A 55,509-nucleotide genomic window follows, 5' to 3' on the forward strand; every position below is an offset into this window, starting at 1 on the left:
ACCTGTGCGACTTCATCTTCGCGTCGGAGCGCTCGGTCTTCGGCGAGCCGGAGATCCGCTACTGGAACCCGGCGTCCGTCACCATCCTGCCGTGGGTGGTCGGCATCCGCCGCGCCAAGCAGCTGCTGTTCTACGGCAAGAACCTCGATGCCCGCACCGCGCTGGCGTGGGGCATGGTGACGGAGGTGCTGCCCGACGAAGGGTTCGCCGAGGCCGTGCTCGACGCGGTGCGCCCGCTCGCCCATCTGCATCCGGACGGCGCCGCCGCGCTCAAGCGCTCGATCAACGGCGGCATGGAGATCGCCGGCTTCCTCGACGCGCTGCGCGCGGGCTGCGAGGAAATCATCCCGCTCTACGAGCCGGACTCGCGCGCCCGCGCGGCCTACCAGGCCGGGGTCGCGCAGCGCGGCTTCAAGGAATACATCCGCTATCGCGACGAATTATTAAGGAACTGAATCCGATGTCACATTTGCAGCTAGTAGGCGTATCGAAGCGCTACGGCGCGGTGCAGGCCGTGATCGATGCCGCGCTGGAAGTGCAGGACGGCGAGTTCGTCAGCCTGCTCGGCCCCAGCGGCTCCGGCAAGACTTCCACGCTGATGATGATCGCCGGTTTCGAGGAACCGAGCGAAGGCAGCATCCTGCTCGGCGGCCAGCATGTCGAGAACGTGCCCTCCAACCGGCGCGACATCGGCATGGTGTTCCAGAGCTATGCGCTGTTCCCGCACCTGAGCATCGCCGAGAACGTGGCCTTCCCGCTCAAGGTGCGGCGGCGCCCGGCCGCCGCCATCGACGCGGCCGTCAAGCGCGTGCTGGCCCTGGTCGGGCTGGCCGACAAGGCGGACCGCAAGCCCAAGCAGCTCTCCGGCGGGCAGCAGCAGCGCGTGGCGCTGGCGCGCGCGCTGGTCTACGAGCCCAAGCTGCTGCTGCTCGACGAGCCGCTCAGCGCGCTCGACAAGAACATGCGCGAGCAGATGCAGATCGAGCTGCGGCGCATCCACCAGCAGGTCGGCATCACCACGCTCTACGTGACCCACGACCAGAGCGAGGCCATGACGCTGTCCGACCGCATCGTGGTGTTCAACCACGGGCGCATCGAGCAGGTCGGCACGCCGCTGGACGTGTACGCGCATCCGGCCAGCCGCTTCGCGGCCACCTTCATCGGCGACAGCAACATCTTCGACGGCCGGCCCGGCGCGTCGCCCGGCGAGCTGCTGGCCGAGGGCGGCTTCACGGTCCGCGCGTCGCGGCCGCTGGCGGCGGACCGGTCGGGCCAGGCCTGCCTGCTGGTGCGGCCGGAGGACATCCACATCGGCCAGCCGCCAGAGGGCGCGGTGGCGAACACGCTGGTGGCGCGGGTCAGCAGCGTGCTGAACATGGGCTCGGGCCTGCTGGTGATCGCCCAGCACGGCGGGCGCGAGCTGCGCGTGCGCGCGCCGGTGTCCGCGCTGGCCTCGGCCGGCGAGGGCGCCTCGATTCCGCTGTGGTGGACCCCGGAGAGCACCTGGCCGATTCCGCCGGCGGCGACCCACTGAGACAACCGCCCGCTCGCGGGTACAACCACGAAACCACCAAGAGGATCTCCATGCGTTCGAACCAACGCCCAGACCAGATGAAGCTGGGCGCCTTCTTCCATCCCACGGGCCATCATGTGGCCGCGTGGATGCACCCCGGCTCGCAGATCGACGCCGGCACCAACTTCCAGCATTACGTCAAGCTGGCGCAGACCGCCGAGCGCGGCAAGTTCGACCTGATGTTCCTGGCCGACAGCCTGGCCGTGCGCGACGCCTCGCGGGAAGCGCTCAGCCGCTGGCCGCAGTACGCCGTCTACTTCGAGCCGCTCACGCTGCTGTCGGCGATCGCCGCCGTGACCGAGCACCTGGGGCTGGTGGCCACCGCGTCGACCAGCTACAGCGCGCCCTACAACGTGGCCCGCGCCTATGCCTCGCTCGACCACATCAGCGGCGGCCGGGCCGGCTGGAACGTGGTCACGTCGGGCGGCGCGGCGGCGGCGGCGAACTTCGGCCGCGTGGACTACGCGCACGACGAGCGCTACGGCCGCGCCGTGGAGTTCGCCGAAGTAGTGCTCGGCCTGTGGGATAGCTGGGACGACGACGCCTTCGTGCGCGACCGCGCCAGCGGCCGCTACTTCGACCCGGACAAGGTCCACACGCTCGGCCACGAGGGCGAGTTCTTCTCGGTCAGGGGACCGCTCAACGCCGCGCGCCCGCCGCAGGGCCATCCGGTGCTGTTCCAGGCCGGCGGCTCGCCGCCGGGGCGCGAACTGGCCGCGCGGCTGTGCGAGGCGGTGTTCACGCCGCTGCACACGCTCGATGCCGCGCAGTCGTTCTACCAGGACGTCAAGAGCCGCATGGCCAGGTTCGGGCGCACGCCGGACCAGCTCAAGATCATGCCGGGGCTCAATCCGGTGGTCGGCCGCACGACCCGGGAAGCGCAGGAAAAGCACGAGTACCTGCAATCGCTGATCCATCCCGACGTGGGCTTCGAGGTCCTGTCGAACGCGCTGGGCGGCTATGACCTGTCGGGCTGCGATCCGGACGGCCCGCTGCCGGCCGAGCTCGACACCATGCACACCGAAGGCGGGCAGACCCAGTTCAAGAACGTGCTGGGCTGGGCGCGCAACGAGAACCTGACCATCCGCCAGCTCTACGAGCGCTTCGCCGGCGCGCGCGGCCAGCGCACGGTGATCGGCACCGGCGCGCAGATCGCCGACGAGATGCAGGCCTGGTTCGAAGCCTACGGCGTCGACGGCTTCCTGATCCAGCCGCCGTACCTGCCCGACGGCCTCGACGAATTCGTCGCCGAAGTCATTCCCGTCCTGCAGGAGCGCGGCCTGTTTCGCACCGAATACGAGGGCAAGACCCTGCGCGACAACCTCGGCCTGGCGCGGCCGGCCAGCCGCTACGCGGCGCAGGCCGAAGCCTGAGCGGCGGCGCGCGGGGGCGGGGCGGCCGATGCGCGCGGCCCCGCGGCCCTGTCGTCCCGTTGTCCCGTCGTCCTGTGGTGGGCATTGACGTGCGTCAAGGACTGGCCCGCCCGCGACGCAGATTGCGAATGGTCTGATTCCTCAAGCCGCCGCGCCGCGGTACTTTCACCGGATGCGCCGCTTGCGCCGGGTTTGCCGGCGGCCGCGGCATCCCGGGAGAGTGGACAGCTTGAAGACCAGACACACCAAACCGCAACTGGCCCGCACCGGCGGGGCCTATACCCGCACCGCGCAGGCGCTCCACTGGCTGATGGCGCTGATATGGCTGGCAAGCTGGGGCGTCGGCATGGTGGCCGCCCACGTGCCCGCGCTGAATCCGCAGCATGGCCTGACCGCGCTGCACAAGGCCGTCGCCACCAGCCTGCTGTTCCTGATCGTGATCCGCGTGGCATGGCGGCTCACGCATCCGGCGCCCGCCATGCCGGCCAGCATGAGCATGCCGATGCAGCGCGCGGCCCACCTCGGGCATTTCGTTCTCTATGCCGTGGCCCTGATCGCGCTGCCGCTGTCGGGCTGGTACTGGAGCTCGGTGTCGGGCCGCGCCGTGCAGTTCCTCGGCCTGCTGCCGCTGCCGCCGCTGGCGGCGCCGGACGCGGCCCGGCAGGACCTGGCCGGGACGGTCCACGTCCTGACCGCGTGGTGCTGCGGCGCGCTGGTCGCCGGGCATGTCCTGGCCGCGCTCAAACACCGCTTCATCGACAAGGATTCGGTCATGGCGGCCATGATGCCGGGGAGCAAGGGCTAGCGGCGCGGCGCGCCGCACACGCGACCGCGCGCGCGATCCGGCCCCGCGCGGCGCGGCGCACCGGCGCGGCCCGCCGCGCCTGCTCCGGGCGCCCGCCCGGAATTCGGCATGCGCCCGGGTTGGCTGGCTTTGTGTTTGCTACACTGCCTGCCAAACATCCCGGTTGAAGCCAATGAACGCCCAAGACGTCGTCACTTTCCTGCAGACCAATCCCCAGTTCTTCGAAGACCACGCCGAGCTGCTGGCCTCCGTGCAGCTCACCAGCCCGCACAGCCACCGCGCGGTGTCGCTGCAGGAGCGCCAGATGGAAATCCTGCGCGAGAAGAACAAGGGCCTGGAGCTGAAGCTGGCGGACCTGGTGCGCCACGGCCACGACAACGACCGCACGCAGCAGCGCATGCATGCGTGGCAGTTGCGCCTGCTGGCCGAGGTGGATTCGCACGCGCTGCCGTATGCGGTACAGGACGGCCTGCAGCAGGTGTTCGAGGTGCCCGTGGTGGCGCTCAAGCTGTGGCACGTGGCCGAAGGCTACGCGCACATGGAGGTCACGCAGGGCGTGAGCGAGGACGTGCGCCTGTTCGCCGAGGGCCTGCGCGCGCCGTACTGCGGGCCCAACAGCGGCTTCGAGGCGGCGGCCTGGCTGGAGCGCGACGACATCGCCTCGCTGGCGATGGTGACGCTGCGCGTGCCGTCGCGCGAGCCGGGCACGCTCGGCGCGGCGTTCGGCCTGCTGGTGCTGGGCTCGCCCGAGGCGCGGCGCTTCCATGAAGGCATGGGCACCGCCTACCTCGCGCAGATCGGCGAGGTGGCGGGCGCCGCGCTCAACCGCCTGCGCGACTGACGCCGCCATGTCCCGCGAGCGCACCGGAGCCGCGCCGTGACGCGCAAGGCCGCGCCCGGGGCGGCCATCGCGCCGCCGGCCGCGAAGCCGGCGCCGGACCCGCTGGTGCTGCGCTATCTCGAATGGCTGGCCAGCGGGCGCAAGCTGGCGGCCCACACGCTTTCCAGCTACGGCCGCGATCTCTCCGTGCTGCAGGAATACGCGCAGCGCTTCGCGCCGGGCTGCGCGCTGCTGTCGCTGCAGAACCATCATATCCGTGGCTTTGCCGCGCGCCTGCACGGCGGCGGGCTGGCCGGCACCAGCATCGCGCGCACGCTGTCGGCGTGGCGCGGCTTCTACCTGTGGGCGGCGCGCCACGGCCTCGGCGTGCAGGCCAACCCGGTCGACGGCGTGCGCGCGCCGAGGTCGGGCCACCGGCTGCCCAAGGCGCTGTCGGTGGAGCACGCGGTGGCGCTGGTCTCGTACCAGGGCGGCGAGGGCGCGGAGGACGTGCGCGACCGCGCCGTCCATGAGCTGTTCTATTCCAGCGGCCTGCGCCTGTCCGAGCTGGTGCAGCTCGACCAGCGCTACGCCGAGGACGGCGAATACCGCTCGGCCGGCTGGATCGACATGGACGGCGCCGAGGTCACGGTGATCGGCAAGGGCTCGCGCCGGCGCACGGTGCCGGTCGGCAGCAAGGCGATGGAGGCGCTGCGCGCGTGGCTGGCGGTGCGCGCGCAGATGCTGCGCCCGGGCGCGCCGCCGGAGGACGCGCATGCGCTGTTCCTGAACCCGCGCGGGCGGCGCCTGCCGGCGCGCACGGTGCAGCTGCGCATCAAGCAGCAGGCCATCCGCGCCGGCGTGCCGGCCGACGTGCATCCGCACATGCTGCGGCATTCGTTCGCCACCCACGTGCTGCAGTCCTCGGGCGACCTGCGCGCGGTGCAGGAAATGCTGGGCCACGCCAGCGTGGCCACCACGCAGATCTACACCGCGCTCGACTTCCAGCACCTGGCCAAGGTCTACGATAAGGCGCATCCGCGCGCGGGCAGGGCGCAGGCTGCGCCCGCGCCGGCCGCTTCCGCCGATCCCGACGCGGACGCGGAACCGGGCGGCGGCTGAGCGCGGCTAGGGCGCGTCGGTCTTGTCCCTGGTGCCGGCCTTGTCCGCCGTCTTGTCCGCTGCCTTGTCCGCTGCCTTGTCCGCCGCTTTGTCCGCCTTGTCTCCCCACTGCGCCAGGATGGCGCGGAACGCTTCCATCTCCGGCAGCAGCCACGCGCGGAAGGCCTTCACCTTGGGCGCCTCGAGCATGCCGGGCGAACACACGAAGTAGAGCAGCCACGGGCACGTGATGCTGACGTCGAACAGCCGCACCACGCGCCCCGACAGCAGGTCGTTGTAGGCCAGCGAGGAGCGGATCAGCGCGATGCCCTGGCCGGCGGCGGCGGCCTGCAGCAACAGCGAGGAATCCTCCAGCAGCAGGCCCTTGCGCGGCTCGGGCCAGTCCAGGCCGGCCGCGTCGAACCACGGTTTCCACGGGTCGCCTTCGCCGCGCAGCAGCGGCATGCCGGCCATGTCGCGCGGGCGCGCCGGCAGCCTGCCGCCGTTGAAGGCCGGGCTGCAGACCGGGAAGAACACGTCGTCGAGCAGCTTTTCCACGTACAGGCCGGGATAGTCGCCGCTGCCCATGCGCAGCGCGATGTCCACCTCCTCGCGCGTGAAATCGACCAGGCTGTTGGACGACAGCAGCTCCACGTCCAGCTCGGGATGCTGCTCGATGAAGCTGCCGATGCGCGGCGTGAGCCAGCGCGCCGCGAACGAGGGCATGGTGCTGATGGTGAGGCGCTTGTCGCGGTTGCCGGCCTGCAGCGCGCGGGTTGCGTCGGCGATCTCCAGCAGCGCCTCGCGCACGCGCATGGCGTAGGCGCGCCCGCCCGGCGTGAGGCTCACGCGCTTGCCGTTGCGCTCGAACAGCGGCTGCCCGAGCTCTTCCTCGAGCGCGCGGATCTGGTGGCTGACCGCGCCGTGGGTGACGAACAGCTCGGTGGCCGCGCGCGAAAAGCTCTCGTGGCGGGCCGCGGCCTCGAACGCGCGCAGCGCGGTCAGCGCCGGCAGGCGCGGCAGTTCGCGGTGCCAGCCGCGCGGCAGATCATTCTCCCAAGCTCGCTTCAACGCCATGACCGGCCTCGCCTTATGTGAGTTTCTCTAACAAGAACCGGGAAAATATATCGTTTTGGAAGGGCTTCGGCAATCACTAGAATGCAATGCATCGGTACTCCACCCCGCACCAGTTCCGCTGAAGCAGACGCTGCGCCCGACGGGCAAGCGCACGACGCGGCCGCCCATTCCGGGCCGGCGGGGACGCAGAGGCGCCGATGTCAGTGAAGGATGCCCAACATGAAAACATTGCTCACAACGACCCTGTTCACCCTGAGCCCGGGCGAAGTCACCTCGCTTTCCATCCGCGCCGCCCAGCGCCTGCGCGTGGAAGAGGCCGCCGGCATCGACCTGTGGGTCACCCGCGAAGGCGACTCCGAGGACCACTGGCTGCGCTGTGGCGGCAGCATGCTGCTCGAGCGCGGCGACGAGATCGTCCTGAGCATCGATCCGCGCGCCGCCGGGCCGGTGCGCCTGGCCCTGATCGCCGAGGCCCGCCGGCCGACCGCCAACGTGGCGCACCTGGTGGCGCGCATGGCGCGGCGCCTGGTTCGAGGGACCGAATGGACGCCCAACCAGGACCAGATCACGGCTTCCTGACCCGCGGCACCCGGGCGGGGCGGAGGACGCCCCGGCCGGCCGCGCGCGCGGCCACCTGCGGCTGGTGCACTCGCGCGACACCCGGGACGGCGGGCCGGCCTGACCTGGCCCGCGGCAAGACCCGGTGGCAAGACCCGCCGCAAGACCCGGCAGCGGGAAGGGGCGGCGCCCGTGGCGGCCGCCCCTTTTTCGTATTTTCGTTAAACTGCCGGGATGCAAGCGATCCAAGTCATCGAGCAGGGCCGCCAGGACTACCAGCCCTGTTTCGACGCGATGCGCGCCTACACCGCCGCTCGCACCGCCGAAACCCCCGACCAGATCTGGCTGGTGGAGCATCCCCCGGTCTACACGCTCGGCCAGGCCGGCGACCCGGCGCACCTGCTGGCGCCCGACGAGGCGATTCCCGTGGTGCGCATCGACCGTGGCGGGCAAATCACTTATCACGGCCCGGGCCAGATCGTGGCCTACCTGCTGCTGGACCTGCGCCGGCGTCACCTGATGGTGCGCGAGCTGGTCCATGCGATCGAGCAGGCCGTGCTGGACACGCTCGCGGCGTATAATCTCGCAGCCGAACGCAAGGCCGGCGCGCCGGGCATCTACCTTTCCGAAGGTCCGCACCGGGGCGCCAAGATCGCCGCGCTCGGGCTCAAGATCCGCAACGGCTGCAGCTATCACGGCGTCAGCCTCAACGTGCAGATGGACCTCGCGCCTTTCCTGCGCATCAACCCGTGCGGCTATGCCGGCCTGGAAACGGTCGACATGGCCACCGCGGGCGCCACCTACGCGGCGACCGATGCGGCGGGCGCGCCTCGCCTGCCCGTGAGCGCGGCCCAGCAGGCCGAGATCGCGCGGCGCCTCGCGGCGGCGCTGCGCGACGTACTGGCAGCGGCGCGCGAGCGCGCCGTGGCTGCCGGCCCCAACCCCGCCGCGGCCCTGGCCAACTAGTCACCCAGCCGAACATGCACGCACCGCGCGTGCGGAGAACACTATGAGCGACGCCCTGATCGCCTCTTCCAGCGAAGCCCCGCAACCCCAGGCGGAGCAGTACGACCCGACCCGCAAGCAGAAGTCCGCCGACAAGACCGCGCGCATCCCCATCAAGATCGTGCCGGCCGAGAAGCTCAAGAAACCCGAGTGGATCCGCGTCAAGGCGGCCACCGGCAATTCGCGCTTCTACGAGATCAAGGACGTGCTGCGCGCCAACAACCTGGTCACGGTGTGCGAAGAGGCGAGCTGCCCGAACATCGGCGAATGCTTCGGCAAGGGCACGGCCACCTTCATGATCATGGGCGACAAGTGCACGCGCCGCTGCCCGTTCTGCGACGTGGGCCACGGCCGCCCCGACCCGCTCGACGCCAACGAGCCGGGCAACCTGGCGCGCACCATCGCGCAGCTGCGCCTGAACTACGTGGTGATCACCAGCGTCGACCGCGACGACCTGCGCGACGGCGGCGCCCAGCATTTCGTCGACTGCATCACGCAGACGCGCGCGCTCTCGCCGGCCACCCGCATCGAAGTGCTGGTGCCCGACTTCCGCGGCCGCCTGGACAAGGCGCTGGACATCCTCCAGTCCGGCCCGCCCGACGTGATGAACCACAACATGGAAACCGTGCCGCGCCTGTACAAGCAGGCCCGCCCGGGCGCCGACTACGCGCACTCGCTCAAGCTGCTGCAGGAGTTCAAGCGGCGCAATCCGACCGTGGCCACCAAGAGCGGCCTGATGGTCGGCCTGGGCGAGACCGACGAGGAAATCCTCGAAGTCATGCGCGACATGCGCGCCCACGACATCGACATGCTGACCATCGGCCAGTACCTGGCGCCGTCGGGTCACCACCTGCCGGTGATGCGCTACGTGCATCCGGACACCTTCAAGATGTTCGAGGACGAAGCCTACAAGATGGGCTTCACGCACGCCGCCGTGGGCGCGATGGTGCGCAGCTCGTACCACGCCGACCAGCAGGCGCATCAGGCCGGCTTCGCTGACATTCCCAACGCTTAACGCGACTTAACAACGATCGGCGCGACTATACAACGATAAAAGCGACTGGGAGAGAGTGTGAGTCGGGCAATTCCGGCGATCAAGGAATTTCCGAAAGACGGTCGCATCTGGCGCCTGGACTGGTTTGGGGCCGTCGAGCGGAACTACGACATCCCCACCGAACCATACGTCCAGGTCGTCATTAGCCCTCTACGTCAGGGGGCAACCGACTACGCATCCAACAACTCCGTCGTCCACGACGACCGCAAGACGATCTTGATCGGGGTCGGGCAGTTCCCACTGCTGTCCATCGGTTCGCTATGGCAGGAAGGGCACTGCCTACCTGATCGGGCCGGGAAGGCTACGACGTTCGCAGATATAGAAATCTCGGATGATACGACCCGAGTCGTTTCGGCTAACCTGGTCGAAGATGGTCAGCAGCTTATCCCTTTCAACGCGCACCGCATTGGCGGCGCAGGTATGGGCAGCAAGTGCATAGCTATTTCCTGGAAGGGAGACCCATACGGCATGCTCATACCGATGGCCGAGATCGTGCGCTTCTATTACGCTACATCTACCGATCTCGCGCACGCGCTGTTCTCCGGTGCGTTTCGGCACGACCTCCATTCGCTGATCAACACCGCGGAAAGCGGTTTCGTTAAGGCCGAAGACAACTGCGTAATAAAGCTACGGCAACATCTTGCGGACGAGGACGGGTGGATAATCGGGCGCATATTGAATTCGGAGGAAGCGTGGCATGGCGCAACGCTCCTGCACGACACGCTCGTGAAGGAGTCTGTGAATCATCGAAGGGTTCACATGGAGACCAGCTTCCCGTTCAGCGGTGCGACTAACCTAACCGCGCACTTCAAGCCCATCATGTCCATGGGTAGGTGGAGGCATCTAGTGTTCGCAATCGATCGCTGCACCGCGCCATTCCCGTACAAGAACCTCACGATCCTCCGTGACAACGATAATCGTCAGGCCGATTCTTCAACAGATCTGCCGGAAGACGAGAAGCGACCGGCCTTCATGCAGGTTGCAAGTTCTCATCCCGGAAGCGAGAAGGCGCAACTGCAAAGTCAGCGGGAGGGAAGCAAAACCTTCCTGCCAGTCAAATTGACGCTCCCAACGGATCGTTTTGCCGACATCGCTGGGAAAGTGCCAGACAAGCCAATCAAAGAGCGCTGTCAGTACAAGAGCAGTGACATCAATACCTTTCGGCCTGCCACAGTTGGGGAGCTTAGCACTGGTGCTGGCGGTGGTGCCGAGCAGAATGTCGCCCGAGCCAAGGTGGTGGGAGCGTTAGCAAGGCGTGGTGGGCTGCCGCAGAGCTTCGAAGCATTTGTCTCCGTCATTGCCGAGCTGGATAAACTCCCCCGCGTATCGGCGGCAATTCGTTTGCCGGCCACCGGCACGGAGTTCATTCCTCTGTCGAAATCGTCGCGTATCAAGCAATGGTCGTATCTGGACTCTAGGACGAAAGCACGGCGACGGGTCATCGTCGCAGATGCCTGCGCCGAGACAGCGAATTTCTGCCTGATCGAATTCGAGTGGCGCAAGGGAGAGAGCTACAAGCTTGGCCTGGTGTCGAAGACCGACGCCACTCGACTCAGCAATGCAGAACTGCACGAGGTTTTGTTTTCACTGGCAAGGGCTGAAGGATGCTGGGAGAAGGCCAGAATTCCGAATGGGATGGATGTTCAAGCGCTAAAGCACACTTGGCCAACCATCGCCGACTGTGCCAGTAGTTTGCGCATGCGGATGACGGGCCGTACCTCGCGGATATCAGTGTCATCGCTATAGTGTTCAGAGCACGTCCGTCAGCCTGTCCTGAACGATATACAGCGATAATTCTGACGTCCGATGATGAGACGGAAGGGAAGGATGGGACCGTCGCACATTGCTAGGAGCACCCAGAATATGAATGGAGAGCGGCTGCATTTATACTGAGAGCTTAATGATGGCCAACATTCTCAGGAATCATGGTGTCCGCCAAGAAAACGCTCACTGCGTCGGCTAAGTCGAAAACGACCTCGAAGCAATCCACAAAGAACTCTGCCGCATCTCAATCTGCAAAGGTACACCAGGCGCCGAAGCTCAAGGACATCTTTGAGGGTGCGGGTTTCACTCACGTTCCGGCCGATGGGTTGCACTTTACGGTGGGGGGACGTACGGGCGAACTCGACCACATCTTTGTGTGGGAAAACGTCGTGCTGTTGTGCGAAGAAACCTCGGGCAAGGATGCGACAAAACATTGCACCAACAAGATATACCTACATAGAAAAATCGCTGACCACTGGTCATCAAGCTTCTTTTCTGAGTACACCAAGCAAAATCCAGCACTCCTAGCGGCACTCGGAGCAAAATATCAGGTTCAGGATCTGGAAGTACGGCACATCTACTACTCGGAAGAGATTGATGTGATCGACTCGGTGGGTGATCCTTCGCCCATGCGTATCCTGAGTCGAGCGCAGGCGCGATACTTTGCATCCTTAGTCGAAACGATTTGCCGCTCGGCAAAGTTCGAGTTGTTGAAATTTCTCGGCATTGCGCTACACCAGGTAGGAGATGCTAGGGTGTCGGGGCGTGCTGTTGCATCCGATAGTTTCCCTGCATTCGCTCTTCCAGCGGCCCATACCAGCTATCCAGCAGGATTCACTGTAGCGTCTTTTTATGCCGACCCAATGGCGCTGATTCAGCGTGCCTACGTAATGCGACGAGACGGTTGGGAAGACCCTGACCTATCGTATCAACGCTTCGTTAAGGCGGAGAAGCTGGTGGCGATGCGCGAGTACCTGGGAAGCAATGGCAAGGTGTTCGTCAACAACCTCATCGTAACGCTGCCAGCGAATGCGCTGCTGATCGACGGAGGGGGCAAGCCGATAGATCCCAACGCCATGCTAAATAAGACGGATGTAAAACTGAGTCTACCGCTCGAGCTGGGCACCATCGGGATCGTGGATGGACAGCATCGCATCCTGTCGTACTATGAAGGATCTGATGAGTTGGATCAGAAGATCAGGAGTTTGCGTCAGCGCCAGAACCTTCTTGTGACCGGAATTATCTTTCCACCGAGCTACACGGCAGAAATGCGCGTGAAGTTCGAAGCTGAAATCTTTTTGGGCATCAACAACAACCAGAGCTCTGTGCACACACAGTTGCGGCAGGACCTTGAGACAATCATCAATCCGGAGACGCCATTGGCAATCGCGCGCGCAATTGTGACGCGCCTGTCGAAGGAAGGGGCGCTAGCAGGCCTTCTGCAGATGTCTCAGTTCGATCCCTCAGACAAAATTGCATCTGGGTCGCTGGGGCCATATGTGGTCAAGCAGTTGATACGGAAGAACAGTGCGTTCTACAAAACTTGGGACGGTGTTGGGGCGCGAGACCTTAACAAACCTGATGACCGTAACGCATACACCGACTATTGCGTCCAGGAGCTCAAACGCCTGTTGGCAGCGGCGAAAGACATTCTGAAGGACAAATGGAGGTCGGTTCCGAACGGTGGGGTGTTGTCTACCACGACTGTGGGCGGCTTGCTGTTGTTGCTGGACCGGCTGGCAAAAGGCGGTGCGACGCTGTCGAAAATCGACTACAAGACAAAGTTGAAAAACATCGGAGGCTTCGATTTCAGTGCGTATACCGGTAGTAGCTGGGGAAAGCTGTCCACTAAGCTCCACGATGCACTGTGAGCCGTACTTACCTTCAAGCAGGTGTACGTGGTTGGTCAGCGAATCGTCGACTTGATGTGTATTCGGAGCGCCACCAGTCTCTCGACCTCGGCTGCACGGAAAAACAGCCTCGACGCCTAGGATGGAGTAACTAGTGGAGCGAGTAGTTGCAGGCAGATTCAGAAACTATGGCTGCAACTACTTCCGCATCGCAGCTCACAGCCATTGGCTGAATCTGCGTTGATTCAAGCTGACGCCGGGGTATCTTCGAAGCTGATGTTTGTGGCAAAGCCCGGCGGACGGCGTCCAACAATCGAATTTGGGCTCGGCGGCGGAATGGCACGGTCCGCAGGGCGGAACCGAATCTCGCCCTTGATGGTTGAGCGCAGACGATCAGCCCCGATCTTGACATACTCTTGATCGAGTTCAGCACCCAAAAAGTGCCTCTTCTCTATGAGCGCCGCGACTCCTGCGGACGCTACCCCGCAGAATGGATCGAGAATCAAGCTGTCCTCCTTAGTAAGCGCGCGGACCAAACGCTGGACCAAGCCAACCGGGAACTGGCAAGGGTGCTCAGTCTTTTCGACGTGGTTTGCCTTGACGTTGGGAATTTCCCAGACGTCACTAGGATTCTTGCCTGCCGGATTGCCGCTGGGCTGACCTTTGTTCGGGCCGGAGGAATGCCTCTTGCCTGGATATATTTGCTCGATGCGCACGGCATCAAGGTCGAACTCGTAGTCGTCACCCTTGGTGTACCAAAGGATGGTCTCGTAGCGTCCGCTGAAGCGTGTTTGGGCATGCAAGCCGTGTTTAAACGTCCAAGCGATCCTGTTGCGCAACTTCATATCCTTGATGTCCCGCATGATGTCGTAGACCAAGAAATCCAGCGGCGTGGAGACCCCGTCGAGTACATGGAATCCAACCTGCCAGCACAGGCTTCCGCCTGGCTTCAAAACTCGACAGACCTCCGGCAATACCTTCTTGTGGTTGGCAACGAAGTTCTCGATGTTGTCTCGCCGATTCTCATATTCCTTGCCCATGCAGTAAGGGGGTGATGAGACAACCAGGTCTACGCACTCATCTGGCAGACCCTCAAGCAGATCTTCGCAGGGGCCCTCGAAAATTGCCCCAGATGCTGCCGTGCGCGGTTGCGTAAGCCAGCTCTTGATACCCCTTACTGACTTGTAGGTGCTAATGGCGGATTCGTTCGCTTTCTTCACAGATCTCTCCAATTAGGGGGAATCATAGATCTGCTTTAGTTGGCACGCAACCCGCGGAAGACGAGAGTCGCGCTGTCCCAACGGCCGTTGCCCTGATCTTCCGGCATGTGGGGCTGCAAATCCGCCCACGACATTTCGTGCAGCTCGTCAGCGACAAGGTCCCAAAGGTGAACAACGAAGGAATCACGATTGCGACAGGCGGTCTGCCATTCGTTCCGCGTAACGATCATCTGCAGAGGTGAGTTGCGGCACGACTTCACCTCGATCAGCTTTGGACTAGGGCGTCCGTCGAAGCAGCGACTTGACCGAATGTCAAAACCCGCTGAATTGTCATCTAGCGCAACCCACTCTACTGGTGGAGCGCCCGAAATCGCCGCGCACCGTACCACCTCCAGATCGAAGGACTTTCGCTCGGCGGCACGCCCTGATTCGACGAGGTCAAGGTTTGCTTGGGCACGGGCTGCGTTGGCCAAGCGGTCCAGGAAGTCGACTGCATCCTGTGTGGGCGCATCCGCAAAGGCGCCTGCGCGCCTGAAGCACTCGCGCACATCAGCAGTGAGCACGTCACGAAGTGCGAGACGGCCCCGGGGCAGAACTGCCATCCAGGTCGGTATGCTCCTCTTGGCTTCCATCTCGATTAAGAGCTGGTAACTTCTCGGTGCTGATTCAACTGCAGGGCCCAGAACCTCCAAGATCGCTATGCCACCAATGAAATCTAAACCCCCGGTCGCATAGCTCGCCTTAAGACGCCCCACCGCTGTTGCCACCGGTTCATGCGGCGCATTTGCCAACTGGCGGCTCACAGCACGCCACCCCTCGATTGCAGATGGCCGCAACCAGGCCGAGCCGCCGCCAACAGATCGATTAGACGAGGTCATCAGTGTCGGCTGGAGCTCGTCGCTCGATTTCAGCGAGAAGATCCAAGATATCGCGTGGATCGATCGAATCTTCCAGATCAGAGCCTACAGTCTCTTCGTCCAACGCCAGCTCATGCAGATCCTTGTCGCCAAGCATCTGTTCCATCGCTCTGATTTTCTGACCCAACCTTCGGGCTACTGACAAATCGATCGAGCCCACATCCGGTGGCAGGCGATTCTGCAGGATGTGAACCTGAGTTACAGTCCCTTCAGGAAGCCCCAGGCGATGAATGCGGTCGATGGACTGAAGGAAATGGGTAGCGTTGTAGCTGCGATCCAAATACACAGCGTCGTGGCAAACCATGTGCAAGCTCATGCCTTCAGATGCAGCCGCGGGATTGGCCACCATAACGCGGCAGTTTGGATCGGTTTTGAAGCGGCGTATCTGTCCCTGCCGGGTCGAATCGTCGTCCTCGTCACCGATGCCGGTGCTACCATCGATCACTGCCGGCTCAAGTTCTGGCATGAGTGTGCGCAGTTGATGAACCGTGGATCGAAAGCTCGTCCAAATTAGCGTCTTGCGTCCTTCGGCAGCGAACGAATTGGCCAACTCCACAGCCTTGAGCAGTCGTGCCGATTCACCTTCGGCAAGCACGGCTTGTAGCAGCTGGCTGCGCTGAGCATCGGCTGCCATCTCGATATCGCCGGCAAGCAATTGCGGGTTGACGGCAGCCTGTAGAAGCCGCAGTACCGACCGACGCGCTCTCACTAGGTGGAAGCCGCCCCTGCCATGCCGTAGCAAGCTTGCCTGCGCGTGTACATCACTTCGCAGCACTGCGTAGAAAGCAAGATGTGCGTCAGAGAGCGTCACAGGAACCTCGATGCGCCGACGCGGCTCAAGCCCAAGCTGCTGCTTTGTCGTGCGCACGTACAGATTTCCCAGCACAGAGCGAGGCGTTTCACCTGCCGCCACACGGGCGCCAAGGCCAGCGCCTGGCCAGAGGAAGTCTAGTTGCGACTGCATGTCAGCAGGCCGCTGCGGCATCGGCGTACCGGTGAGAATATCGCGACGCACTGCTAGATGGCCAAGCTTGAGCAGTGCCGTCCCACGTCGAGACATGGGACCATTTTTTATCCGGTGCGCCTCGTCGAGTACGAGGTGGACCCTGCTACGTGAGAGCAGTTCCTCGATTTGCGACTCCACTCTGACGAGCTGATCGTAGGAGATCAGCATTCGGCGCGGATTTCCACGTAGTGTGTCAGCGATTCGCGACTCACCATCTACGAGCTGGACGAATGGTTCGCGGGCGAGTTCGGCCGCATCCGGCAGGAGACACTCATCAATGACCTCTTCCCAAGCCATAAAGGCGTTGCGAGGCGCGACGACGAGCAGTCTGTGTGTTGTGGCTGGCGCAAGCAGATGCAGCGCGAACGTGACCGTAGTCTTGCCGGCGCCTGGCACCGAGAAGTTGGCACCGTTTGGTAGCGCGAGCAGTTCGCGCAGATTCTGAACCTGATAGGGCTTTAGCGCATGCCTCTCGGAGTTCCAACCAAGTTCAGAAAGTCGAGAGACGATCTGCTCCTCAGTGACATCAAGTCGCAACAAATTCGCAGCGGAACGCACAGCTTTGAATTCGCGCATGAACTGTTGTACACGCTGGTCGGACGAGTCATCAGTGTCAAAATTGAAGCCGAGTTGACCCTGCAAGCTCGCTGCGGCCCGCAGCACGTGAAGGGCGTGGCGCCAGCCAAGCTCGATCCTCTGTTCATTGGCTCTGGCGGCACGGTCTGCGTCCATTGCGTAGGTACGAATTCGAACCCACGTGCCATAGCTAACACCGGCCCCTCGTTCGAAGACGCCTTGTAGCCCACGCTCTTCATAGCGCAAGAGAATTGTCGGCACGGGAGCTACTCCCTGCCCAGGCGCGTGTCAATGTCGCGTGTCAGCGCTAAGCACTGCGTCACGCAGCCGGTCAGGACCGCACGCAGTTCGGCGAAGGTACTCGCGTTGGCATAACGCAGGTTGATGGCGGTGAGCTTCTGCTGCGCCGCCTTGGCGAACTTCAGGGCCGCGAGATCTTTGCGCTTGCCCTGTTCACCTGCAAGTACTGATACCTCTTCCACTGCACGCGCAGCCGCCGACCGTACCTCTTTGTCATCCCCCAGGTTTTCCAGATAGCGCCCGAGCACAGAATAGTCCTTGCCTGTCGGCTCCGCCACATCGTCGTCAAAGCTGATCTTGAACTGAGAAGGCGCATTCGATGGCGCCGGCGACAGGTCAATGTCCCATGTGGCCGCCATGTTGTCCAAGAATATCTCCGGATTGGCCTCAATATTGTTGATGAGCTCGTACGCTCGCAGTTCGATCTGCTGACGGTTCTCAATCAACAGAAAGTCGAATTTGCGCGTGATCTCGCGTAATGCCGGGTTGTCAGTCTTGGCTAGATTACGGGTTGCAATCTGCGTGAATGCCTGCTCGGTCTCATCGAGTGTGTTGTAAGCACGCGGCGTGCAAAGGTGGTCCGACAAGTAGAGGTCAGCCCCATCGATCATCTTGATCAGACGCTTGATTTCTTGTACATCACGGTTCATCAGGCGAGCGATCCAGTCGTCTGAATGATTCCGCTTCTGCAACTCGCGGGCCGCAAGTGCTACAGAGGTCCAGTCGTAGGGCAACTTGGTGTCCGGCTGCATTTGCAGCCCGATTTCCAAGGTTAGTACTTCATCGTCCGATGCGGATTCTGGAAGCACTGCGCAGGTCACGATTGCAAATCGACCGAAGTCCGAGTTTCCGCTGGCCAACAACTCGCGCATGGCTGCCAGACGGCGATTGCCGTTAACGACCACGCCGTCTGAGGAGATGATTAGCTCGTCGGTCTGTTCCTTCACCCGCTCCAGCTCGTCGTAGATGGGAATGATTGACTCACCACTGCCCTTCTGCGCTAGTGAAAACAGAATGTCATGTTGAACAGACTGCGTGCTAAGGTCTTCACGGTGCGAGGGGTCGAAGAAATCCTCATCCACCTTGCCCGACGCCACGTGGCTCAACTGATCGCTTATCGTACGGAAGTTTTCGAGCCGGTACAGCAGGTGGTCAATTGGCATCTCGATGACTGCCAGCAACTCACGCCCGTCCCGGAACTTGAATTCGCGCTTTACGCGATGATTCATGCGGGCCTCGGTTGCTCGCTGCATTATCTGTTGTGCGCGTGTGGTGCTGTCGATGAGATTGAACTGATACTTGCTGGTGGCCATCGCCGACTCCCTGACGAACGTTGAAAACGCACGCTGCCGCCCGATCTATAAGGCCGGTTCAGCAACTGCAATGCCTCACTGTGAATACAACAGCGTGCCCAAGGATAAGCGAGTCCAGGACAACAATGACACGTCTGTTGGCGCGTCTTGCGCCAATTGAATATTAACCCAACCGGAATGGTTGGGAGAGCCGCGCAGTTGGCGCCGCATAAATGCTAATGGCAATGGCAATGGCAACGCGAGGCCCGTTCAGTTTCTCGTAGACAGGACGCAGGGGATGCGGCAGTCTATGCTGCGGCGGGATACGTTTTACGCAGTAAGGGAGTCGCCATGTGGCTTCAGCAAGTAGGTGGCACGGGTGGGATTGGTCGGAAAGTAGTTTCCTGACCGCGATGACATTGAAACAAGACAAATTTTGAAAGAGGTCGAATTTGGCAGCATTGCGCTGGAGCGGCGTGGCGAACTGCTCCCGCACCTTTTGCGACCCACTGGCTATCGAGGTGTGAGCCACGGGTCGTCACCAATCGCTAATTCGGCTCTCGAATCTTCGAAAGGGCAACATGCTTCTACAACTACGGCTTCAAAATTTCCGATGCTTCGGGGACCATCAGATACCTTTCAGGCCGTGCACAATCATCGTTGGTCGGAATAACGCAGGCAAGTCGACTCTCGTGGATGCACTTCGGCTAGTCTCGATAGCAACATCGCGCTACCGCACAATGGGTTTCCATCCAATACCGGACTGGGCAGATATCCCTGCGCGAGAGGTTGGGATTCGCCCTTCCATCGAAGGTATGGAGTTCAACGTCGACAATCTATTTCATCGATATGGTGATCCTCCGGCAATTATTACTGCGACGTTTACTAACGGCAACTCGACCCGAATCTACATTGGCCCCAATGGTCGGCTACACGTTGTCCTGATAGGCGCAGATGGATCCATTGCGAGAAATCGAGCAATGGCAGTGGACGGGTTCCTGCCTCGTGTGGAGATCATGCCTCAGGTTGCGCCCGTACAGCGCACCGAGACGATTCTTGAGCCTGACTATGTACGGCGGAATCTCTCTTCCGCACTGGCACCAGCTCACTTCAGGAACCAGTTAAACATACTATTTGATAGATTTCCGCGATTACAAGAATTGGCGGAGCAGACCTGGGACGGACTGCGTCTGGAGGAGCTAGTCGGTGCACGTGGCGCTCGAGGCAGCGAGCTTCAACTTTTGGTTCGCAACGATGATTATGTCTCTGAGCTATCGACAATGGGACATGGTCTACAGATGTGGCTCCAGACGATGTGGTTCCTGTCTCGCATCGAGGATGATGCGACTGTCACATTGGACGAGCCTGATGTGTACATGCATCCCGATCTTCAGCGCAGGCTCATTCGTCACCTTAGGCGATCTCATCGGCAAGTCATCATTACAACTCATTCCGTCGAGATTATGGCCGAGACGGAGGCTGATGATCTGCTTGTTATCGACCGTCGCTTGGGTGCTTCCCGCTTTGCCACGTCAATGCCTGCCGCCCAGAAGATTCTCGATCACCTCGGAAGTGCTCAAAATCTTCAACTCGCAAAGCTCTGGCACGCACGTCGATGCTTGTTAGTCGAAGGCAAGGATCTCCGATATCTATCGGATTTTTACGATGTCCTCTACCCAGACGATAGCGAGGGACTTGCGGCGATACCTAGCGTCTCGATTGGTGGCTGGGGCGGTTGGCCCTATGCAATTGGCTCCGCGATGTTGCTTCGCAACTCGGGCGGCGAACACATTATCACCTACTGTATTCTCGATTCAGACTATCACACCGAGGGACAGAAATCGGCGAGGCTTGAGCAGGCTGCCCGGAACCAGATTCATCTTCATATCTGGAATAAGAAGGAGATTGAGAACTATCTCCTTGTTCCAGCAGCTCTTCAGCGTTTAATCGCAGAGCGCGCGGCACGTCGAGTAGAAGCGCCAACAGTAGAGGAGATTTCAGAGAAGATCGACCAACTCGCTACGGAACGATACGATGAGGTTTTCGATAGCATGTCGGCCGATATCCTTACTGAGAACAGAGTGCTTGGCGCGGTTGGAGCTAACCGAACAACGCGATCCATACTGGATCCATTGTGGCAAACAGCGGAAGGGCGGCAGTCAATCGCTTCCGGGAAAGCGATCATCAATGGTCTCTTTAAGTGGGCCCAAGAGGAATTTGGTATATCGCTGACCACTGCTGCGGTGATTCGCTCGATGCGACCCCGTGAGGTTCCAGACGAGATCCGACAGCTACTCGACGCGATAGTACGTGGTCGCCCACTCGTATGACGCTTCGAAAACCGGGGCGTGAAGGCGCTTGCTTTCTCTAGCTTCAGGCCTGGGGCCGGTGGTGGTATCGCCGCTGCCCCCGGATGCTTAACTAGCGCCGGCTTGTCCATCATGAGTGGAGTTTTTTTGTCGACCGACAGCCCTCCACAACAGCGAATTCGCAAACGCCCAATACCAATCCGGGGCACGTTTGAAATCCCGTAGCAGCCAGTTGTATCGTAGTGCTCGGCATCGCCATGCCGCTCGCAGGCGGGTCGGCCACCTGCCAATCAACCACCACGCTAGGCCAACCACATGGTGCCGCTCGACGAGTCCACGGCCCTCGATAGATACCCTCGCTGCAGCTGCATTCGGAACTACCTGCCCGGTTCTTGACGCAACATATCTAGCCAGTCGTCGGTTCTTCTCATCTCCGCTCAATAGCTTGGCCATTTGATGCAGTACCGCCAATTTGCCATAGTCGAATCGCGTCGAGGACGGTGCGCCGCAGTCGATCATGCGCAACGCCTTTGTCCAAGACTCGAATGTACGTTCGCTCCACTTGTCGACCGTCGTGGTTCCCGACTGGCGATAGTCGTAGCCGCACATCCAGCAACGGCAGAGCGGATCTGCACTCGCAATGTCAGGGTGTCCCAACTCGATTCGATGGTAGGCCACCCCCTGCCCGCACTGCGGGCATCGGTCCAATAGCATGCATTCGTGTGTAGGGCAGTAGGTGTAGAATGCCACTCGCCACGATTGGCGGAAGTAGGGCTCGACGTCTGCGGCCAAACAACGCGGACAGAATTGCAGGCCATAACCTCGCCGTTTGCGGTGATACATCTTCAGCGACAGTACCCACTGCAGCTGACCGGCCGGCTTCCCGTGCGCGAACAGTCTCCCTCGGTAGACCATCAAGGTGGTTTGCCAAGCGCGTCGCAATGGCGTCCCGGTTCGGGCACACATGGTCTCGATCAGCCAGGCTGGAGCAAGCCGGTCGATATCGCGGTTCCAGACTTGCCTATCGTTACCGAATGCAAGCCTACAGAACGTCTGCACCTTCAGTCCGTTGGCGTGGGCCACGCGCACAAGCCAGGACGACAACAGCTCGCCGCGGTACGGGTGTGGGTGTGCTGGCCACAACCGCTCGCCATCCATATCAGATCGCCCGATCAATCTGTCGCTTGCGATCGGATGGCGAGACCCAGTCAATTTGGTCGAGGACTTTGCCGTTCACTCGCTCAATGCCGGATTCGACTGCGTACGCAGCAGCTTTGGCTAGCACTCGAGACAGTTCGCCGATATAACCCTCGCTCATCGAAAACAGTCGACTGGCTAGCGTGGTGTCGTGCAGGTTGGACGCATCACGAAGCGGCAGCATGCGCTCGAAACTGGCGAGGAGGCGTAGAAAATCGTTGTTAAGCTCCCACCGCGGTAACAAGGCAGGCTCGAATCGGTTGGCTAGCTGCACATCCGTCTGGAGCGCACGAAACGCGTCACGTGTGCCGGCGGCGACGATGGGAACCTGCAGCTCGTTACCCAAGAATTTCAGCACGTTCAGGAACGCACGCTGCCGGTTCAGATTACCGGCGAGGACGTGGTGAATCTCGTCGATAACCAGCATCTTGAGGCCGACGTAGCGCAGCAGCTTGACGACTTGGAGTTGCTTCTTGTCGACGCGATCGTTCGGTTTGTATGGTGCGAACAACAGTTCGAGGATTGCGTTGTAGAACCGCCCTTCGTCCGGCACCGGTGGTGCCTGGATGGACAGCACTGGTACGATCACCCCGTCTCCGCTGGGATTGTTGTCAGCCGGATACTGCGCGCAAAAGCGCTCGATCAGCATGGTCTTACCGTTGTTGGTATCGCCGACGATGAGCATGTTTGGCATGCGGTGCGATTTGGGATAGGACAATAGGTCCTCAAGCTTCGCCAGCACCTCCTTGGCGCGTGGGTAGCCGATCCATCGTGGTGAACGGATGCGCTCGATGCGCGCATCATTGTCTAGGTCGAGCAATCTTGCAGTCGCCTCGGTCAAGTGATCGATGCTCATGCCATGTCATCCAGTTCATCGAACGGTTGAATGTTCGGCAGATCTGCCCGTAGATTGCCAGCTGCCTCAACCACCGGTGGCGTAGTACGGCTCTGCGGTTTCTGGGCCTCGAAGGCCAGCTTACGTCGTTGTTGGGCGCGCCGCGCTGCGGCTGTCTTCGCTTGCGCCGCACGCTCGATTTCACGCATGTGTTCGTAGGCTTCGAAGATGGCGCGCTCATCGACATGCTGCCGGCCTTGCTCATCTAGCACTCTCTTTGCCTCACGCAACTCCCACACGCTGATAGGTGGGTGCGATGTATCCCGGTATGGAATCGCATAGTATTCGCCGAGCTCAGGGTCGTAGAACCAGATTGCGCTGATGTCGCGCGGATCGCGCCGAAACATGAACTTGCGCTTGTACTTCGGCTTCTGAGGGTCCGGTGTGTTGATCCAGCGGCGCAGCACGTCGCTGTAATAGTGGATCTCGTCGATCACGACGCCGTAGTCTTGAACGGTCCGCTCCTCGAAGGGCATCAGGTCGAGCCGCAAGCGATCTTCGTCCTGGATCCGTGCCGGCAGACCAACACCTGGCTGCCGATCGTCACCGAAGATGCCCCTGCGATACATCGCCATCGGTGGCATTCCGATGCCGGAGTGCATGCGCAGGTGGTAGACGTTGACGATGTAGGTGGTCAGCCATTCCTCGAACTCGGACAGCGTGAGCGCGGCTTTTCCAACGGAGTCATACTCGCCACGTTCTTTCACGTTGGAGAAGGTAGTGCCCGGCAGGGTCTTGATCTCGGTCGAGAGCGTACCGAGTAGCCGTTCGATGTGTGCGCCGAAATGCGGCCTCGCAACCGGTCGCCATTCGATGTCGATACCGTATTGCCGACATGCGCGTTCCAGCATCTGGCCACGGAACTCGCGCGCGTTGTCCATGTGCAATTTTCGCGGCAGGCCGTAGCACGGCCATGCCCCGTCGATGCCACGCTTGGCCAGCCACGAGTCCTTCGGAAGGATGGTGTGGGTAAGGCATAGACCCGTGGACAGGGCACCGGGCGGGTCAAAGGAAACATAGAAGCCGGCCACCATGCGGCTGAACACGTCAATAGCGAGGGTTATCCAAGGGCGCCCGATCGCACGTCGATGCACGTCGTCGATGAGGATGAGGTCGAGCTTGGTGTGATCGACCTGGACAACGGCGAGCGGTGCATCCGCGCCGGGGAAGCTGCCCTCAATGGGCGCGTACGCTTGTTCGGCCACCTTGCGCCCTTGGCGCTTAGCCACAGTAAGTTCTGCCGGCAGCGTCTTCAATCGGTTGCGTACCGTGTTCGCGTGTGGTGGCTCGATACCGGCGGCAGTACAGCGGCGCCGCACCTCGTTGCAGATCCACTGTTTGGATTTCCTTTGCGTGGTCAGATACTCGGTCTTGATCACGTCTTCGATGATCGCCTCAATCTCGGCTTGGAGCTTAGTTGCACCTTTGTCCTTGCGTTGCTGCTTTGGGAGCAAAGCGGTCACGAGTCCTACGGACTCATATGCTTTGAGCCACTTGTACAGGGTGTTTGCATGCAACCCGAATTCGGCGGCGCGTGCGACAACGTGGTCTCGCGTCCGTCTGCGCTGACCGAGTAGCGGCAGGATGATCGCTTGGCGGCGTTCGGCTTCCGACCAGTCGGGTTCTGGCACCGGCAGCAAGTCCGGTCGGACTGCCTCGGCCAAGGGCTGGACGACCTGCAAGTCGGCGAGCTTCGCGCGGACCACTTGTTTGGTTTCAAGGTCGCGCAGCAGCACCTCATCGAAGTCCACAGCTTGCGCGATGCGGTGCGGGCGGCCTAGAAACAGCACCTCCTCTCCCGGGACGAGCGACATCGTAGCTGGGATGCTCATGCTGGCCGGCTCCAAATAGGTGACGCCATGGTCAATTTGTCTTCTAGATTCGCTCCTATTTGGCGCGTACCTACCAAGTACCACAGTGTTGGGATCAAAGCTGCGCGATGCCATTCATCTCGGCAGCAGGCAGCCAGGAGATCGGTCGGAGTTGTATGACGCATGGTGGCAATCTGATCGACGAGCAACGCCATGTGGCCCTCTTCCGAGGGCCCTCTCCGTACGAACGGCAAGAGGAAGGTGGCGTTGTCGAGGTACGGCGTGCGAATCTCGACCTCGGTCACGATCTTGAAGCGCCAACCATGCTCCCGGGCATACCTGATCGCGGCTTTGTACTTCTGACGCAGTTCGGATCTGTCGGTACGCCGGTCACCACGGTATTTCACCTCATACAGGACAGTCCGGCGGGGAAGGTTGTGGGACTTAAACGTCACCAACACATCCGGCGTGTATCTTCTAGGACGACCTTGGTCGTCGGACCAATCGAGGGTAATGGGCTGTACCTCGAAGCGCTCGACCGAGGGGTCGAATTCCAGCAGTGCAATGAAGTCCCGCTCCAGTGTGGACTCGAACATAGCCGCACCCTCGGCTTTCCGGTGGGCGGAAATGCCGGTTACGTTCTGATAGTTCTTGGGTATCTTCCGGACGGGCATATTTTTCTCGTGCGCTACACGACATGCTTCTTGGCTCCAAGAAAATTATTGGATCCAAATACGTTCAGTCGCGAAGATCGTTGTGAAGCCTGATCATTTTCCACTCACAGTACAAGAGAGCGATGTAATTGTCATTCGCCTGAGCCGGCGCCGGTTTTCTTGATGCGCGGGCAGGCAAGCCTTCGATAGCCGAAGGTTTGCTCCCCTCTCCCGCGCGCGGGAGAGGGCAGAACGCAGACAGCAAGCTGATCTCGTCAGCAGCCTGAACGGCCGGTTTCCACCGGCCGTTTTTCTTTGTCGGCGCCTTTCTCATGCGCGCCTTTGGCCCGCGTTCGGCCCCTCGCATCCCGTCGCCAGCACGCCGCCAGCACGCCGAACGTTGCGGGCACGCCACGATTCCTCCCGGCGGCGCAAAAAAATTCTGCTCTCCGCGACCTCCCCCCGCCTGCGCGCCCGGCCCGCCTGCCGCGCCGTTCCTGCACCGCCGTGGCTCGTAACGAGACTGCCCGGCTCGCCGCGGACGCGCGTCCGGCGCCCTCGCGGTGCGGCCTGCACCAAGGCGGGGCGGGGCTGCGCCGGTCCCTCCCGCCGTCCCGGCAGTGTCCTAGGGTCTACACCTAGCCCCATCATCTTCTCGTTTGGTTATCATGAATTCATCGATAAATTGTCGATGAAAAAAGATTATTGCAACGGACCGCTTCGCGGCCGGCGCCGCGCCTGACGAGTCCGGTGCGCGCGCCTACACTGCAAGTCAGGTCCCTTCCCGGTGCCTTTCCATGTTCCGATGTTCCGTTCACCGCCTGGCCGAGCGCGCGCTGCTGTGCAGCGTGCCGCCGCCGGCCTCGCTCGACGTACAGCGCCGTATCTGGGCCATGGCGCAGCGCGCCGCCGAATGGCGCGGCGTGGTGGATGCGGTGCCCGGCATGAACAACCTCACCGTGGTGTTCGACCATGACGCCGACCCGCAGGCGCTGGAGCGCAACCTCAAGCTCGCCTGGGCATCCGGCGAGGCGCGCGAGGCCACCGGCCGGCTGGTCGAGATCCCGGTGCGCTACGGCGGCGAATACGGTCCCGACCTGGCCGACGTGGCCGCGCACACCGGGCTGAGCGCGCAGGAAGTGGTGCGCCGCCACAGCGCCGGCGAATACGTGGTGTACTTCCTCGGCTTCCAGCCCGGCTTCGCCTACATGGGCGGGCTCGATCCCGCGCTGGCCACGCCGCGCCGGCACGAGCCGCGGCTGTCGGTGCCGGCCGGCTCGGTCGGCATCGGCGGCGAGCAGACCGGCATCTATCCGGCCGCCGCGCCCGGCGGCTGGCAGTTGATCGGGCACACGGACAGCGAGCTGTTCGTGGCCGACCGCGATCCGCCTTCCCTGTTCGCGCCCGGCGATACCGTGCGCTTCGTCGTCGAGGAGTTGCTGGCGTGATCGAAATTCTCCGTCCCGGCGCGCTGGCCTCGGTCCAGGATCTCGGCCGCCCGGGTTTCCGCCGCTTCGGCGTGGGCACCGCGGGCGCGCTCGACACCGTCGCGCTCACCATCGGCAACCGCCTGCTCGGCAACGCGGCCGGCGAGGCCGCCATCGAATTCACCCTCGGCCGCGCCGCCGTGCGCTTCCACGCGGACATGCGCGTGGCGCTCACCGGCGCCGACTGCAAGTCCAACCTCGACGGCGTGCCGGTGTGGTCGTGGCACGCCTTCGACGTGCGCCGCGGCGAGACCCTGACCTTGTCGGCCGCGCAGGGCGGCACGCGCACCTACCTGTGCGTGGCCGGCGGCATCGGCGTGGCGCCGGTGATGGGCTCGCGCAGCACCGATCTCAAGGCCGGCTTCGGCGGTTTCGCCGGCCGCGCGCTGCGCGAAGGCGACCGGCTCGCGGCCGGCCGGCCCGGCGTGGCCGACGACAGCGACTGGCTCGGCGTGCAGGCGCCGGCGTGGGCGCTGCCGGTGAAGAAGCTCGGCGACGCGGTGCCGATCCGCATGCTGCCCGGCATCGAGTACGACGATTTCGAGCCAGCCGCGCGCGACGCGCTGTGGCAGTCCGAGTGGACCGTCACGCCCAACAGCAACCGCATGGGTCTGCGGCTGCAGGGCCCGGCGCTGGCGCGCGAGCCCGCGCGCGCGGCGGACCTGCTCTCGCACGGCGTGCTGCCCGGCGTGGTGCAGGTGCCGCCGGCCGGCCAGCCCATCGTGCTGATGGCCGACGCGCAGACCACCGGCGGTTATCCGAAGATCGGCGTGGTGATCGGCGCCGACCTGTGGCGGCTGGCGCAGGTGCCGCTGGGCGCGCCCGTGCGCTTCGCGCGGGTGACGCTGGAGCAGGCCGCCGCCGCCCAGGCCGAGCTGGACCGTTACTTGCAACAGGTCGACCAGGCCCTACAGTGGCAGGGCGACGGCAGCATGGTGATCGCGGCGCGGCGGCGCACGCGCACGCGGCTGGCGGTGGCGTGAGATGGTGTCCGCCCGCATCGAATGACCCGCACACGGACATGGCCGCATCGCCGGCAAGGACAGAACCAGGAGTAATGCAATGCACATCGACTTGAATGCCGACCTCGGCGAAGGCTGCGGCACCGACCGCGAGCTGCTCACGCTGATCAGCTCGGCCAACGTGGCCTGCGGCTGGCATGCCGGCGACGCCGCCACCATGCTGCAGACCGTGCGCTGGGCTCTGGCGTCCGGCGTGGCGATCGGCGCGCACCCGAGCTACCCCGACCGCGAGAACTTCGGCCGCACCGAGATGCAGCTCGCGCCCGACACCGTGTACGCCGACGTGCTCTATCAGATCGGCGCGCTGGCCGCGCTGGTGCGTGCGCAGGGCGGGCAGCTGGCCCACGTCAAGCCGCACGGCGCGCTCTACAACCAGGCCGCGAAGGACCCCGTGCTGGCCGACGCCATCGTGCGCGCGGTGCGCGATTTCGACTCCGACCTGGTCTTCTTCGGCCTGGCCGGCAGCGCGATGGTCAAGGTGGCGCGCGAGGCCGGCCTCAAGGTCAAGGAAGAAGTCTTCGCCGACCGCGGCTACAACCCCGACGGCTCGCTGGTCAGGCGCGGCACGCCGGGCGCGCTGCACGAGGACGAAGACGTGGCCCTGGGCCAGACGCTCGACATGGTGCGCGGCCAGCGCGTGCGCGCCATCGACGGCACCTGGGTACCGATTCGCGCCGAAACCGTGTGTCTGCACGGCGACGGCGCGCACGCGCTTGCCTTTGCGCGCCGCATCCGCGAGCGGCTCGGCGCCGAAGGCATCGCAATCCGCGCCGGAGCCTGAAGCGCGCGCCGCGCGCTTCCGGTCCCGGCATCACCGTGCCCCGCGGGCGTCGAGCAGCATGACGCGGCGCAGGGCACTCGCCTCCATCACACGCTACTGGTGTCTCTCATGGAACAGGCAGTCAATCTCTGGCCCCTAGTCGGGGTCGGTATCATCATTCTCGGCTTCGTGCTGCGCTTCAATCCCATGATGGTGGTGGCCCTGGCCGCCATCGCCACGGGCCTTGCCGCGAGCATGCCGGTCACGCAGATCTTCACTGCGATCGGCACCGCTTTCGTCAAGACGCGCAACCTGCCGCTGATCATCCTGCTGCCGCTGGCGGTGATCGGCCTGCTCGAGCGGCACGGGCTGCGCGAGCACGCGCAGGCGTGGATCTCGCGCATCGCCTCGGCTACCGTCGGGCGCCTGCTGATCGTCTACCTCGGCGTGCGCGAGCTGACCGCCGCGGTCGGCCTGACCAGCCTCGGCGGCCATCCGCAGATGGTGCGCCCGCTGCTCGCGCCGATGGCCGAAGGCGCGGCGGAAGCGCGCTTCGGCAAGCTGCCCGAGCCGGTGCGCCAGCGCGTGCTGGCCTTCTGCGCGGCCACCGACAACGTCGGCCTGTTCTTCGGCGAGGACATCTTCGTGGCGTTCGGCGCGATCGCGCTGATGCACACCTTCCTGCTGTCGTCGAACATCGACGTGGAGCCGCTGCACATCGCCGTGTGGGGCATCCCCACCGCGGTCTGCGCGTTCCTGATCCACGCGGTGCGCCTCAAGCGCCTGGACGGCTGGCTGGCCCGCGAGATGGGCGGCCGCGCCGCCGCGCCCGGCGCAGCCGGTGTCGCAGCCAACGCCAAGGGCGGGGAGTAAGCCATCATGATCGTATCCATCGACTATCTCTACTGGCTCGCCGGCCTGGTGCTGGCCATCACCGCGCTGATGACCTTCGCCGACCGCGAGCATCCGCGCCGCCTCTCCACCGGCCTGTTCTGGGCGCTCTACGCGCTGGTCTTCCTGGTCGGCGACAAGCTGCCGCCGGCCATCGTCGGCATCGGCGCGGTGGTGATGGCGCTGATCGCCGGCTTCGGCGGCGTGGGCCACGGCAAGCACGGCACCCTGCCCGAGGGCGAGCGCCGCGCCTCGGCCAAGCGCCTGAGCAACAAGCTGTTCATCCCGGCGCTGCTGATCCCGCTGGTGACGGTGATCGGCACCGTGCTGTTCAAGGACGTGAAGCTCGCCGGCCTGCCGCTGCTCGACCCCAAGAACGTGACCTTCGTCTCGCTCGGCATCGGCTGCCTGATCGCGCTCGGCACCGCATGCTGGCTCACCCGCGACACCGTGATGCAGGGCATGCGCGAATCGCGCCGCCTGACCGAGTCGCTCGGCTGGGCGCTGGTGCTGCCGCAGATGCTGGCCATGCTGGGCCTGGTGTTCGCCGACGCCGGCGTGGGCAAGGCCGTGGCGCACCTGACCACCGCCTACATCAACATGGACTACAAGCTGGTGGCCGTGGTGGTGTACTGCGTGGGCATGGCGCTGTTCACCGTCATCATGGGCAACGGCTTCGCCGCGTTCCCGGTGATGACCGGCGGCGTGGGCGTGCCCATCCTGGTCAACATGTTCCACGGCAACCCGGCGGTGATGGCGGCCATCGGGATGTTCTCGGGATACTGCGGCACGCTGCTTACGCCGATGGCGGCCAACTTCAATATCGTGCCGGCGGCGCTGCTGGAGCTCGACGACAAGAATGCGGTGATTCGGGCGCAGGTGCCTACGGCGTTGTTGATTTTGGTGGCTAATATTGGGTTGTTGTATTTCTTGATGTGAGGTTTTTTTGAGTTTTGGCGTTGGGGTTAGAGTGGTTTTTTTGGGGGCTTTAACTTCAACGGCCTTAAAGGCTTTAACTTCAAAGTCAAAGTCAACATCAAAGTCAAAGGCTTTCGCTCCCCCGGAGCGACCTACTTTCTTTTCCCCGAAAAGAAAGTAGGCAAAGAAAGCGGGCTGCCTGGCCGGCAGGGGCAGAAACGTTGGGATTTCTCTTGTTGGTGGTTTCGTGGTGGGGCCTGTAGTTCTGCTGGCATCCTGCCGTTACCGGTGCGGAGCGCCACGATCTTGCTGGCTGCAGTGGTTTCGGGGTCAGACCTATGATGACGGGCGCACTGCTGGTTCGGGCATCTGCCGTTACCGGTTTTGGCGGTCACGGCGTAGCACCGACACTGGTTTCATGGTGGGCGCGGTGGACCCAGCGCGGGTGTGCTGGGTTGCTTTGAATCGGATTGCCTCTCAAGTCAAAACTGTTTGGCAGTGAGATCGAATGGGGGGCCACCACACCCACCACGAAACCAGCACCGTTCCTATGCCGTATGCATCCGCCCCGGTCGCGGCAGCAGCCCGAAGGGCCTGGGCCACCGCCATCATGCAGCGCCACCACGAATCGAACACCACCCGAGAGACAGTGGCCGCCAAAACCGGTACCGGCAGATTCCCTGCAGAACCACCACCCCCACCACGAAACCAACAACAACCAGCAACCCTGTTCGGCTCTGCCCCTGCCGGCCAGGCAGCCCGCTTTCTTTGCCTACTTTCTTTTCGGGGAAAAGAAAGTAGGTCGCTCCGGGGGAGCGAAAGCCTTTGACTTTGAAGTTGACTTTGACGTTCAGCCGTTGACGTTCAACCGTTGACATTCAGAAGTCGACGTCCAGCCGCAAACTTTGAAGCCGAAACTTAACGCCAAGCAGCGCAAATGGACCACAAATCCCGGGCCGCCAGGCCCACAGACACAGGCGTCCCCCTCACCCCCCACCACCCCTCCTCCTCCTCGCCCTCCGCAAACTCCGCCGGTCAATCTGAAACTGCTCAAACCGCCAGACCAGATAAAACAGCGCCAGGAACGGCCACAGCCACCCCAGCCATTGCGACAGGCTGTTGAAGTGGATGAAGCGCCCGAGCCGCCAGCCTTGTTCCGAGATCCATGAGTACGGATTCGGCGGCAGCAGGTTGCACAGCACCAGCAGCACCATCAGCGTGGCCAGCGCCAGCGCGCCGCGCAGCCAGCGCGGCAGGCGCAGCAGCAGCACCAGCACCAGCGAGCCGGTGAGCAGCGCGAAGCGGCCCGCGTCGGACAGCCAGTTGAAGGCGTTGTCGTCGGGGAACTGGATTTCCGCCACCACCGCCTTGAGCAGCAGCGTGGCGGCGAGCAGGCCGGCGAGGATGCGCAGCATCGGCGCGTGGCGGCGCATCGCGGCGGAGGCGAACAGGCCGGTGCCGACCCAGCCGCATGCCGTTACCAGCGACTCGACCAGTTGCTGGCCCTGCGCGTCGTCGGGGCGCAGCAGGCCGATGCTTTCGATCATGCCGGGCAGCGCGGGGAACATGCCTTGCAGCCACTGCACCGGCCATGAGTCGGGATCGGACAGCCACTCGCGCACGATGCCGCCCATGCCGAACAGGTAGTCCTGCGGGAAGATCTGCGCCAGCGGCCACAGCAGCATCAGGATGATGGCGAAGCTGGCATGCGGCTCGAACCACGCCATGCGCAGCTGGCGCAGCGAGCCGCGGTCGATCAGCGCGGCCGAGAACGGCGCCACCACGGCGCCGCCGAGCAGCGCGCCCAGCGCGTTGGTGATGAGGTCGATGTTGGACGAGATGCGGTTGGGCAGCCAGGTCTGCAGCGCCTCCATCACGCCCGACAGCACCGCGCCCGCGGCCAGCGCCAGCAGCGTGGCGCGCGCGCCGGACACGCGCGGGTGCAGGGCCAGCACCACCAGCGCGCCGAACGGGCAGTAGCCGAGCACGTTGGTGATGATGTCGAACTCGGTCAGGTAGCGCGGCTTGGGCGCGGTGAGGAAGGCCAGCGGCGAGATGCCGTTGTCGGTCCAGCCGCTGAACGGGTAGAGGCTGCCGTAGACCACCAGCAGCGTGAAGCACAGCAGGCCCACGCGCGCCAGCGGCGAGTGGCGCGATGCCGGTGGCGGCGCGGACGGCAGCTCGGGGGGCGGGGAGGACGGCGGGGGGGCCGATGCCATGCGGTGGCGCCTATTGCTGCAGCGGCAGCGTGGCCGCCCAGTCGAGGATGGCGGCGATGATGGCGTCGCTGGCCGCGGCCAGCGCCTTGACGCCGCCGGCGCCGTCGGCCGTGGGCGCGGGCTGCTCGGCGACGAAGGTCTTCTGCCCGATCAGGCCGCTGCGGAACACCGTGGCGCGCACGCGGATGACGCCGCGGCTGGCGCTGGCGCTGTCGAAGACCTGCTCGAACTCCAGCATGTCGACCTTGACCGCCGGCGCGGCGGTGTCGCCGTACCAGGTCAGCGCGCCGCGCGAGGCCACCGCTTCGCGCAGGCGCTCGTCGAACAGGCGCACCGGCGACATCACCCAGCGCTGGGTGGCGTAGGGCTGAAGGCGCTCGGCCTGGGCGTAGTGCAGGCGGTAGTAGAGCCCGTTGCCGTCGAGCCAGGTCGGGCCGTCGGTCTGCGCCACGCGCAGCCGCGGCAGCGGCGTGGCGCCGGGCGCGGCGCCGGCGGGCGGGCCGAGGTCGTAGGTGATGGTGGGCGCGGCCGGCGCGAACGCGCAGCCGCCCAGCGCGGCGGCGACGGCCAGGGCGGCCAGCGCGCCGGTGCCGGCACGGAAGCGGGCGGCGAGGCGCATCATGGCGTGCCCGGGTTGGCCCGCAGGCGGTTGGCTCGGAGGGTTGGCGCGGGTACGCGGCATGGCGGCTTCCTGCATGGCGGCTTCCTTATCGCGGCGGATGGCTGCGGCGGTGGCGAGGGGGCGCGTCGATGGCTTCACGGCGCCGTGAAGCCGGGTTCGCCCGGCCCCGGCGCGGCCGACGGGCCGCCGAACAGCACGCTGCGCGGGCTGTCGTTGAACTGGCTGGCGGCGCGGTCGATGCTGCGTATGGTCTGGCGCGCGTCGCGGGCCAGGCCGTTGACCTGCGGCAGCGTGTCCTGGCTGACGCCGGCGGCGGCCGACTGCACCGAATCGGCGGCGCCCTGCAGGTCGCGGCCGATGCTGCCCACGGTGCGCAGCACGGTGCCGTCCGGGCTGGCCAGCTCCTGCGTCAGGCGCCGCGTGGAGGCCAGCGTGGCGTTGAGGTTTTCCGTGACCTGCGGCAACTGGCGCATCGCCGGCTCGATCGTGTGGGCCAGGCGCGAGTAGTCGTTGGCGGTGGTGCGCACCGAGCGGATCGCCTCCATCAGGTCGCGCCGGTTGTTGGGCTGGAACATGTCGCCGAGCGAGTCCATCAGGGTCTCGAGCTGGGTGAGCAGGGAGTCGCCGCGCTTTTCGAGCTCCTCGAAGAAGCCCGCGCGCATGGCGATGCGCGCCACCGACTTGGGCGAGGTCGGCAGGTGCGGCGAGGGCTGGCCGCCGTTCTGCGTGGCGGTGTCGTCGAGCTGCACGTAGCCGATGCCGGTCACGCCCTGGAAGCTCAGCGTGGCGTAGGTGGTGGTGGTGATGGGGGTGTTGCGGTCGACGCTCACGCGCACGATGATCTGGCCCGGCACGGCGGGGTCGAAGCGGATCGAGTCCACCTTGCCCACGTCCAGCCCGCGGTACTTGACGTCGGCCTGCGGGCCGAGGCCGTTGACGGTGGAGCGGGTGATGAGGTCGTAGGGCACGAGCACGGCGTGGTCGCTGCTGAACCAGAAGATCGAGAACAGCACCAGGACCGCCAGGCCGATCGTGAACACGCCGGCCAGGAAGGCGTGTGACTTGTTTTCCATCATGCTTCTCCAGGTTGCGGGCCCGCCGGACTTGCCGGTCCCGCCGCCGGCGCCGGGGGCAGGGCCTGCATGGCGCGCTGCCCGCGCTCGCCGAGGAAATATTCGCGGATGAACGGGTGGTCGATGCGCACCAGCTCGCGGATCGGCCGCGCCGCCAGCACCTTGTGGTCGGCCAGCACCGCCACGCGGTCCGACAGCGCCACCAGCGTGTCGAGGTCGTGCGTCACCATCACCACGGTCAGCCCCAGCTCGCGGCGCAGCTCGCGGATCAGCGCCACGTAGTCGTCCGAGGCCATCGGGTCCAGCCCCGCGGTGGGCTCGTCCAGGAACACCAGCTCCGGCTCCAGCGCCAGCGCGCGCGCCAGCGCCACGCGCTTGATCATGCCGCCGGACAGGTCGGACGGCATCTTGTCCGCGTCGCGCGCGCTCAGGCCCACCAGTTGCAGCTTGAGCAGCGAAGCCTGGCAGATCAGATCGTCGGGCAGGGTGCGAAGTTCACGCAGCGGCAGCGCGATGTTGTCGATCACCGACAGCGCCGAGAACAGCGCGCCGCGCTGGAACTGCAGCCCCCAGCGGTTGCGCAGCGCCTGCAGCGCGGCCGCGCCGAGCGTCTTGAGGTCCTCGCCGAACACGCGGATGGTGCCCGAGGTGGGGCGCTCCAGCCCCACGATCTGGCGCAGCAGCACGGTCTTGCCGCTGCCCGAGCCGCCCACGATGGACAGCACCTCGCCGCGGTAGACGTCGAGGTTCAGATCGTCGTGCACGACCGCCTCGCCGAAGCGCTTGACCAGGTGGCGCACCTCGATCACGGTGGTGCGCTGGTCGGGCTGCACGCCGCCCGGCGCGGAGGGCGCGATGGCTGCCGCGTTCATATGCCGACGTCCTTGAAGAGGATGGCGAAGATCGCGTCGGCCACGATCACCACGGTGATCGAGGTCACGACCGAGGCGGTGGTGCCTTCGCCCAGGCTGCGCGTGTTGGGCTGGATGCGCAGGCCGAAGTGGCAGGCCGTGAGCGCGATCAGCATGCCGAACACCACGCCCTTGCCGAGCCCCAGCCACAGGTTGGCCACCGGCACGGCGTCGGGCAGCGCGCGCAGGAAGAAGGCCGCGCTGATGTTCAGCTGGAAGTGCGCGGCCAGCATGCCGCCGCTGAGCGCCATCACGTCGGTCCAGGCCACCAGCAGCGGCATCGCCACGGCCAGCGCGATCACGCGCGGCATGATGAGCCGGAAGCCGTGCGAGATGCCCATCACGCGCATGGCGTCGAGCTCCTCGGTCACGCGCATCACGCCGATCTGCGCGGTGATGGCCGAGCCCGAGCGCCCGGCGATCAGGATCGCCGCCAGTACCGGCCCGAGCTCGCGGATCACCGCCATGCCGAGGATGTTGACGATGAAGATGCTGGCGCCGAAGATGCGCAACTGGTTGGCCGACAGGTAGGACAGCACGATGCCGATCAGGAATCCCACCAGCGCGGTGATGCCGAGCGCCTTGTAGCCGATGCTGTAGATGTTGGCGGAGATCTCGCGCCACGGCCCGCGCTGCGGCGCGCGCGCGAAGCGCAGCAGGTCGAAGGCGAGCTGGCCCAGCATGGTCACGCCGTTGGCGAGCTGCGCGAGCATCGACAGGATCGAGGCGCCGAGCAGCGTGACCGGGTTGAAGCGGTCCACCATGTGCTTCTTCCAGTTTTCGCGGCGCAGCCCGGCCACGCGGCCGAACACGCGGCGCTGGGCTTCATTGGCTTCCAGGCGCTCGGGCAGCTTGCTGCCCCAGGCCTGCCACATCAGTTGCGCGCCGACGTGGTCGAGCCGGCCCAGGCCCGCCAGCGACCATTGCGCGTCGGCGCCGACCGTGTGCAGTTCGTGGCGCAGCGCGCGGGCGCGATGGCAGTCCGATAGCGCGAGCGCGGTCCAGTCGCCGCGCAGGTGCGCCGTTGCCGCGCCGTCCGCGCGCGTCACTTCAATGGCTGGCGTGCTCAGGCTTTCCAATGGATGGGGGAAGTGATGGGCAAGTCTCGATTCTAAGCCACGCGCAGGCATAGCGGGCGCCGGAAGGACGGGGCCGCGCGCCGGCCGCGGATTTTCCGCGTTCCGTGCGTCCCGCCTGCGCGCTTGTCCCATGCTTGCCGCGCACTTGCCGCGCACTTGCCGCGCGGACGGCGCGGCTACAATGCGGGCAGGCCCTGCCGCGCCGGCCCCGCCGCGCGCGCCACGGCGCTTCTCCATGTTCGCGCTTTCCGTGTTTTCCGTGCCCATCGCCCCGCATGTCCGCTGACTCTCCGCTGCCGCCGCCTTCGTCACTCTTGCCCTCTTCGCCGCCGCCGGCCTGGCGCATCGACATGGACCGCCTGCGCGCCGCGCTGGACGGCGACGCGCGCGGCTGGGCCCTCGGGGCGGTCGACGAAACCGGCTCCACCAACGCCGACCTCATGCTGGCCAGCCGCGCCGCGCCGTGGGGCGAGGCCGGCACGCTGCGCCTGACCTACAACCAGACCGCCGGGCGCGGGCGCCAGGGCCGCCCGTGGCAGGGACAGGCCGGGCTGACCTTCTCGGTCGCGCTGCCGCTGCCGCTGGCGCCGTCGCAGCTCAGCGGGCTGAGCCTGGCGGTCGGCCTGGCGCTGGCCGAGGCGCTGGCGGACCACGACGCGCGCCTGGGCGCCGCGGTCCGCCTCAAATGGCCCAACGACCTGCAGATCGGCGGCCGCAAGCTGGCCGGCATCCTGATCGAGTCGGTGCCGGCGGGGCCGCGGCGGGTCTGGGCGGTGATCGGCATCGGCCTGAACCTGGTGCGCGACGCGCAGATGGAAGCCGCGCTCGGGCGCGAGCTGGCCGGTGTGGCCGAATACCTGCCCGCGCCCGATCCCACCGCGCTGCTGGCCGCCGTGCTGAACCGGCTGGCGGCGATGCGCGCGACGTTCATCGCCGACGGCTTCGCGCCGATGGCGCCGCGCTGGTCGGCGCGCGACGCCTTCCGCGACCAGCCGGTGTGCCTGCTGCACGACGGCCAGGTGCAGGCCGAGGGCCTGGCGCGCGGCGTCGACGGCGACGGCCACCTGCTGCTGGAAACGGCCGCCGGGCTGGAGCGCATCTCCAGCGGCGAGGTATCGCTGCGGGCCGCGCCGGCCGGCGCGGGCGGGGGGCCGGCATGAGCGCCGCCGCCATGCCGGCCCCGCGGCTGCTGATCGACATCGGCAACACTCGCCTGAAATGGGCCTGGTGCACGCAGGACTTGCCCGCCGCTGCCGCTGACGCCGCCGCCGCCGATGCGCCGGCCGACGGCCCGCTGCCCACGCCGTGGCGGCACGCCGGCGCGGCGGCCCACGGCGAGCTCGCCGCGCTGCTGCCGCAGTGGGGCGCGCTGCGCGACGCCGCTGGCGGCGCGCGGCCGCAGGTGTGGGTCAGCAACGTGGCCGGCACGGCCGTGGCGGCCAGCCTGCGGGCCGCGCTCGATGCCGTGTTCGGCGCCGGCGCCGGCGTCACCTGGGTGCGCTCGGCGCCGCGCTTCGGCAGCCTCGTCAACGGCTACCGCGATCCCTGCCAGCTCGGCGTGGACCGCTGGACCGGCAGCATCGGCGCGCGCCGCTACCGCCCGCAGGGCGCGCTGCTGATCGTCACCGCCGGCACCGCCACCACGCTCGACGTGGTGAGCGCGCAGGACCGCTTCGAAGGCGGCCTGATCCTGCCCGGGGTGGACCTGATGCTGGGCGCGCTGGCGCGCAACACGGCGCAGTTGCCCACGCTGGACGCCAGCGATGCCGGCCTGTCCGTGCCGTGGGCCGACAACACGCGCGACGCCATCGCCGCCGGCTGCCTGGCCGCGCAGGCCGGTGCGGTGGAGCGCACCTGGCGCGCGCTGTCCGGACGCGGCCCGGTGCGCTGCCTGATCTCGGGCGGCGCGCGCCACATCCTCGCCCAGGCGCTCTGCATGCCGTTCGAGATGCACGATAATCTCGTGCTGCTCGGCCTGCATGTCATGGCCGCGCAGCACGGCGCGGGCATCCTGCCGGACTGACCGCGCATGGTCTTCCCAACCTGTTCCGCGCGCCGCGCGCGCGCTGCCTGACGTTCCGCCCGCATCGCCCCATGCTCCTGCGAAACCTGCTCATCCTGCTGGTCCTGTGCAACGCCTTGCTGCTGGCCGCCGTGCTCGGCGCCTTCGGTCCGCGGCCCTTGTCGGGCTGGCTCGAAAGCCCGCGCGAGCCCGAGCGCGCCGCCCAGCAGGCGCGCGCCGAGCGCTTCCGCCAGATGGCCGGGCAGCAGGGCGCGGCCTCCGCGCCCGCGGTGGCGGCGCCGGCCACGCCGCCGGGCGCCAGCGCCGCGCAGGCGGCCGCGCTCACGCCGGTGGCATCGGCCTGCGTGGAAATCGGCGGCTTCAACGGGGATCTGGTGCGGCGCGTGGCCGACGAGCTGGCCGGCGCGCCGCCGGGCGCGTGGCGGGTGGAGCAGTTCGAGCGGCAGGAGCAGGCGCGCTGGTGGGTCCACCTGCCGCCGCAGCCTTCGCGCGAGAGCGTGGAGCGCAAGCTCGGCGAGCTGCGCCGGCGCAACGTCACCGACGTGGCGGTGGTCAGCGGCGGCTCGCCGCAGACCTACACGGTATCGCTGGGCCTGTTCCAGGAGCGCGACCACGCCGAGCATTTCCTGGACAACCTGCGCGAGCACGGCGTGCGCACCGCGCTGCTGAGCGACGCGCCGCATCCGCTCACGCGCCAGTGGCTGCGCGTGCGCAACGCCGACGCCGCGCTGCGCACGCGGCTCGACGAGGTGCGCCGGCGCTACGGCGTGTCCGACCTGCTGACCTGCGCCTGAGGCTGTTTCAAGAGAATCCTGGCGTGGTTGCGCGGCCCGGGGTTCAGCCGCCCTGGCGCACCTTGGTCAGCAGCTTGGTGGTGGAGCGGTCGTGCAGGAACGCGATGGCGTGCGCCTGCCCGCCCCAGCTGCGCACCAGCCGGGTTTCTTCCAGCGTGTCGATGTCATAGTCGCCGCCCTTGACGTAGATGTCCGGGCGCACCAGCCGGATCAGCTCCACCGGCGTCTTCTCGCGGAACATCACCACCAGGTCCACCGAGGCGAGCGCGGCCACCAGCGCCATGCGGTCCGCTTCGTGGTTGAGCGGGCGGTCGTCGCCCTTGCCCAGCATGCGCACCGAGGCGTCGCTGTTCACGCCCACCACCAGGCTCGCGCCCATCGCCCTGGCCTGCGCCAGGTAGGTGGCGTGGCCGCGGTGGAGGATGTCGAACACGCCGTTGGTGAAGACCATCGGGCGCGGCAGCGCGGCCAGTTGCCGGGCCAGCGCGGCGGCGTCGTCGGGCGGGACCAGTTTGGATTCGAAGGAAGCGGGGAGCATGGCGGTGGCGGGTTTGGCTGGAAAAGACAAAGCCCCATCATACGATGGGGCTTCGGGTGGCTGGCAGACCTCCGGCAGGCTGACGTCGCCGGCGGCCTGAAGCGCCGTCATCCGACGGAGCCCATCGCCTGAAGGATCAGGCCTGCGCCGGCTGGGCGCCGCCCGCGGCCTGCAGGCGCGCGTTCAGTTCCTTGCGGTAGCGGTTCAGGTCCTGCACCGTCTCGAAGGTGCGCTCGAACAGCAGCGACATATTGTGCAGGATGCGCTCGATGACCTTCTTCTCCCAGCCTTCGTCGAAGCGGATCTGCTCGTCGAGCCAGTGCTCGAGCCAGTCCGGGTCGGGCAGGCGCGACTGGATGGTGTCGTTCGGGAACAGCGTCTTGTTGACGTGCAGGTTGGTCGGGTGCAGCGGCTTGTCGGTGCGCCGCGCCGAGGCCATCAGCACGCCGATCTTGGCGAAGGCCGAGCGCGCGCTGTCGCCGAACTGGACCAGATACTTCTTCATGTAGCGCAGGTAGGCGCCGCCGTGGCGGGCCTCGTCCTGCGACAGCGTGCGGTAGATCTGCTTGATCACGGGCTCGGTGTGCCATTCGGCGGCGCGGCGATACCAGTGGTTGAGGCGGATCTCGCCGCAGAAATGCAGCATCAGGGTTTCCAGCGGCGGAGCCGGGTCGAACTCGAAGCGCACCGCGTGCAGCTCTTCCTCGGTCGGCACCAGGTCCGGGCGGAAGCGGCGCAGGTATTCCATCAGCACCAGCGAATGCTTCTGCTCTTCGAAGAACCAGATGCTCATGAAGGCCGAAAAGTCGGAATCGTGGCGGTTGTCGCGCAGGAACATCTCGGTGGCGGGCAGGGCCGACCATTCGGTGATGGCGTTCATGCGAATCGTCTTGGCCTGGTCGTCGGTGAGCAGGCTCGCGTCGAAGGAATCCCAGGGGATGTCCTTGTCCATGTGCCAACGGACCGCTTCCAGCGATTTGAACAGTTCGGGGTAGAGCATGGTAAGCCTTTGAAATTACGGGCAGATTCTAACAGATGCGAATTATTCCCAACGCCCTTTTTGCGCTGAATGCAAGCGGCTGGAGACATCCGGGGCGGCAAAACACCAAGTTATGGGCGAATATCGCGCGCGGCTGGCCGCTTGCCGGCCGCCCGCATGCGGCATGCGCCTGGAAAAGCGCCCGCCGGGATACGCGCCGGGCCGGTCCGCTCAGGCCGTCACGCCGGCCGGCGGCGCAAGCTCGGCGGGCGCGGCCGCCGCCGCATCGGGCGCGTCGCCGTCGGGCGGGATGACGCCGTACAGGAAGGCGGCGAGCTCGTGCTGCTGCGCCATCGCGTCGCGCTCGCCGAGGTCGATCAGCGCCTGGGTGAACTCGGGCTCGAACAGCAGGTAGCTGGCGAAGGCGGCACCGCGCGCCTCGGTGCCGCCGAGCGGGGTCAGCAGGGCGCGCACGGTGCGCGGCAGCCGGTGCACGTGCGCCGCGGCGATGGCCTCGACGGGCTCGCTGGGCGAGATCGTCATCACCTCCACCGGGCGCCAGCCCTCGCTGTCGTTGGCGATCTCCGGCATGCGCGCGAGCAGGCTGTTGATGTGCTGCAGGCGCTCCAGGTCCGCCGACAGGCCGTCGAGGAAGATGCTGGCCAGCGCCTGCCCGCCCACCTGCGCCAGCGACGGGTAGCCGCCCGCGGGCACGGTGTCGAACCAGCCCGGGCGCTGGCGCGAGGCGGCGCCGATGGCCAGGATGCGCGACGCGCCCAGGTGGATGGCCGGCGACAGCGGCGACATCTGGCGCATGGTGCCGTCGCCGAACCACTCGTGATGGCCTTCCAGCTCGAGCGGCAGCGCCGGGAACAGGAACGGGATCGAGGACGAGGCCAGCAGGTGGTCCACGCCGATCTTCGCTTCCACCGCCAGCCGCTGGCTGCGCTTCCACGGGTGGATGCGGTGGTGCGACTGGTAGAAGGTGACGTGGCGCCCGGTGGTGTAGGACAGCGCGGTCACGGCGAAGGCCTGCAGGTCGCCGGCGTCGAGGCTGACCTGCACGCGCTCGGGATCGAACAGCTCGCCCAGCATGCCGCCCAGCGGCTCGTTGTCGAACAGCGCGCGCGGCGCGCGGCGCGTGACCCAGCCGAAGGCCAGCGCGGACAGCCAGCGCGCGCCCGAGGCGCCCACGCCCACCAGCCCGGTGCGGTAGACGTCCTCGGCATGGATGCCGCTCCACAGCGCGGCCAGGCTGTCGGCGGCGGCGCGGAAGTTGGCGGCGTTGATGGCCATGCCGGCGCCGTTGATGGCGCCGGCCGAGGTGCCGCAGATGATGTCGAACGGAATGCGGCCGCGGTCCAGCCCGTGGCGCGCGGCGATGCGCGCGATGCCGCGCAGCACGCCGGCCTGGTAGGCGGCGCGCGCGCCGCCGCCCATCATGATGAGTGAAGTCGGTTTCGGTGCCGGCATGCGTCGGGGGCTGGGCTCGGGGGCGGTGGGGCGGTCGGTCAGCGCTCGCCGCCGGGCTCGGTGTCCGGCTTGCCGCCAGTCCCGGGCGCGGTGCCGGGCGCGGTGTCGGCGGGCGTGGCGGTGTCCTGCACGGCCGCCGGGCGCGGGGCCGGCGCCTTGCGCGCGGGCCTGGCGGCGGTCTTGGACGCGGTCTTGGCTACCGTCTTGGCCGCAGTCCCGGGTACGGGCCCGGATGTGGTCTTGGGCTTGGACTTGGACGCGGACTTGGACGTGGATTTGGCGCCGGCCTTGCGGGCCGCGGCCTTTTTCTTCGCCGGCCGGGCCGGGTCGGCGGCCTTCCCGGCACGCGCCGGCGCGGCTGGCGCGGCGCCCGGCATGCCGAAGCCGCCGAGGTTGCCGAACGGGTTCAGGCTGGCGCTGGCGGCACTGGCGGCGATCTGGTTGAACTGCTGCTGCAGCATGTCCCACCAGAGCCCGGCGTTGGGCGCCGCGGCGCTGTCCTGGTTCTTGGCCTCGCCGGCCTCGGCCTGGGGTGCCTGCGCGGCTTCGGGCGGGCCTTCGTCCTCGTCGTCCTCGTTTTCCTCCACCGTGGGCTCGGCGCGCGCGCCGAAGCCGGCGGGCTCCTCCCTGCGCTGGTGCGGCGGCACCGCGCTGGGCGCGTTGGCGGCGCGCGCCACGTTTTCCATCGCGCTCTGCATGGCCTCGGGCGAGAGCGCGCTGCCGAAGGTCTGCAAGGCCACCAGCGTGGCGCGCTGGACTTCCAGGCCCTGGATGGTGGTGCGCAGCAGGTTGACGTTGAGCTGCAGCCAGCCCTCCACGGCCTTTAGGTCGTGGATGCGCTTTTCCAGTTCTTCCAGGTCCATCGGCGGGGTCATGGCCTGCAGGCCGGGCATCAGGCCGCCGGGCATGCCCGCGGCGCTGCCCCACATCTTGCGCAGGAACTCGAAGCCGTTGGTGAAATCTGGAATCTGGCCGAACATGGTTACTCGCCTCCGCGGGTCGGCAGCCGGCGGCGCCGGCTGCTGGGTCGAACTGCATCAATCGTGCTGCGTGCTGCCTGGGTGCTGCCTGGGTTACTGCGTCGGTGCCGCGTCAGTCGCCGGCCCGGTCGAACCGCGGCGGGCGCTTCTCGCGCAGGCTGGCCACGCCCTCGCGCACGTCGGGGCCGGCAAAGCCCATGAATTCCAGCGCCAGCGAGCTGTCGAACGACGGCCCCGCCATGCGCAGCCAGTTGTTGAGCGCGTACTTGGTCCAGCGGATCGCGGTCTGCGAGCCCTCGGCCAGCCTGCGCGCCACCTCGAAGGCGCGCCCGACCAGCTCCGATTCGTCCACCACCAGCGACACCAGCCCGATGCGCTCGGCCTCTTCGCCGCTCACCGACTCGCACAGCATCAGATAGTACTTGGCCTTGGCCATCCCGCACAGCAGCGGCCACACGATCGCCGCGTGGTCGCCGGCCGCCACCCCCAGCCGGGTGTGGCCGTCGACGATGCGCGCGGTGCGTGCCGCGATCGAGATGTCGGCCAGCAGCCCGGCCACCAGGCCCGCGCCCACGGCCGGGCCGTGCATGGCGGAGACGATCGGCTTGTCGCAGTTGATCACGTTGTAGACCAGGTCGCGCGCCTCGTGCCACACGCGCGTGCGGGTGGCGAAGTCGTTGGCCATGTCTTCCACCAGAGAGAGGTCGCCGCCGGCCGAGAAGCCCTTGCCCTCGCCGCGGATCAGCGCCACGCGGATGTCGGGGTCGGCGGACACGTCGCGCCAGATCTCGGCCAGCTCGCGGTGCATGTTGGCGTCGGCGGTGGCCAGCTTGCCGTTGGCGGACTGGCCGGCGCCCATCACGATCTCCAGGATGGGGCCGTGCCGGCGCAGCGTCAGCGCGCTGTAGCGGGCATAGCGTGGCGAGAGCGGAGAGGGCGGGGTAGCGCCTTGCGGCGGGGAGGGCGGCGAAGACTGCGGGGGAAGCGCGTTCATGGGCAGCGATGGCCTCGGCCATTCCGTAGGGGAACATGGGCCGGGCCGCGCCAGGCGGCCCGGGGCACCGCCGGCGGCCGGTGGTAATTGGCAGACCGGGCGGTCGGTCAATTATAAGCGTGCCTGCCGCGCCGCCGCCCGGCCGCGCCGCCACGCGCGGACTTCAGCCGCGCGCCGACACCAGCTGGTCGATGGCGCCGAACACCGAGTGTCCCTGCGCGTCGAACATCTCGATCTTGACCGCGTCGCCGAACTTCATGAAGCCGGTGACGGGCTGGCCGCCGTCGATGATCTCCAGCATGCGCTTCTCGGCGATGCAGCAGTAGCCCTTGCTGCGGTCCACGTTGGAGATGGTGCCCGAGCCGACGATGCTGCCGGCGCGCACGTTGCGCGTCTTGCAGATGTGGGCGATGAGCTGGCCGAAGTCGAACACCATGTCGGTGCCGCAGTCGGGCCAGCCCACTTTCTTGCTGTTCCAGTGCACGGTCATGGGCAGGTGCACGCGGCGCTCGCGCCAGGCTTCGCCGAGCTCGTCGGGCGTCACCGCCACCGGCGAGAACGCCGTGGCCGGCTTGCTCTGGAAGAAGCCGAAGCCCTTGCCCAGCTCGGCCGGGATCAGGTTGCGCAGCGACACGTCGTTGGCCAGCATCAGCAGGCGGATGCCTTCGGCGGCCTGCTCGGGCGTGGCGCCGGCCTTGACGTCGCCGGTGATGACGGCCACCTCGGCCTCGAAGTCGATGCCGTGGGCCTCGCTGGCGCACACGATGTCGTCGTGCGGGCCGATCAGGTCGTCGGAGCCGCCCTGGTACATGAGCGGGTCGGTCCAGAATTCGGGCGGCATCTCGGCGCCGCGCGCGCGGCGCACCAGCTCGACGTGGTTGACGTAGGCCGAGCCGTCGGCCCACTGGTAGGCGCGCGGCAGCGGCGCCATGCAGGCGCGCGCGTCGAACGCGAACGGGTGGCGCGCGCGGCCGGCGTTGAGCGCGTCGTAGACGTCCTGCAACTGCGGCGCGTAGAACTGCCAGTCGTCCAGCACGGTCTGCAGCTTGCCGGCGATGTCGTTGACGTAGTGCGCGGTCTTGAGGTCGCGCGAGACGACCACGAGCTGGCCGTCGCGGGAGCCGTCCTTGAGGGTGGCGAGTTTCATGTATTCAGGTGCATTGGGACAAAGCGGAAGGCCGCGCCGCGCATCCTCGCGGTGCCGGCGCGGCGCGACCGCTAGTCTACCGTGATGCCCTTGGCCTTGATCAGTTTGCCCCAGCGCTCGGATTCCGCGCGCGCGTACTGCGCGAATTCCTCGGGCGTGCCGGACACCGGCTCCACGCCGATGCCCTCGAAGCGCTTCTGCACCTCGGGGCTCCTGAGCGCCCGGGCCAGCTCGGCGTTCAGGCGCGCCACCACCGGCCGCGGCGTGCCCGCCGGCGCCACCACGCCCTGCCAGGCGTAGGCCTCGAAGCCGGGCACGCCGGCCTCGGCCACGGTCGGCACCGCCGGCAGCGCGGCCAGGCGCCGCGGCGTGGCCGCGCCGAGCGCGCGCACCTTGCCGGCGATGATGTTCTGCTGGCCCGCGGCGAGGTCGAGGAACATCAGGTCGACCTGGCCCGCCAGCAGGTCCTGCACCGCGGGCGCGGCGCCCTTGTACGGCACGTGCGTCATCTTCGTGCGGGTCTGGTCCATGAACAGCTCCATCGCCAGGTGGTGCGGGCTGCCGGCGCCGGGCGAGGCGAAATTGACCTTGCCCGGGTTCTGCTGCGCGTATTCCACCGCCTCCTTGAGCGTGCGCGCCGGGAAGTTCGGCGCGGCCACCAGGATCAGCGGGAAGCGCGCCACCAGGCCGACGTGCACGAAGTCCTTGCCGGCGTCGTAGGGCAGCTTCCTGTAGAGCGCGGGATTGGCCGCCAGCGTGGCGGTGTCGGCGGTCAGCAGCGTGTAGCCGTCGGGCCTGGCGTGGGCCACCGCGTCGGCGCCGACGATGGTGGCGGCGCCGGGGCGGTTGTCGATCACCACCTGCTGGCCCAGCGCCGGCGTGATGGCCTGGCCCAGCGTGCGCGCCACCACGTCGGTGCCGCCGCCGGCCGGATAGGGCACCACCCAGCGCACCGGCTGGCTCGGCCACGCGTCCGCGGCGCGGGCCGGCTGGCCGGCGGCGAGGCCCAGCGCCAGCAGCGCGAGCAGGGGCAGGGGGCGGGCGAGGCGAAAGGGGCGGCGGGATGCGGAAACGGCGGTGTCGCCGCGGGGCGCGAGGCGGGTCATCTTGGTTGTCTCCTGATGGAAGGCGGCCGCGCCATGTGCATTGCATGGCGTCGTGCCGGCGGCTCGTTATGCGCGGAAAGTCTACCGGCGGTTTAAAAATCGGTAAATCGATTTCGCTATAGTAAATTCATGGCTGAACCGGCGCGGCGAGTCTGGTGTAATGTGACGCGCGCCGTTCATTGCCGTCCATTGCCGTCCGCCGTTTCGTTTTTCCGCCCCGCCATCCTCCCATCCCGCTGCCGCATGACCGAACCCGAAGAAGACGATTCCAAGCTGCGCTCCGGCATCCAGTCGATCGAGGTCGGCTTCAAGCTGCTGCAGGCGCTGGCCGCCTCGCCGCGCGCGATGATGCTGCGCGACCTCGCCGCCGCCGCCGACATGAACCCGGCCAAGGCGCACCGCTACCTGGTCAGCTTCCAGCGCCTGGGCGTGGTGGCGCAGGACCCGGTGGGCGGCCGCTACGATCTCGGGCCGTTCGCGCTGCAGCTCGGCCTGGCCGGCCTGAACCGGCTCGATCCGGTCAAGAAGGCGCGCCCGGTCCTGTCGCAGTTGCGCGACGAGATCGACCAGACCGTCGGCATCGCCGTGTGGGGCAACCACGGCCCGACCATCGTGCACTGGGAGGAGTCCAGCCACCCGGTGACGGTGAGCCTGCGCCTGGGCGACGTGATGCCCATGCTCAACTCGGCCACCGGCCGGCTGTTCGGCGCCTACCTGCCGAAACAACAGACGCGGGCGCTGGTCGAACGGGAACTGGCCGAGCGCGGCCGCGACGACCTGCCCGACCTGCCGCGCTCGCCGGCCGACTACGACGCGGTCTGCGCCGAGGTGCGCGCGCGCGGCGCGGCGCGCATCCGGGGCGGCGTGCTGCCGGGCATCAATGCGTTCTCGATGCCGGTGTTCGACGCCAACGGCCATGTCGCGATGGCGCTGATCGCGCTCGGCGCGCAAAGCGTATTCGATGCAGAATGGGGAGGCGCGGTGGACCGCCGCATGCGCGACGTCGCCCGGCGCATTTCTTCGGAGCTTGGTTATCTTGATGGCAGCCCGACGCACGGGGCGGACGATTCGAAAGGCGCCTCCCGCTAGGCCCGGCCCGCGCCGCCTGCGCTGGGTGCTGGCGCTCGCGCTGGTGCTGGCGGTTCACCTGGGCGTCGTGCTTGGCCTGATGCATCTGCCGGGGCCGCATGTCGATCCCGCCGACCTGCCCGCGCTCGAAGCGATTCTGCTGCCGCCGCCCGCGCCGCCCGCGGAAAAGGCGCCGCCGCCGGCGCAGAAGCGCCGCCCCGCGCACCCCACGCTGGCACCCGCGCCCGCTCCGCAACCCGAGACCCCGCCCGCCGTGCCGGCGCCCGAGGCTCCCACGCTGGCGGGCGGCTCCGCGAGCCCCGCCGCGGCGGGCGGCGGCGGCGACGCCGGCGCTGCCGCCTCCGCGCCGCCGGCGGCGCCCGCCTCGGCCGCCGCGCCCGCGCCGGCGCCGGCCGACACCACCCGCTACGCGGCGCCGCCGTCGACGCTGCTGCACTACGCCAGCTTCGTCAACGGCATCCAGAATCCGGACGGCCTGATCCGCTGGCAGAACGACGGCAGCCGCTACCGGCTGGAGGTGGAAACGCACGTGCTGTGGTTCCGCTTCGCCTTCTTCAGCAGCGGCGCGGTGGGCGAGCACGGGCTGGCGCCCGAGCGCTACGAGGAAAGCCGCCGCAGCCGCGTGGAGGCGGCCCGCTTCGACCGCGCCGGCGGCCTGCTGGTGTTCGAAGGGCGCGACAAGCAGGTGCCGCTGCCGCCCGCCGCGCAGGACCGTTTCAGCGTGTTCCTCCAACTGGTGGGCATGGTGCGCGGCGATCCGCAGCGCTACGCCGCGCCGGGCGTGACCGAGAGTTTCGAGGTGAGCGACACGCGTGACCTGGAGCCGATGCAGGTGCAGTATGTGGGGGAAGAGGACGTCGATACGGGCCAGGGCGCGGTGCGGGCCAAGCACTTCGTGCGCCTGCCGCGGCACCCCGGCGACCGGCGCCGCGTGGAAGTGTGGCTGGCGCCGTCGCTGCAATGGCTGCCAGTCAGGCTGCGGCAGACCGAGCCCGACGGCACGCAGATCGAACTCGTCTACCGCGACAGCGAAGCGCTGCGCTGAGCCCGCCGCATGCCGCGCCCCGCGGCGGCCGGCCGTGCCTTCGTCATTCGTGCCGTCGTCATTTCAGGAGGTCCGCCATGCATGCCGTCCAGCCACCCACCGAAAGCCGCCGCGTGCGCGTCGGCGACATCAGCCTGCATGTGCGCATCGACGGCGGCGACGGCCCCTGGGTGATCCTGGCGCACGCGCTCGGCGCCGACCACACCCTGTGGGACGCCACCGCGCGGCACCTGGCGCCGCGCTACCGCGTGCTGCGCTACGACCTGCGCGGCCACGGCCAGAGCGACGCGCCGATCGGCGCCTACTCGATGATCCGGCTGGCCGACGACGTGGCCGGCCTGATGGACGCGCTGGCGGTGCCGGAGGCGCATTTCGCCGGCGTGTCGGTCGGCGGCATGATCGGCCAGACCCTGGCGCTGCGGTATCCCGAGCGGCTGCTGTCGCTCACGCTGGTCGACACCATCGACCGCACGCCGCTCGAGGCGCACCCGATGTGGCACGAGCGCATCGGCCACGTGGAGGCGCACGGCATGGCCGGCGTGGCCGACGGCACGCTGCAGCGCTGGCTGACCGGACCGTTCCGCGCCGCGCACCCGGACGAGGCCGAGCGCGTGCGCCGGATGCTGCTGGCCGCGCCGGTGCACGGCTACGTGGGCACGGCGCTGGCGATCATGGCGTTCGACCTGGCCGGCGCCATCGCGCGCATCCGCTGCCCCACGCTGGTGGTGGCGGGCGAGGAAGACCAGAGCGCGCCGCCGGCGATGGCGCGCGCGATCGCCGGCGCGATCCCGGCCGCGCGGCTGGAGATCCTGCCGCGCGCGGCGCACCTGGCCCACATCGAGCAGGCCGAGCGCTTTCATGCGGTGCTCGATGCATTTCTCGGCAGTGCCGCCTGCGGGGCCCAGTGCGCCGCGCCATGAGCAAGACTTTTCCGCCCGGCTCAAGAACTTGCCGGCACCGCCGTTGCCCAATATAACGAGGGAACGCTTATCGGGCAGTAAAGCGGTCGTTCGAGCGGTTCGCCGGCAGGGAATCTTGAAAACACGGCGGACGCCCTCAGCTTGGAGGTGAAATCGCGGTGGGGCCGGGGCACGATTCCGGCGAATGCAACAACGATGGGCCCGCCGCCAACCCATGACAGCCCGGAGGTGTGCCATGCAAATGATCTACAACAGCGACAACTATTGCATCGTCGAGTTTGGTGCGGATGTCGAGCATGCGCCTCTTGCCTCGGGCGGCTATGAAATCGTCGACAAGAACCTGAAACGCGAGATCTTCCTCGGCGGCCAGATGGCCGAGAGCTTTCGCGCGGACGTGAAGCGTCTGATCGAAAGCGAGCCGTCGGTGGAAGAGGTGGATGATTTCCTCGGGAAGTTCGATACCGTGATGACGCATCCGCTGGTGATGCACTGAACGCAGCCGACGCGGCGGGGCCGCCGTCCTTCCCCCGCGGAAGGGCGGCGCCGGCAGCCGGCTTCGCGCAGCAGGAAAGCCCGTGCCGCCGAGCGCACGGGCTTTTTGCTTCTTGCCGCGCGCGCAAGTGCCGGCGCGGCGGTTCAGTACTGTTCCCAGGGCAGGCCGGCGTGGCGCCAGCCGTTGAGCGTGTTGCGGTGGCGCTCGGCGTCGAGGTCGCCCTCGAAGCCATGCAGCACGCTGTAGACCGTGCTGAAGCCCGCGCCTTCGAGCGCGCGCGCGGCCGCCGCCGAGCGGTTGCCGCTGCGGCAGATCAGCAGCACCGGCCGCGCCGAGGCCTGGCCGGCCAGCTTCTTCACCGCCTGCACGAAATGCGGGTTCACCTCCCAGTCGGGCCCGTCGTTCCACGGCACGTTGTGCGCGCCCTTGGGATGGCCGACGAACAGGTATTCCATCTCGCTGCGGCAGTCGATGAAGAGCGCGTCGGGCGATGCGCCGAGCAGGGCCTGCGCGTCGACGGGGCTGAGGTGTTGCATGGGCTGGGTTTGCGTTGGGGTTGGAGGAGGGCGGGATTTCCGCAGTGTAGGGCCGGCGCCGGCCGGGCCGCAACCGCCGGGCGGCGCGCGAGGCATCCGGCGGCGGCACCGCGTAATCCGCAAACCATTGATGTAACTGATAAAATCGACATCTTTTCCCTGCCGCAGAAGCCCCTCATGAGCGCCGCCCCAAGTTCCGCCTCGCTGCCCGCCGCGCATCCGCCGGCGCGCCCCTACACCCGCGCGGCCAGCCTGCCTGCCCTGCTGCGCCAGCGCATCCTGATCCTGGACGGCGCGATGGGCACCATGATCCAGCGCTACAAGCTGTCCGAGGCGGACTATCGCGGCGAGCGCTTCGCCGGCCACCACGTGGACGTCAAGGGCAACAACGAGCTGCTGCTGCTCACGCGCCCGCAGGTCATCAGCGAGATCCACGAGCAGTACCTGGCCGCCGGCGCCGACCTGATCGAGACCAACACCTTCGGCGCCACGCGCGTGGCGCAGGAGGACTACAAGATGGCCGGGCTGGCCTACGAGATGAACGTCGAGGCGGCGAAGCTCGCGCGCGCCGCCTGCGACAAGTACAGCACGCCGGACAAGCCGCGCTTCGTGGCCGGCGCGTTCGGCCCCACGCCCAAGACCGCCAGCATCTCGCCGGACGTCAACGATCCCGGCGCGCGCAACGTCAGCTTCGAGGAGCTGCGCCAGTCCTACTACGAGCAGGGCAAGGGGCTGCTCGAAGGCGGCGCCGACGTGTTCCTGGTCGAGACCATCTTCGACACGCTCAACGCCAAGGCCGCGCTGTTCGCCATCGACCAGTTGTTCGAGGACACCGGCGAGCGCCTGCCGGTGATGATCTCCGGCACCGTGACCGACGCTTCCGGCCGCATCCTGTCGGGCCAGACCGTGGAGGCGTTCTGGAACAGCCTGCGCCACGCGCGCCCGATCACGTTCGGCCTGAACTGCGCGCTCGGCGCCACGCTGATGCGCCCGTACATCGCCGAGCTGGCCAAGATCTGCGACGCGGCGGTGTCGTGCTACCCGAACGCCGGCCTGCCCAACCCGATGAGCGACACCGGCTTCGACGAAACCCCGGAAGTCACCTCGTCGCTGGTGGACGAGTTCGCCGCCTCCGGCCTGGTCAACCTGGTGGGCGGCTGCTGCGGCACCACGCCCGAGCACATCGCCGCCATCGCGCAGCGCGTGGCCAGCCGCAAGCCGCGCACCTGGCCCGGCCAGTACCGCGACAGCGGCAGCGACGACGCAGCCGCAGCGTGAACCCGCCGCGCGCCCACGAGCCCACCGAACAAGACCAAGCCATGACCCAAGCTACCCTGCCGCCGCGCCCGATGCGCCTGTCCGGCCTCGAACCCTTCACCATCGACGAGGACACGCTGTTCGTCAACGTCGGCGAGCGCACCAACGTCACCGGCTCCAAGGCCTTCGCGCGCATGATCCTCAACGGCCAGTTCGACGAGGCCCTGGCGGTGGCGCGCCAGCAGGTCGAGAACGGCGCGCAGATCATCGACATCAACATGGACGAGGCCATGCTGGACTCCAAGGCCGCCATGATCCGGTTCCTCAACCTGATCGCCTCGGAGCCGGACATCGCGCGCGTGCCGATCATGCTGGACTCGTCCAAGTGGGAAGTGATCGAGGCCGGCCTGCAGTGCGTGCAGGGCAAGCCGGTGGTCAACTCGATCTCGCTCAAGGAAGGCGAGGCGCAGTTCCGCCACCACGCCGGGCTGATCCGCCGCTACGGCGCCGCCGCCGTGGTGATGGCGTTCGACGAGAAAGGCCAGGCCGACACCTACGCGCGCAAGACCGAGATCTGCAAGCGCAGCTACGACATCCTCGTGGGCGAGATCGGCTTCCCGCCCGAGGACATCATCTTCGACCCGAACATCTTCGCGGTGGCGACCGGCATCGAGGAGCACAACAACTACGCGGTGGACTTCATCGAGGCCACCGCGTGGATCAAGCAGAACCTGCCCTACGCCAAGGTCAGCGGCGGCGTGTCCAACGTGTCATTCTCGTTCCGCGGCAACGACGCGGTGCGCGAGGCCATCCACACCGTGTTCCTGTACCACGCGATCAAGGCGGGCATGGACATGGGCATCGTCAACGCCGGCCAGCTCGGCGTGTACGACCAGCTCGACCCCGAGCTGCGCGAGCGCGTGGAAGACGTGGTGCTCAACCGCCGCGAGGACGCCACCGACCGCCTGCTCGAGATCGCCGACCGCTTCAAGGGCGGCGGCGCCAGGAAGGAAGAGAACCTGCTGTGGCGCGGCACGCCCGAGAACCCGGTGCCGGTGGGCGAGCGCCTGGCGCACGCGCTGGTGCACGGCATCACCACGTTCATCGTCGAGGACACCGAGGAAGTGCGCCAGCAGGTCGAGGCGCGCGGCGGCCGCCCGATCGAGGTGATCGAAGGCCCGCTGATGGACGGCATGAACATCGTGGGCGACCTGTTCGGCGCCGGCAAGATGTTCCTGCCGCAGGTGGTCAAGAGCGCGCGCGTGATGAAGCAGGCGGTGGCCCACCTGCTGCCCTACATCGAGGAAGAGAAGCGCCTGCTGGCCGAGGCCGGCGGCGACGTCAGGGCGCGCGGCAAGATCATCATCGCCACGGTCAAGGGCGACGTGCACGACATCGGCAAGAACATCGTGTCGGTGGTGCTCCAGTGCAACAACTTCGAAGTGGTCAACATGGGCGTGATGGTCCCGTGCAACGAGATCCTGGCGCGCGCCAAGGTCGAGGGCGCGGACATCGTCGGCCTGTCCGGGCTGATCACGCCGTCGCTCGAGGAAATGGCCTACGTCGCCTCGGAGATGCAGCGCGACGACTACTTCCGCATCAAGAAGATCCCGCTGCTGATCGGCGGCGCAACCACCTCGCGCGTGCACACCGCGGTCAAGATCGCGCCCAACTACGAAGGCCCGGTGGTCTACGTGCCGGACGCCTCGCGCTCGGTCAGCGTGGCCTCGAGCCTGCTGTCCGACGAAGGCGCGGCGCGCTACCTCGACGAGCTGAAGACGGACTACGAGCGCATCCGCCACCAGCACGCCAACCGCAAGGCCACGCCGATGGTGACGCTGGCGCAGGCGCGCGCCAACAAGACCAGGATCGACTGGAGCGCCTACGTGCCGCCCAAGCCGAAGTTCATCGGCCGGCGCGTGTTCCGCAACTACGACCTCGCGGAGCTGGCCAACTACATCGACTGGGCGCCGTTCTTCCAGACCTGGGACCTGGCCGGCAAATTCCCCGACATCCTCAACGACGAGATCGTCGGCGAGTCCGCGCGCAAGGTCTTCTCCGACGGCAAGGCCATGCTGTCGCGCCTGATCCAGGGCCGCTGGCTGAGCGCCAACGGCGTGCTGGCGCTGCTGCCGGCCAACACCGTCAACGACGACGACATCGAGATCTACACCGACGAGAGCCGCGGCCAGGTCGCGCTGACCTGGCACAACCTGCGCCAGCAGAGCGAGCGCCCGGTGATCGACGGCGTGATGCGCCCCAACCGCTGCCTGGCCGATTTCATCGCGCCCAAGGACAGCGGCATCGCCGACTATATCGGCGTGTTCGCGGTCACGGCGGGCATCGGCGTGGACAAGAAGGAAGCCCAGTTCGAGGCCGACCACGACGACTACAGCGCGATCATGCTCAAGTCGCTGGCCGACCGCCTGGCCGAGGCCTTCGCCGAATGCCTGCACGAGCGCGTGCGCCGCGATCTGTGGGGCTACGACGCCGGCGAGGTGCTGACCAACGACCAGCTGATCGAGGAGCGCTACCGCGGCATTCGCCCCGCGCCCGGCTACCCGGCCTGCCCGGAGCACACCGTCAAGGCGCCGATGTTCGACTACCTCAACGCCGCCGAGATCGGCATGGGCATCACCGATTCGCTGGCCATGACGCCGGCCGCGTCGGTGAGCGGCTTCTATCTCGCGCATCCCGAGTCGACGTATTTCTCGGTCGGCAAGATCGGCCAGGACCAGCTCGACGACATGGCCGCGCGCCGCGGCGAGGAACGCAGCGTGCTCGAGCGCGCGCTCGCGCCGAACCTGTAACCGCATCTGCGCGGCGCGCGCGCCGATACGCGCCGATATGCGCCGATATGCGCCGCCGCCGCGCCGCAAGCCGTTGGGCAGGCAGGGAAAACGCCCGCCCGCGCGCGGCGGCGCGGCCCCGGCGGGGCTTCACCACTCCTTACAAGGCATTACATCTCCTAACAGACCGCGCCGCGGCGCGTCCCTAGACTGGGGGCTCACATCAAGTGAACGCCGCGGCGAGCGTTTCGCCGCGGAGCCAACTGCAAGGAGCCTCTCCATGAACAAACTGCTGATCTCCCTTTCCGCCCTGTCGATCGCCGCCGCTTCGTCGCTGGCCCTGGCGCAAGGTACCGGCGCCGATGCCAAGGCAGGCGCCGCCGGCACCCTGGCGGCGCCCGCGGTGAGCGCGCCCGCGGACAAGGGCGTGGCGGCCGGCGCGGATGTGAACGCGGGCAGCGACAAGGGCGCGGACGCGAAGGCCGGCGCGCACGCCAGGACCGGCAAGCATGTCAGCCACGCCAAGGCCAGGAAGGGAACCGCCGCCGAGACCGGCGCCACGGCCGACACGGGCGCCGCGGCCAAGGTCCAGTAAGCCCGCCAGGGACTGCTGGCTTGCGCTCTTCTCCCGCTTGCGGGAGAGGAGCCGGGGGAGAGGGCCGGAGCATCAACGAAGTCGTCGTCCTCCCGCTCGCGGGCGCAAGCCCGCGCCCCCATTCTCCATCCCCATTCCGCCCCCCTGCCACCGCGCCTTGTCAGCCTTACACCGACATTCCCGCGGCTTTGTAACCACTACAATGTTTTAGTCCACTGGCCCAGTGGGCATGCCCGTTCCGACCGGAACGGCGCATCCATGCCCAGGGAGAGACCCATGATCCGCGTCCTGATCGCCGACGATCACCAGATCGTGCGCGCCGGTCTGCGCCAGTTCATCTCCGACGAGCCCGACATCCGGGTGGAAGGGGAAGCTGCCAGCGGCGACGAAGTCATGACCCGGCTGCGCGAGCACGAGTTCGACGTGGTCGTGCTCGACATCTCGATGCCCGACCGCAACGGCATCGACGTGCTCAAGCTGTTGCGCCAGCGCCATCCCGACCTGCCGGTGCTGATCCTGTCCACCTACCCGGAAGACCAGTACGCCATCAACCTGATCCGTGCCGGCGCCTCGGGCTACCTCACCAAGGAAAGCGCGCCGGACGATCTCGTCA

51 protein-coding genes and 1 pseudogene (2 of these 52 running past the window's edge) are annotated in these 55,509 nt (G+C 66.6%); 29 read left to right on the top strand and 23 right to left on the bottom strand.

Annotated elements, in window-relative coordinates; genetic code table 11:
• The 6 genes from AC3WXD_RS28820 to AC3WXD_RS28845 form a co-directional block, all read left to right on the top strand.
• Positions 1 to 455, top strand: the 3' portion of a protein-coding gene (locus AC3WXD_RS28820; protein ID WP_020205357.1) for an enoyl-CoA hydratase/isomerase family protein. The gene continues 337 nt to the left of window position 1, outside the view; only the last 455 of its 792 coding nucleotides appear in the window; the start codon falls outside the window, past its left edge; the stop codon is at positions 453 to 455.
• A 5-nt stretch (positions 456 to 460) separates the two neighbouring features.
• The gene (locus tag AC3WXD_RS28825) at positions 461 to 1,534 is read left to right on the top strand and encodes an ABC transporter ATP-binding protein (RefSeq protein WP_454730717.1); all 1,074 of its coding nucleotides are present in this window, start codon (positions 461 to 463) and stop codon (positions 1,532 to 1,534) included.
• A gap of 50 nt (positions 1,535 to 1,584) precedes the next feature.
• Complete coding sequence (locus AC3WXD_RS28830; RefSeq protein ID WP_155888230.1) at positions 1,585 to 2,946, top strand: LLM class flavin-dependent oxidoreductase; 1,362 nt, start codon at positions 1,585 to 1,587, stop codon at positions 2,944 to 2,946.
• A 220-nt stretch (positions 2,947 to 3,166) separates the two neighbouring features.
• Positions 3,167 to 3,751, top strand: a complete 585-nt coding sequence (locus tag AC3WXD_RS28835) for a cytochrome b (protein ID WP_492325180.1) — start codon at positions 3,167 to 3,169, stop codon at positions 3,749 to 3,751.
• A gap of 172 nt (positions 3,752 to 3,923) precedes the next feature.
• Positions 3,924 to 4,592, top strand: a complete 669-nt coding sequence (locus AC3WXD_RS28840) for a DUF484 family protein (RefSeq protein ID WP_020205361.1) — start codon at positions 3,924 to 3,926, stop codon at positions 4,590 to 4,592.
• Positions 4,593 to 4,628: 36 nt separating this feature from the next.
• Complete coding sequence (locus AC3WXD_RS28845; protein ID WP_492325181.1) at positions 4,629 to 5,693, top strand: tyrosine recombinase XerC; 1,065 nt, start codon at positions 4,629 to 4,631, stop codon at positions 5,691 to 5,693.
• Between the two features lie 6 nt (positions 5,694 to 5,699).
• On the opposite strand, the gene AC3WXD_RS28850 is transcribed toward AC3WXD_RS28845, so the two are convergent.
• Entirely contained in the window at positions 5,700 to 6,749 is a 1,050-nt protein-coding gene (locus AC3WXD_RS28850) for a transcriptional regulator GcvA (protein WP_492325182.1), read from the bottom strand.
• A 219-nt stretch (positions 6,750 to 6,968) separates the two neighbouring features.
• Here AC3WXD_RS28850 and AC3WXD_RS28855 point away from each other — a divergent pair, with 219 nt between their 5' ends.
• From AC3WXD_RS28855 to AC3WXD_RS28875, 5 genes are all read left to right on the top strand, one after another.
• On the top strand, positions 6,969 to 7,328 hold the full coding sequence (locus tag AC3WXD_RS28855) for a DUF2917 domain-containing protein (RefSeq protein WP_059414742.1): 360 nt from the start codon (positions 6,969 to 6,971) through the stop codon (positions 7,326 to 7,328).
• A gap of 213 nt (positions 7,329 to 7,541) precedes the next feature.
• Positions 7,542 to 8,273, top strand: coding sequence for a lipoyl(octanoyl) transferase LipB (gene lipB / locus AC3WXD_RS28860; RefSeq protein ID WP_492325183.1), 732 nt, complete (start codon positions 7,542 to 7,544; stop codon positions 8,271 to 8,273).
• 43 nt (positions 8,274 to 8,316) lie between these two features.
• A complete protein-coding gene (gene lipA / locus AC3WXD_RS28865) occupies positions 8,317 to 9,327 on the top strand; it encodes a lipoyl synthase (protein WP_492325184.1) in 1,011 nt (336 codons plus the stop codon).
• Positions 9,328 to 9,384: 57 nt separating this feature from the next.
• Positions 9,385 to 11,112, top strand: coding sequence for a hypothetical protein (locus AC3WXD_RS28870; protein WP_492325185.1), 1,728 nt, complete (start codon positions 9,385 to 9,387; stop codon positions 11,110 to 11,112).
• Between the two features lie 179 nt (positions 11,113 to 11,291).
• Positions 11,292 to 13,001 carry a ParB N-terminal domain-containing protein gene (locus tag AC3WXD_RS28875; protein WP_492325186.1) on the top strand — a complete coding sequence of 570 codons (1,710 nt, stop codon included), beginning with the start codon at positions 11,292 to 11,294 and terminating at the stop codon, positions 12,999 to 13,001.
• A gap of 224 nt (positions 13,002 to 13,225) precedes the next feature.
• Here AC3WXD_RS28875 and AC3WXD_RS28880 read toward each other — a convergent pair whose 3' ends face one another.
• From AC3WXD_RS28880 to AC3WXD_RS28895, 4 genes are read right to left on the bottom strand one after another with little or no spacing between them, the layout of a single operon-like run.
• Positions 13,226 to 14,200, bottom strand: a complete 975-nt coding sequence (locus AC3WXD_RS28880) for a DNA-methyltransferase (RefSeq protein ID WP_492325187.1) — start codon at positions 14,198 to 14,200, stop codon at positions 13,226 to 13,228.
• Positions 14,201 to 14,235: 35 nt separating this feature from the next.
• Positions 14,236 to 15,078 (bottom strand): protein NO VEIN domain-containing protein, encoded by an 843-nt coding sequence (locus AC3WXD_RS28885; RefSeq protein WP_492325188.1) that lies wholly within the window; start codon positions 15,076 to 15,078, stop codon positions 14,236 to 14,238.
• Positions 15,065 to 16,960 carry a DEAD/DEAH box helicase gene (locus AC3WXD_RS28890; protein WP_492325189.1) on the bottom strand — a complete coding sequence of 632 codons (1,896 nt, stop codon included), beginning with the start codon at positions 16,958 to 16,960 and terminating at the stop codon, positions 15,065 to 15,067. Before AC3WXD_RS28890 ends, AC3WXD_RS28885 begins: the two co-directional genes overlap by 14 nt.
• A 5-nt stretch (positions 16,961 to 16,965) precedes the next feature.
• Complete coding sequence (locus AC3WXD_RS28895) at positions 16,966 to 18,312, bottom strand: hypothetical protein (RefSeq protein ID WP_492325190.1); 1,347 nt, start codon at positions 18,310 to 18,312, stop codon at positions 16,966 to 16,968.
• 560 nt (positions 18,313 to 18,872) lie between these two features.
• On the opposite strand from AC3WXD_RS28895, the pseudogene AC3WXD_RS28900 reads away from it, so the two are divergent.
• Together AC3WXD_RS28900 and AC3WXD_RS28905 are read left to right on the top strand one after the other, a co-directional pair.
• Positions 18,873 to 19,007, top strand: a pseudogene (locus tag AC3WXD_RS28900) (AAA family ATPase); the annotation flags it as partial.
• Positions 19,008 to 19,106: 99 nt separating this feature from the next.
• Complete coding sequence (locus AC3WXD_RS28905; RefSeq protein ID WP_492325207.1) at positions 19,107 to 20,621, top strand: ATP-dependent nuclease; 1,515 nt, start codon at positions 19,107 to 19,109, stop codon at positions 20,619 to 20,621.
• Between the two features lie 87 nt (positions 20,622 to 20,708).
• Here AC3WXD_RS28905 and AC3WXD_RS28910 read toward each other — a convergent pair whose 3' ends face one another.
• The 4 genes from AC3WXD_RS28910 to AC3WXD_RS28925 are packed head-to-tail and all read right to left on the bottom strand — an operon-like array spanning position 20,709 to position 25,177.
• Positions 20,709 to 21,758: a TniQ family protein gene (locus AC3WXD_RS28910; RefSeq protein ID WP_492325191.1), complete on the bottom strand. Its 1,050-nt coding sequence runs from the start codon at positions 21,756 to 21,758 to the stop codon at positions 20,709 to 20,711.
• 1 nt (position 21,759) lies between these two features.
• Positions 21,760 to 22,653: a TniB family NTP-binding protein gene (locus AC3WXD_RS28915; protein WP_492325192.1), complete on the bottom strand. Its 894-nt coding sequence runs from the start codon at positions 22,651 to 22,653 to the stop codon at positions 21,760 to 21,762.
• Positions 22,650 to 24,524 carry a transposase gene (locus AC3WXD_RS28920; protein WP_492325193.1) on the bottom strand — a complete coding sequence of 625 codons (1,875 nt, stop codon included), beginning with the start codon at positions 24,522 to 24,524 and terminating at the stop codon, positions 22,650 to 22,652. The genes AC3WXD_RS28915 and AC3WXD_RS28920 overlap by 4 nt, the downstream gene beginning before the upstream one ends.
• Entirely contained in the window at positions 24,521 to 25,177 is a 657-nt protein-coding gene (locus tag AC3WXD_RS28925; RefSeq protein WP_492325194.1) for a TnsA endonuclease N-terminal domain-containing protein, read from the bottom strand. Before AC3WXD_RS28925 ends, AC3WXD_RS28920 begins: the two co-directional genes overlap by 4 nt.
• Positions 25,178 to 25,953: 776 nt before the next feature.
• Between AC3WXD_RS28925 and pxpB the strand changes: the two genes are divergently transcribed.
• The 5 genes from pxpB to AC3WXD_RS28950 all read left to right on the top strand — a co-directional run bounded on the left by pxpB (position 25,954) and on the right by AC3WXD_RS28950 (position 30,255).
• Positions 25,954 to 26,604, top strand: a complete 651-nt coding sequence (gene pxpB, locus AC3WXD_RS28930) for a 5-oxoprolinase subunit PxpB (protein ID WP_059414698.1) — start codon at positions 25,954 to 25,956, stop codon at positions 26,602 to 26,604.
• Entirely contained in the window at positions 26,601 to 27,626 is a 1,026-nt protein-coding gene (locus AC3WXD_RS28935; RefSeq protein ID WP_059414700.1) for a 5-oxoprolinase subunit C family protein, read from the top strand. Before pxpB ends, AC3WXD_RS28935 begins: the two co-directional genes overlap by 4 nt.
• Before the next feature lie 79 nt (positions 27,627 to 27,705).
• Positions 27,706 to 28,446, top strand: coding sequence for a 5-oxoprolinase subunit PxpA (pxpA, locus tag AC3WXD_RS28940; RefSeq protein WP_059414702.1), 741 nt, complete (start codon positions 27,706 to 27,708; stop codon positions 28,444 to 28,446).
• A 108-nt stretch (positions 28,447 to 28,554) separates the two neighbouring features.
• Complete coding sequence (locus AC3WXD_RS28945) at positions 28,555 to 29,298, top strand: DUF969 domain-containing protein (protein WP_020423918.1); 744 nt, start codon at positions 28,555 to 28,557, stop codon at positions 29,296 to 29,298.
• Between the two features lie 6 nt (positions 29,299 to 29,304).
• Positions 29,305 to 30,255, top strand: a complete 951-nt coding sequence (locus AC3WXD_RS28950; RefSeq protein WP_020205371.1) for a DUF979 domain-containing protein — start codon at positions 29,305 to 29,307, stop codon at positions 30,253 to 30,255.
• A 587-nt stretch (positions 30,256 to 30,842) separates the two neighbouring features.
• On the opposite strand, the gene AC3WXD_RS28955 is transcribed toward AC3WXD_RS28950, so the two are convergent.
• The 6 genes from AC3WXD_RS28955 to AC3WXD_RS28980 form a co-directional block, all read right to left on the bottom strand.
• Entirely contained in the window at positions 30,843 to 31,112 is a 270-nt protein-coding gene (locus AC3WXD_RS28955) for a hypothetical protein (protein WP_492325195.1), read from the bottom strand.
• Between the two features lie 108 nt (positions 31,113 to 31,220).
• Complete coding sequence (locus tag AC3WXD_RS28960) at positions 31,221 to 32,453, bottom strand: VanZ family protein (protein WP_059414704.1); 1,233 nt, start codon at positions 32,451 to 32,453, stop codon at positions 31,221 to 31,223.
• A 10-nt stretch (positions 32,454 to 32,463) separates the two neighbouring features.
• Positions 32,464 to 33,075, bottom strand: a complete 612-nt coding sequence (locus AC3WXD_RS28965) for an ABC-type transport auxiliary lipoprotein family protein (protein WP_454730722.1) — start codon at positions 33,073 to 33,075, stop codon at positions 32,464 to 32,466.
• A 134-nt stretch (positions 33,076 to 33,209) separates the two neighbouring features.
• Complete coding sequence (locus AC3WXD_RS28970) at positions 33,210 to 34,151, bottom strand: MlaD family protein (RefSeq protein WP_043367619.1); 942 nt, start codon at positions 34,149 to 34,151, stop codon at positions 33,210 to 33,212.
• The gene (locus tag AC3WXD_RS28975) at positions 34,148 to 35,020 is read right to left on the bottom strand and encodes an ABC transporter ATP-binding protein (RefSeq protein WP_020206575.1); all 873 of its coding nucleotides are present in this window, start codon (positions 35,018 to 35,020) and stop codon (positions 34,148 to 34,150) included. Before AC3WXD_RS28975 ends, AC3WXD_RS28970 begins: the two co-directional genes overlap by 4 nt.
• Positions 35,017 to 36,189, bottom strand: coding sequence for an MlaE family ABC transporter permease (locus tag AC3WXD_RS28980; RefSeq protein ID WP_369796940.1), 1,173 nt, complete (start codon positions 36,187 to 36,189; stop codon positions 35,017 to 35,019). The genes AC3WXD_RS28975 and AC3WXD_RS28980 overlap by 4 nt, the downstream gene beginning before the upstream one ends.
• 224 nt (positions 36,190 to 36,413) lie before the next feature.
• On the opposite strand from AC3WXD_RS28980, the gene AC3WXD_RS28985 reads away from it, so the two are divergent.
• The 3 genes from AC3WXD_RS28985 (at position 36,414) to AC3WXD_RS28995 (ending at position 38,955) form a co-directional block, all read left to right on the top strand.
• Positions 36,414 to 37,298 (top strand): biotin--[acetyl-CoA-carboxylase] ligase, encoded by an 885-nt coding sequence (locus AC3WXD_RS28985; RefSeq protein WP_492325196.1) that lies wholly within the window; start codon positions 36,414 to 36,416, stop codon positions 37,296 to 37,298.
• Between the two features lie 11 nt (positions 37,299 to 37,309).
• On the top strand, positions 37,310 to 38,161 hold the full coding sequence (locus tag AC3WXD_RS28990) for a type III pantothenate kinase (protein WP_492325208.1): 852 nt from the start codon (positions 37,310 to 37,312) through the stop codon (positions 38,159 to 38,161).
• Between the two features lie 71 nt (positions 38,162 to 38,232).
• Entirely contained in the window at positions 38,233 to 38,955 is a 723-nt protein-coding gene (locus AC3WXD_RS28995) for an SPOR domain-containing protein (protein WP_492325197.1), read from the top strand.
• A 43-nt stretch (positions 38,956 to 38,998) separates the two neighbouring features.
• Here AC3WXD_RS28995 and rfaE2 read toward each other — a convergent pair whose 3' ends face one another.
• From rfaE2 to AC3WXD_RS29030, 7 genes are all read right to left on the bottom strand, one after another.
• Complete coding sequence (rfaE2, locus tag AC3WXD_RS29000) at positions 38,999 to 39,493, bottom strand: D-glycero-beta-D-manno-heptose 1-phosphate adenylyltransferase (protein ID WP_020206570.1); 495 nt, start codon at positions 39,491 to 39,493, stop codon at positions 38,999 to 39,001.
• Between the two features lie 136 nt (positions 39,494 to 39,629).
• Positions 39,630 to 40,493, bottom strand: a complete 864-nt coding sequence (locus AC3WXD_RS29005; RefSeq protein ID WP_020206569.1) for a ferritin family protein — start codon at positions 40,491 to 40,493, stop codon at positions 39,630 to 39,632.
• A 210-nt stretch (positions 40,494 to 40,703) separates the two neighbouring features.
• Positions 40,704 to 41,945, bottom strand: a complete 1,242-nt coding sequence (locus tag AC3WXD_RS29010; RefSeq protein ID WP_492325198.1) for a patatin-like phospholipase family protein — start codon at positions 41,943 to 41,945, stop codon at positions 40,704 to 40,706.
• A 38-nt stretch (positions 41,946 to 41,983) separates the two neighbouring features.
• Entirely contained in the window at positions 41,984 to 42,925 is a 942-nt protein-coding gene (locus AC3WXD_RS29015; RefSeq protein ID WP_492325199.1) for a PhaM family polyhydroxyalkanoate granule multifunctional regulatory protein, read from the bottom strand.
• Between the two features lie 112 nt (positions 42,926 to 43,037).
• Entirely contained in the window at positions 43,038 to 43,919 is an 882-nt protein-coding gene (locus AC3WXD_RS29020) for an enoyl-CoA hydratase/isomerase family protein (RefSeq protein ID WP_020206566.1), read from the bottom strand.
• Positions 43,920 to 44,082: 163 nt separating this feature from the next.
• On the bottom strand, positions 44,083 to 45,066 hold the full coding sequence (locus tag AC3WXD_RS29025) for a fumarylacetoacetate hydrolase family protein (protein ID WP_020206565.1): 984 nt from the start codon (positions 45,064 to 45,066) through the stop codon (positions 44,083 to 44,085).
• A gap of 71 nt (positions 45,067 to 45,137) precedes the next feature.
• A complete protein-coding gene (locus AC3WXD_RS29030; protein WP_020206564.1) occupies positions 45,138 to 46,172 on the bottom strand; it encodes a Bug family tripartite tricarboxylate transporter substrate binding protein in 1,035 nt (344 codons plus the stop codon).
• 243 nt (positions 46,173 to 46,415) lie between these two features.
• On the opposite strand from AC3WXD_RS29030, the gene AC3WXD_RS29035 reads away from it, so the two are divergent.
• From AC3WXD_RS29035 to AC3WXD_RS29050, 4 genes are all read left to right on the top strand, one after another.
• Positions 46,416 to 47,261 (top strand): IclR family transcriptional regulator, encoded by an 846-nt coding sequence (locus AC3WXD_RS29035; protein WP_059414729.1) that lies wholly within the window; start codon positions 46,416 to 46,418, stop codon positions 47,259 to 47,261.
• A complete protein-coding gene (locus AC3WXD_RS29040; protein ID WP_492325200.1) occupies positions 47,212 to 48,306 on the top strand; it encodes a DUF3108 domain-containing protein in 1,095 nt (364 codons plus the stop codon). The genes AC3WXD_RS29035 and AC3WXD_RS29040 overlap by 50 nt, the downstream gene beginning before the upstream one ends.
• Before the next feature lie 77 nt (positions 48,307 to 48,383).
• Positions 48,384 to 49,226, top strand: coding sequence for a 3-oxoadipate enol-lactonase (gene pcaD, locus AC3WXD_RS29045; RefSeq protein ID WP_020206340.1), 843 nt, complete (start codon positions 48,384 to 48,386; stop codon positions 49,224 to 49,226).
• A gap of 235 nt (positions 49,227 to 49,461) precedes the next feature.
• Positions 49,462 to 49,719 carry a BTH_I0359 family protein gene (locus AC3WXD_RS29050; protein WP_017227282.1) on the top strand — a complete coding sequence of 86 codons (258 nt, stop codon included), beginning with the start codon at positions 49,462 to 49,464 and terminating at the stop codon, positions 49,717 to 49,719.
• Between the two features lie 143 nt (positions 49,720 to 49,862).
• On the opposite strand, the gene AC3WXD_RS29055 is transcribed toward AC3WXD_RS29050, so the two are convergent.
• Complete coding sequence (locus tag AC3WXD_RS29055; protein ID WP_020206339.1) at positions 49,863 to 50,255, bottom strand: rhodanese-like domain-containing protein; 393 nt, start codon at positions 50,253 to 50,255, stop codon at positions 49,863 to 49,865.
• A 177-nt stretch (positions 50,256 to 50,432) separates the two neighbouring features.
• Here AC3WXD_RS29055 and AC3WXD_RS29060 point away from each other — a divergent pair, with 177 nt between their 5' ends.
• The 4 genes from AC3WXD_RS29060 to AC3WXD_RS29075 form a co-directional block, all read left to right on the top strand.
• A complete protein-coding gene (locus AC3WXD_RS29060) occupies positions 50,433 to 51,533 on the top strand; it encodes a homocysteine S-methyltransferase family protein (protein WP_454730729.1) in 1,101 nt (366 codons plus the stop codon).
• Positions 51,534 to 51,574: 41 nt separating this feature from the next.
• On the top strand, positions 51,575 to 54,322 hold the full coding sequence (metH, locus tag AC3WXD_RS29065; RefSeq protein WP_082080086.1) for a methionine synthase: 2,748 nt from the start codon (positions 51,575 to 51,577) through the stop codon (positions 54,320 to 54,322).
• A 259-nt stretch (positions 54,323 to 54,581) separates the two neighbouring features.
• Complete coding sequence (locus AC3WXD_RS29070) at positions 54,582 to 54,896, top strand: hypothetical protein (RefSeq protein ID WP_020206336.1); 315 nt, start codon at positions 54,582 to 54,584, stop codon at positions 54,894 to 54,896.
• Positions 54,897 to 55,172: 276 nt separating this feature from the next.
• On the top strand, positions 55,173 to 55,509 hold the 5' portion of the coding sequence (locus tag AC3WXD_RS29075) for a response regulator (protein ID WP_059414755.1). The gene runs 296 nt beyond the window's last position; only the first 337 of its 633 coding nucleotides appear in the window; its start codon is at positions 55,173 to 55,175; the stop codon falls past the right edge of the window.

The sequence above is a fragment of the Cupriavidus sp. FW216-B1 genome, from assembly GCF_058789195.1.

Excerpts from the sequence above, each read along its gene's own strand:
- AC3WXD_RS28965 (WP_454730722.1), bottom strand. The coding sequence starts at position 33,075 with ATGATGCGCCTCGCCGCCCGCTTCCGTGCCGGCACCGGCGCGCTGGCC.
- AC3WXD_RS28955 (WP_492325195.1), bottom strand. The coding sequence starts at position 31,112 with ATGTCAACGGTTGAACGTCAACGGCTGAACGTCAAAGTCAACTTCAAA.
- AC3WXD_RS28925 (WP_492325194.1), bottom strand. The coding sequence starts at position 25,177 with ATGCCCGTCCGGAAGATACCCAAGAACTATCAGAACGTAACCGGCATT.
- AC3WXD_RS29035 (WP_059414729.1), top strand. The coding sequence starts at position 46,416 with ATGACCGAACCCGAAGAAGACGATTCCAAGCTGCGCTCCGGCATCCAG.
- AC3WXD_RS29055 (WP_020206339.1), bottom strand. The coding sequence starts at position 50,255 with ATGCAACACCTCAGCCCCGTCGACGCGCAGGCCCTGCTCGGCGCATCG.
- AC3WXD_RS28995 (WP_492325197.1), top strand. The coding sequence starts at position 38,233 with ATGCTCCTGCGAAACCTGCTCATCCTGCTGGTCCTGTGCAACGCCTTG.
- AC3WXD_RS29015 (WP_492325199.1), bottom strand. The coding sequence starts at position 42,925 with ATGTTCGGCCAGATTCCAGATTTCACCAACGGCTTCGAGTTCCTGCGC.
- AC3WXD_RS28950 (WP_020205371.1), top strand. The coding sequence starts at position 29,305 with ATGATCGTATCCATCGACTATCTCTACTGGCTCGCCGGCCTGGTGCTG.
- AC3WXD_RS28945 (WP_020423918.1), top strand. The coding sequence starts at position 28,555 with ATGGAACAGGCAGTCAATCTCTGGCCCCTAGTCGGGGTCGGTATCATC.
- AC3WXD_RS28840 (WP_020205361.1), top strand. The coding sequence starts at position 3,924 with ATGAACGCCCAAGACGTCGTCACTTTCCTGCAGACCAATCCCCAGTTC.
- AC3WXD_RS28980 (WP_369796940.1), bottom strand. The coding sequence starts at position 36,189 with ATGCCTGCGCGTGGCTTAGAATCGAGACTTGCCCATCACTTCCCCCAT.
- AC3WXD_RS28830 (WP_155888230.1), top strand. The coding sequence starts at position 1,585 with ATGCGTTCGAACCAACGCCCAGACCAGATGAAGCTGGGCGCCTTCTTC.
- lipB (WP_492325183.1), top strand. The coding sequence starts at position 7,542 with ATGCAAGCGATCCAAGTCATCGAGCAGGGCCGCCAGGACTACCAGCCC.
- metH (WP_082080086.1), top strand. The coding sequence starts at position 51,575 with ATGACCCAAGCTACCCTGCCGCCGCGCCCGATGCGCCTGTCCGGCCTC.
- rfaE2 (WP_020206570.1), bottom strand. The coding sequence starts at position 39,493 with ATGCTCCCCGCTTCCTTCGAATCCAAACTGGTCCCGCCCGACGACGCC.
- pcaD (WP_020206340.1), top strand. The coding sequence starts at position 48,384 with ATGCATGCCGTCCAGCCACCCACCGAAAGCCGCCGCGTGCGCGTCGGC.
- AC3WXD_RS29025 (WP_020206565.1), bottom strand. The coding sequence starts at position 45,066 with ATGAAACTCGCCACCCTCAAGGACGGCTCCCGCGACGGCCAGCTCGTG.
- AC3WXD_RS29040 (WP_492325200.1), top strand. The coding sequence starts at position 47,212 with ATGGCAGCCCGACGCACGGGGCGGACGATTCGAAAGGCGCCTCCCGCT.
- AC3WXD_RS28855 (WP_059414742.1), top strand. The coding sequence starts at position 6,969 with ATGAAAACATTGCTCACAACGACCCTGTTCACCCTGAGCCCGGGCGAA.
- AC3WXD_RS29050 (WP_017227282.1), top strand. The coding sequence starts at position 49,462 with ATGCAAATGATCTACAACAGCGACAACTATTGCATCGTCGAGTTTGGT.
- AC3WXD_RS28905 (WP_492325207.1), top strand. The coding sequence starts at position 19,107 with ATGGAGTTCAACGTCGACAATCTATTTCATCGATATGGTGATCCTCCG.
- AC3WXD_RS28875 (WP_492325186.1), top strand. The coding sequence starts at position 11,292 with ATGGTGTCCGCCAAGAAAACGCTCACTGCGTCGGCTAAGTCGAAAACG.
- AC3WXD_RS28920 (WP_492325193.1), bottom strand. The coding sequence starts at position 24,524 with ATGAGCATCCCAGCTACGATGTCGCTCGTCCCGGGAGAGGAGGTGCTG.
- AC3WXD_RS28975 (WP_020206575.1), bottom strand. The coding sequence starts at position 35,020 with ATGAACGCGGCAGCCATCGCGCCCTCCGCGCCGGGCGGCGTGCAGCCC.
- AC3WXD_RS29070 (WP_020206336.1), top strand. The coding sequence starts at position 54,582 with ATGAACAAACTGCTGATCTCCCTTTCCGCCCTGTCGATCGCCGCCGCT.
- AC3WXD_RS28885 (WP_492325188.1), bottom strand. The coding sequence starts at position 15,078 with ATGACCTCGTCTAATCGATCTGTTGGCGGCGGCTCGGCCTGGTTGCGG.
- AC3WXD_RS28960 (WP_059414704.1), bottom strand. The coding sequence starts at position 32,453 with ATGGCATCGGCCCCCCCGCCGTCCTCCCCGCCCCCCGAGCTGCCGTCC.
- AC3WXD_RS29020 (WP_020206566.1), bottom strand. The coding sequence starts at position 43,919 with ATGAACGCGCTTCCCCCGCAGTCTTCGCCGCCCTCCCCGCCGCAAGGC.
- AC3WXD_RS28915 (WP_492325192.1), bottom strand. The coding sequence starts at position 22,653 with ATGAGCATCGATCACTTGACCGAGGCGACTGCAAGATTGCTCGACCTA.
- AC3WXD_RS28970 (WP_043367619.1), bottom strand. The coding sequence starts at position 34,151 with ATGATGGAAAACAAGTCACACGCCTTCCTGGCCGGCGTGTTCACGATC.
- AC3WXD_RS28910 (WP_492325191.1), bottom strand. The coding sequence starts at position 21,758 with ATGGATGGCGAGCGGTTGTGGCCAGCACACCCACACCCGTACCGCGGC.
- AC3WXD_RS29030 (WP_020206564.1), bottom strand. The coding sequence starts at position 46,172 with ATGACCCGCCTCGCGCCCCGCGGCGACACCGCCGTTTCCGCATCCCGC.
- AC3WXD_RS29005 (WP_020206569.1), bottom strand. The coding sequence starts at position 40,493 with ATGCTCTACCCCGAACTGTTCAAATCGCTGGAAGCGGTCCGTTGGCAC.
- lipA (WP_492325184.1), top strand. The coding sequence starts at position 8,317 with ATGAGCGACGCCCTGATCGCCTCTTCCAGCGAAGCCCCGCAACCCCAG.
- AC3WXD_RS28985 (WP_492325196.1), top strand. The coding sequence starts at position 36,414 with ATGTCCGCTGACTCTCCGCTGCCGCCGCCTTCGTCACTCTTGCCCTCT.
- AC3WXD_RS28990 (WP_492325208.1), top strand. The coding sequence starts at position 37,310 with ATGCCGGCCCCGCGGCTGCTGATCGACATCGGCAACACTCGCCTGAAA.
- pxpA (WP_059414702.1), top strand. The coding sequence starts at position 27,706 with ATGCACATCGACTTGAATGCCGACCTCGGCGAAGGCTGCGGCACCGAC.
- AC3WXD_RS29060 (WP_454730729.1), top strand. The coding sequence starts at position 50,433 with ATGAGCGCCGCCCCAAGTTCCGCCTCGCTGCCCGCCGCGCATCCGCCG.
- AC3WXD_RS28825 (WP_454730717.1), top strand. The coding sequence starts at position 461 with ATGTCACATTTGCAGCTAGTAGGCGTATCGAAGCGCTACGGCGCGGTG.
- AC3WXD_RS29010 (WP_492325198.1), bottom strand. The coding sequence starts at position 41,945 with ATGCCGGCACCGAAACCGACTTCACTCATCATGATGGGCGGCGGCGCG.
- AC3WXD_RS28850 (WP_492325182.1), bottom strand. The coding sequence starts at position 6,749 with ATGGCGTTGAAGCGAGCTTGGGAGAATGATCTGCCGCGCGGCTGGCAC.
- AC3WXD_RS28895 (WP_492325190.1), bottom strand. The coding sequence starts at position 18,312 with ATGGCCACCAGCAAGTATCAGTTCAATCTCATCGACAGCACCACACGC.
- pxpB (WP_059414698.1), top strand. The coding sequence starts at position 25,954 with ATGTTCCGATGTTCCGTTCACCGCCTGGCCGAGCGCGCGCTGCTGTGC.